The following is a 55,782-nucleotide window of genomic DNA, read 5'->3' on the forward strand; positions in this document are numbered from 1 at the left end:
GCCAATCGCGAGATGCTGGGTCAGGCACTCGCCAACATCGTCGACAACGCGCTGAAATACGGACGCGGGCAGATCGCGCTGAGCGCGGCGGTCGCCGGCGACCTGATCGCGATCACCGTCACCGATCGCGGGCCGGGCATCCCCCATGATCGCCGCGACGATGCGCTGAAGCGGTTCGGTCGTCTGGATACGGCCCGGGGGGAGAGCGGTGCGGGGCTCGGCTTGTCGCTGGTCGCGGCGGTGGCGCATCTGCATGGCGGCACGCTGACGCTGTCGGATGCCGGACCGGGGCTGGCGGTCACCTTCACGCTACGCCGCGCGTGACCGATCGTTCATGCGCCGGACGCTCGGCGGACGGGCAGCGCACAGCACAGCGGCGGCGATCGAGGAGCCTTGCCGCATGTCCACCCTACCCCGCCGCCGCAACCGGCTCCGCTCCGTCCTGATCGTCGCGGGCGTCGTGCTCGCGGCGCTGCTCGGCTATCTCTACAGCGCGGGCATCTTTGACCGCGATCCGGTGCATATGTTCGACGCGCAGGGCCCGCGCGCGCCGGTGGCGGCGCTCTACTTCTCCGGCGACACGGGGCTGCGCTTCGGCATGGGCGCGGCGACGACGAAGCTGCTGGCGGCGCACGGGATCGAGACGGTCGGGTTCAATTCGTCGACGATGTTCCGGACCCGGCAGACGCTGGCACAAACGAATACGCTGATCGCTGAAGCGGTTCGACAGGCGCTGGCTCGCACCGGCAGCCGGCGGATCGTGCTGATCGGCCAGTCCTACGGCGCCGACGTGCTTCAAACCGGCCTCGCGGCGCTGCCGGCCGACCTGCGGGCGCGGGTGGCCGGCATCATCCTCGTCGTGCCCGGCGATACCGTCTTCCTGCGCGCCGACCCGTCCGGCTTCGTCTATCGCGGCACACCCGACAGCATGGCCGTGACGACCGCGCGGACGCTCGACTGGGCACCCCTCACCTGCATCTACGGAGTCGAAGAGACGGACAGCCTCTGCCCGCTGCTGCACGTCCGCGGCGCGCACGTGATCGGCATGCCGGGCGGCCATTTCCTCAACCGCGACGCCGACGCGCTGGGCGCGCACGTGCTGCGCGCCGTTGCTCGGTCGATTACGCCAGTTCGTCCCTGAGCTGCCCCGCCGAGGAGCGGTCGAGCAACTGCGCCTCCGGCTGGACGACGACGCTGTCGGGCGGCACGTCGCTCAACAGCCAGACATTGCCGCCGATCGTCGACCGCGCGCCGATCGTCACCCGCCCCAGGATCGTCGCGCCGGCGTAGACGACGACATCGTCGCCGACGATCGGGTGGCGGGCATAGCGGCTGCCCCCCTCGCCCTTGCGCCGAGCCGCACCCAGCGCGCTGCGGGCGCCGAGCGTGACGTGCTGGTAGAGGCGGACGCGTGCGCCGATGATCGCGGTCTCGCCGATGACGACGCCGGTGCCGTGATCGATGAAGAACTCCTCGCCGATCGCCGCGCCGGGGTGGATGTCGATCCCGGTCCGCTCGTTGCCGATCTCGGAGATCAGCCGCGCGACGATCGGCGCACCCAGCGCATCGAGCTGATGCGAGATCCGGTGGTGCAGGCTGGCGATCGCGCCGGGATAACTGACGAGGATCTCGTCGACGCTACGCGCCGCCGGATCGCCGAGGAACGCCGCCTCCACGTCGCTGTCGATCAGGCGGCGGATGTCGCCCAGTGTCGCGCCGAACAGCCGCACGATCGTTGCCGGCAAGTCCTTCTCGAACGCGCCGCGCGCCTCCGCCTGCCAATAGCCGAGTTCGTTGCCGATCTCCCGCTCCAGCGCGGTGAACGCCGCCAGCAGCTTGGCGACGACGAAATTGTCCTCGTCGACCGGCTTGCCGCGGAACTGGCCCAAACGCCGCGGATAAAGCGCCGCGGCCAACAGCGCGACGACATCCTCGACGACCGCGCGCGACGGAAAGCTCGCCACATCGCGACCCTCCGGCTGGCGCGCGCGCCACGCCTCCCGCGCCGTCCGCAACCCCGCCGCCGCTTCGCCGATCGCCGTACCCGTCATGCCGTTCCTCCTCGGCAGACACGATACCGAAGTCGATGCGTCGGAATTCGAAACAAATGCTTCGTGCCCGGCAAGTGGTGACACCGATGCGGCCGATGCCTAGTTGGGGGGGATCCAAGGAGAGTAGAATGGCGACGACCTACGACGCGAAACTCGGCCTCTATATCGGCGGCGAGTGGCTCGGCACCGAGGGACGCGAGACGCACGACGTCCTCAACCCCGCCACGGGTGCGGGCCACGCGGCGCTGCCGCTGGCGACCGCCGCCGATCTCGACGCGGCGCTGGAGGCGACGCAGCGCGGCTTCGTGCTGTGGCGTGGCACCGCGCCCGAGAAGCGCGCCGCCGTGCTGCAGAAGACCGCGCAACTGATCCGGGAACGTGCCGACCACCTCGCGCGCATCGCCACGCTGGAACAGGGCAAGATCCTCGCCGAAGCCAAGGGCGAGGCGCTGTTCGCCGCCGCCCTGCTCGATTTCCATGCGGGCGAGGCGCTGCGCATCTATGGCCGCGTCCTGCCGCGTCCGGCCGGCACGCGCAGTCTGGTGCTGCACCAGCCGGTCGGCCCCGTCGCCGCGTTCTGCGCGTGGAACTTCCCGATCATGAACGTCGTCCGCAAGATCGCGCCCGCAATCGCGGCGGGCTGTTCGATCATCATCAAGCCCAGCGAGGAGACGGCGGGTAGCGCGGTCGAAGTGCTGCGCTGCTTCCAGGACGCGGGGCTGCCCGGCGATGTCGCGCAGTGCGTGTTCGGCGTGCCCGACATGGTGTCGCGCCAGCTGCTCGCCTCGCCGATCACGCGCAAGCTCAGCTTCACCGGCTCCGTGCCCGTCGGCAAGCATCTGATGAAGCTGGCCGCCGACACGATGATGAAGACGACGATGGAACTCGGCGGCCACGGCCCCGTGCTGGTGTTCGACGACTGCGATCTCGACAAGACGCTCGACACGCTGGTGGCGCACAAGTTCAGGAACGCCGGACAGGTCTGCATCGCGCCGACCCGCTTCCACGTCCAGGAGGGTGTCTACGACGCCTTCGCCGCAGGCTTCGCGGAGCGTACCCGCGCCTTGAAGATCGGCGACGGGCTCGATGCCGGCACGCAGATGGGGCCGATGGCCAATCCGCGCCGTCCGGAGGCGATCGGCGAACTGGTCGAGGACGCACGGCGGCACGGCGCGAAGCTGCTCGCGGGTGGCGAGCGCGGTGGAGAAGGCGGGTTCTTCTTCCAGCCGACCGTGCTGGCCGACGTGCCGCTCGACGCGCGTGCGATGAACGACGAGCCGTTCGGCCCGATCGCCCTCCTGCGCCCCTTCGCCACGGTCGACGACGCGATCGAGCAAGCCAATCGCCTGCCCTTCGGTCTCGCGGCGTATTGCTTCACCGAGAATGGCCGGCGCCAGAACCTGCTCGGCGACGCGATCGAGGCCGGCATGGTCGCGATCAACAATGTCCGCCTCAGCTGGCCGGATAGCCCGTTCGGCGGCGTGAAGGACTCCGGCCACGGATCGGAGGACGGCCCCGAGGGCGTGATGGCGCACCTCGTCACGAAGACGGTCCATATGATGTGACGGTGCAGCTTTCCGCTCCCTCCCTTTCGGGACGGAGCGGAAACGGATCAGCGCGGCGTTGGCGACCCCGCCAGCGCCGCGAACTCCGTCGTGTCGTGCGCGCAGAACATCCGCACCTCGGCGCCATGTTCGACCGACAGCGCCCGCAACCGCGCCTGATTGGCGACCCGCGCGGCCGCGTCGACCTGCATCAGCCGCTGATAGCCGCGAAGGCCCGACGGGCAGGACCGCCGTTCCGAGCCGACCTCGCCGTGGTGGAAATAGGCGTCGGCGGCATAGAACAGCCAGTGTCCGTCCTCTTGCTGCACGGCGACGCCGGCATGGCCCCAAGTGTGCCCCGCCAGCGGCACCAACAGGATCTCGGGGGGCAGCCCCTCCAGATCGCGCACCGCGTCGAACCCGAACCACCGCTCGCCGCCGCCGAACGGATAGAGCGACCAGTTCGTCGCCTCATCCCACTGCTGCGGCCGATAGCGTTTGCGCGACACGAACGCGCCGCCCCGTTGCGCATCGGCAACTTCCTTCTCGCGTGCGGTGACGTGGATGCGCGCATTGGCGAAATCCTCGATCCCACCGGCATGGTCGAAGTCGAGATGGCTGACGACGATATGCCGTACATCGCCGGGATCGAACCCCAGCGCCCGCACCTGCGCGACCGCCGTCTCCTCCACCTTCAGCTGCGGCCGGTTGAGCGTCAGGAAGAAGTCGGACAGCCGGTCGTGCGGTCGCGCCACGTCCTTCGTCCCGAACCCGGTATCGACCAGCACCAGCCCGGCGTCGCTTTCGATCAGCAGGCAATGGCAGACCAGATGCCCCGCCCCGCCGTCGTTCCGCCCGTCGAACAGCCGACCACCCGGCGGGCAGCACGTGCCGCAATTCAGATGATGGATCTTCATGCCGGGCCTCCCTCGGCAAGCCGTCGCCGGGTACGTTCCGCCAGCGCCGGCTCGCGACGGGCCCAATAGGCCCAGCCGATCGCCCCGCCGGCAACGATCGCACCCAGCACCAATGGCGTCGTCGCCCTTCCGCCGCGGACATTCGCAACGCTCGTCATCTCGTCCTCCGACCTGTCTCGATCATCCCGGCCGAACGCGATGATGCGGTACGCCGATCCCTCCGCGGCACACGTCATTTGACGTAGGTTATTGAGAAACTTGGCGATTGTTCTGCGAGGGCAACAAACCCCGACGGTCGTTAACCGTTACGTCTGCGGCGCGATCGCCATAACCGATAGCGAGGCAGACGATGTATTATCATGACAAACGGCTCCAATATCCCGTGCAGGTAACGGAGCCCGACCCCGCGTTCGCGCGAATGCTGCAACAGGCCATCGGCGGCGTCGAAGGCGAAATCCGCGTGTGCATGCAGTATTTCTTCCAGGCGTGGGGCAACCGCGCGCCGACCACGAAATATCGCGACATGCTGCTGAACACGGCGACCGAAGAAATCGGCCACATCGAGATGCTCGCGACCGCCGTCGCGCTGAACCTGGAGAAGGCACCGGCGAAACTTCAGGAAGAAGGCGTCAAGGACGGCATCGTCGGGGCGGTGATGGGCGGCGAAAACCCACGTCACAAGATCGAGGGGCTGATCCACAAGAACCTGCTGTCGGGCGGTCTGGCGGCGATGCCGATGGATTCGGACGGCGTGCCGTTCAACATGAGCCACATCTACGCCAGCGGCAATGTCGCCGCCGACATGTACTGTAACGTCGCGGCGGAGAGTACCGGGCGCGTGCTGGCGGTGCGCCTGTTCAACGCCGCGCATGACGAGGGCATGAAGAAGATGCTCCACTACATGATCGCACGCGACACGATGCACCAGCAGCAATGGCTGGCGGTGATCGAGGAACTCGGCGCGGAGCCGAACAATCTGCCGATCCCCAACAGCTTTCCGCAGGACATGGAGGATCAACAGAACAACTATAACTTCTATGTGACGTCGCTCGACGGCACCTATCCGGAAGGCCGCTGGACGCAGGGTCCGACGCCGGACGGCAAGGGCGAGTTCACGGTCTTCCGCAACGAACCGCTGGGCGAGGAACCGATCCTGGGGCCAGCCCGCCCCGACAGCGGCGCGCAGGCGCAGCAGATCGGCTGATCGGCCCGACCTGCTCGCTGCGTTTCAAGGCAGACGATGACCCCTGGTACGTAGGGATCAGGCGGACAGAGAAGGGACCGGACTTTCGCAGACGCGAAAGTCCGGTCCTAACGCGCCCGCTCGGCCTCGATCCGCCCGGCAATATCCATCGTCTGCGGCGTGATCCACCCATAGTAATAATTCAGCTGGAACAGCACGAAGAGCGTCGTCGCGACCACCGTCACCCACAGCACGACGCGGCCGAGCCTGAACTCGTGAGGCGCGCTCTCGGCTTGGCCGGGAACGTAGTCACCCCCGGCCTCGTGCGTGGTCCGCACGCCGAATGGCAGCACGAGAAATACGCTGAACGCCCAGAACAGTATGTAGATCGCCAGGGCGGACGTCCAGCGCATCAGATCAGGCCTCGATCACCAGCACATCGACGATCGGCTTCTTGCCCGTCCAGCGCGTGGCGACGCGGCGCACGGCGAGGCGCACGTCTTCGCGCATCCGGTCCATGCCGCGGCGGTTACCCTTGGCGGCGTCGGAAGCGGCCTCAACCGCGTCGGCGATAAACGCCTCGCGCTCGTCCTCGACCGGCACGCCCTGCAGCTTGACCTGCGGCACGCCGAGCAGGCGACCGCCCTGCCCTACCGCAACCGCGACGGAAATCTGCCCGTGCAGCGCGATGCGGCGACGCTCGTTGATCGTCGACCCGTCCGACGGCAGGATCACGTCGCCGTCCAGTACCAGCCGGCCGACCGTCGCATGCCCGACCTTCTTGGCGGCGCCCGGCCGCAGCCGCACGATATCGCCGTCCGCCTGCACGATCGCCTGCGGCACGCCTTCGGAAATACCGAAGCGGGCATGCTCCATCATGTGGCGCATCTCGCCGTGGACGGGGATCAGCACTTCCGGGCGGATCCAGTCGTACATCCGCTTCAGTTCGGGCCGGCCGGGATGGCCGGAGACGTGAACGTGCGCCTGACGCTCCGTCACCATCTCCACGCCCTTGGCGGCGAGCTGGTTCTGGATGCGGCCGATCGCCACCTCGTTGCCGGGAATCTGCTTGGACGAGAAGATCACGGTGTCGCCCGCGTCCAGCTTGATCGTGTGGTCGTTGTTCGCCACTCGCGCCAGCGCCGCACGTGGCTCGCCCTGACCGCCGGTCGCGACGATCAGCACCTTGTTGCGCGGCAGCTTCATCGCCGTCTCGGGATCGACCGTCTCCGGGAAATCCTTGAAGTAGCCGCACGCGCGGCCGACCTTCAGGATGCGGTCGAGCGAGCGGCCGGTGACGCACAGCTTGCGTCCGGTCTCACGCGCAACCTCGCCCAGAGTCACCAGCCGCGCCGCGTTCGACGCGAAGGTCGTGACGAGGATGCGCCCGCGCGCCTTGGCTGCAGTTTCCGCGATCCCCTGACGCACGCTCGCTTCCGAGCCCGAGGCCTCGAAATTGAAGACGTTGGTCGAATCGCACACCAACACGTCGACACCCTTGTCGCCGATCGCCGCGAGCTGCTTGGGATCGAACGGCGTGCCGATCACCGGCGTCGCGTCCAGCTTCCAGTCGCCCGTGTGGAACACGGTGCCCTCCGGCGTCTCGATCAGCAGCGCCGACGATTCCGGGATCGAGTGCGACAGCGGCACGAACGTCACGCCGAAGCCGCCGACGTCGAACCGCCGGCTCGGCTCCATGATCTTCAGCTTGACGCGGTCGGCGATGCCCTCCTCGTCCAGCTTGCCGCGGATCAGCCCTGCGGTGAACTGCGTCGCATAGAGCGGCACGCCGAGGTCTTCCGCCAGATACGGCAGCGCGCCGATATGGTCCTCATGCCCGTGAGTCAGGACGATGCCGACGAGATCGTCGATCCGGTCCTCGATGAATTGCAGGTCCGGCAGGATCACGTCGATGCCGGGATATGCGGGGTCTGCGAAGGTGATGCCGCAATCAACCATCAGCCATTTGCCGCGACAACCGTACAGGTTGACGTTCATGCCGATCTCGCCGGAGCCGCCGAGCGCACAGAAAAGCAGTTCGTTCTTCGGAGTCATTCAATACTTTCAAAAAAGGGAGCGCCGGATGGTCGCCCGGCGCGGGCGTGGTTCAGCGGATATGGGCCTTATCCCACATCATCGCCAGCCCTTGAATGGTCAGATCGGGCTCGATCGCATCGAACACGGTCGTATGTTGCTTGAAAAGGTCGGCCAGACCGCCGGTCGCGATCACCTTCACCGGGCGTCCGACCTCCGCCTTCAGCCGCGCGACGAGGCCCTCGATCATCGCGATATAGCCCCAATAGATGCCGATATGCATCTGGTCGACGGTGTTGCGGCCGATCACGCTGGCAGTCGCCGGCGCCTCGATCGCGATGCGCGGCAGCTTGGCGGCGGCGGTGACCAGCGCATCGAGAGACAGGTTGATGCCGGGCGCGATGATCCCGCCCTTGTACGCGCCGGTATAATCGCTGACGTCGAACGTCGTCGCGGTGCCGAAGTCGATCACGATCAGGTCGCCCGCGTGCAGCGCATGCGCGGCGATCGTGTTGACCGCGCGATCCGCCCCCAGCGACGCGGGTTCGTCGACGTCGATCGCGATGCCCCATTCGACCGGCGCACGGCCGGCGATCAGCGCCTCCGTCCTGAAATACTTCGAACTCAGCACCTGAAGGTTGTGGAGCGCGCGCGGCACAACGGTGGCGACGATCACCCCCTGCACAACGCTGCGGTCATATCCCTCCAGCGCCAGCAACTGGCTGAGCCAGACCGCATATTCATCCGCGGTGCGGCGCGGATCTGTCGCAATGCGCCAGCGGGCACGGACGGTGCCGTCCTCGACCAGCGCGAAGACCACGTTCGTGTTGCCGGCATCGATCGCGAGTAGCATGCCTGTCCTTCAGAGCAGGAAAACGTCGGCCGCGTGGATGACACGCCGCTCGCCCGACGCCAAGCGCAGCGTCAATGCGCAGTCGGGATCGAGGCCGTCGAACAGCCCGTCGATCACCGTGCCGTCCGCCAGCCGCGCCGTCAGCGCCGTGCCGACCGGATGCGCCCGCTCCAGCCACCGCGCGCGCACTGCGGCAATGCCCTCACCCCGCCACCGCTCGACCCAGCGTGCGAACGCCTCCGCCAGTACGTCGAGCAACGCGGCCGGATCGACGTCGACGCCATGCGCCGCCAGACTGGTCGTGGCGCGATCCGGCAGATCGGGATGATGCGCCAGATTGACGCCGATCCCGACGATCACCGCATCGTCCACCCGGTCGAGCAATATCCCGGACAGCTTGGCCCCATCCAGCAGCAGATCATTCGGCCATTTAAGTCTCAGGCCCCCTTGGGAGAGGACGGGCGACGCTTCAAGAAAGACCCTGACCGCCTCCTCCAGCGCTACCCCTGCCACCAACGCCAGCGTCGCCGCCTGGGGATCGCTCCCGCGCAACCGCACCAGCGTCGACGCATAGAAGTTACCCGGAGGCGACATCCACGCCCGACCCTGCCGCCCGCGCCCCGCCGTCTGGCGCTCGGTACGGAGCCAGAACCCCTCCGCCGCGCCCGCTTTCGCCAGCAGGACGAGGTCGGCGTTGGTCGACCCCGTCTCCGCCACCGTCCGCCGCTGCGTCAGAACAGCGCCTGCGCCGCAGCCATCGCCCAGCCACCCAGCAGCGGGATCGCGAAATAACCCAGCGGCGAGATGAACACCGCCGCCACCGCGATCAGACCGCCTTGCAGGACCTCGCCCTCGAAACGGGGGAATGCCGTCACCGGCTCGTCGAAGTACATCGTCTTGACGACGCGCAGGTAGTAATAGGCACCGATCGTCGACGCCGCGATGCCGACCGCCGCCAGCGGGAACAGCCCCGCCGCGACCGCCGCATCGAACACCGCGAACTTGGCGTAGAAGCCGAACAGCGGCGGGATACCGGCCAGCGAGAACATGAACATCGCCATCGCCGCGGCCAGCGCCGGCCGCGTCCGCGACATACCCGACAGGCTGGCGATCGTCTCGACCGGCTGGCCGTCCTCGTCGCGCATCTGCAACACGACGAGAAACGACCCCAGCGTCATCGCGATGTAGATCGTCATGTACGTCATCACGCCGGCCACGCCCGCAGGCGTACCCGCGGCGAGGCCGATCAGCGCGAAGCCGACATTGTTGATCGAGGAATAGGCGAGCAGCCGCTTGATGTTGGTCTGCCCGATCGCCGCGACCGCGCCGAGCACGATCGACGCCAGCGCCGCGAAGATCACGATCTGGCGCCACTGGTCCGTCGCCGGCCCCATTGCCTCGATCGCGACCCGCACCGCGAGGCCCATGGCCGCGACCTTGGGCGCGGAGGCGAAGAATGCCGTCACCGGTGTCGGCGCGCCCTCGTACACGTCGGGCGTCCACATGTGGAACGGCACCGCCGAAATCTTGAACGCGATGCCGGCGAACACGAACACCAGCCCGAACAACAGGCCCATCGAGCGCTGCCCCGCATAGGCCGCGGCGATGCCGTCGAACAATGTCGTGCCCGAGAAGCCATACACGAGGCTGATGCCGTACAACAGGATGCCGCTGGCGAGCGCACCGAGCACGAAATACTTCAGCCCGGCCTCCGCCGAACGCGCGTCGCGCCGCATGAAACTGGCCAGCACGTACGCCGCAAGGCTCTGCAACTCCAGACCGACATACAGCGTCAGCATGTCCGTCGCGGATACCATCATCCCCATGCCCGCCGCCGACAGCAGCATCAGCACCGGATATTCGGGACGCAGATCGTCGCCGCTGGTGCGCTGGAAAAAGCCCGGCGCCATCAGGATGGCGATGGCGGTCGCGATGTAGATCAGGACCTTGGAAAAGGCGGCAAACGCGTCGGCGCGGTACAGTCCGTCGAACGCAGGCCCGCCGTTGCCGGCCGGACCCGTCAGGGCGATACCCGCACCCGCGAGGATCGCGACCGAGGCCCACGACACGAGGCGTGTCGAACCCGGCCCGCCCCAGGCGGATACCAGCATCAGGACGATCGCGCCGACACCCAGCACCAGTTCGGGCAGCGTCATCGCGAGGTTGGCGGCGTAACTCATCAGTGCGCCTCCCCGGGCGTCGTTTCATGCCCGGCGGCCGCAGCCCCGTGCTCGCCGCCGTGTTCCGCCGCGGCCTTTGCAGCGGCGGCCGGATTGCCGGCAGTGGGTTTGGAGTCGCTCGGCGGAGCGGCGCGGTCGATCCGTGCCAGCAGCGTGGCGACGTCGGTCCGCATCGGGGCCATGAAGCTCTCGGGGTAGACACCCATCCACAGCACGACCGCGGCGATCGGGGCGAGCAACCACAGCTCCCGGCTGCTCAGGTCCGGCATCGCGCGCACCTCCTCCGACGGGATCTCGCCATAGGCGACCCGGCGATAGAGGTAGAGCATGTACGCCGCACCGAGGATGATGCCGGTCGTGCACAGCAGCGCAGTCCAGGTCGACACCTGATACGTGCCCATCAACGACAGGAACTCGGCGACGAAGCCGCTGGTGCCCGGCAGACCGATCGACGCCATCGTGAAGAACAGGAACAGGATCGCATAGCGCGGCATGTTGATGCTGAGCCCACCGTAACGCGAAATCTCTCGCGTATGCAGCCGGTCGTAGATCACGCCCACGCACAGGAACAGCGCACCCGATACCAGCCCGTGGCTGAGCATCATGATCATCGCACCCTCGATGCCCTGCCGGTTGAACGCGAACAGGCCGATGGTCACGATCGCCATGTGCGCGACCGACGAATAGGCGATCAGCTTCTTCATGTCCGCCTGCACCAGCGCGACGAGCGAGGTGTAGATGACGGCGATGCTCGACAGCGCGAAGATCAGCCAAGTGAGCTGACCCGACGCCTCCGGGAACATCGGCAGGCTGAAGCGCAGGAAGCCGTAACCGCCGAGCTTCAGCAGCACCCCGGCTAGGATCACCGACCCGGCGGTCGGCGCCTGCACGTGCGCATCGGGCAGCCAAGTATGGACCGGCCACATCGGCATCTTCACCGCGAACGATGCGAAGAACGCCAGCCACAGCCATGTCTGCACATGCGCCGGAAAGTCGAACGCCTGAAGCCGGGGAATGCTCGACGTGCCTGCGGTCTGCACCATGTACAGCATCGCGATCAGCATCAGCAGCGACCCGAGCAGCGTGTACAGGAAGAACTTGTACGACGCATAGATGCGGTTCGCCCCGCCCCAGATGCCGATGATGAGGTACATCGGGATCAGGCCGGCTTCGAAGAACAGGTAGAACAGGAACAGGTCCTGCGCCGCGAACGTGCCGATCATCAGCACCTCGGTCAGCAGGAACGCCGCCATGTATTCCGGCACGCGGTTCGTCACCGAACGCCAGCTCGCGCCGATGCAGATCGGCATCAGGAACACGCTGAGCATGATCAGCAGCAGCGCGAACCCGTCGATGCCCAGGTCCCAGGCGAAGAAGCCGAGGCGCGGCCCCTGCTCCACGAACTGCCATTGCGCGCCGCCGATGTCGAAGCTGGTCCACAGCACGATGCCGAGCGCGAAGTCGATCAGCGTCGCGATGAGCGCCACGGTGCGCGCGGTCTGCGCCGGCAGGAACAGGCATGCAACGGCGGCGATCGCCGGAACCGCGAGCATCAGCGACAGGATGGGAAAGCCTTCCATCACCCGATTAACCCGCGATGGCCCAGGTGACCGCGGCGGTCAGCCCGATCAACATGACGAAGGCATAGGAATAGACATACCCCGATTGTAGCTTGGCCGCCCCACGCGATCCCAGTTGCACCAGCCATGCCGACCCGTTCGGGCCGAAGCGATCGATCGTCTTCTCGTCGCCGCGGTGCCACAACAGGCGGCCGATGGCGAAGGCGGGACGGACGAACAGCAGATTGTACAACTCGTCGAAATACCATTTGTGGAGCAGGAAGCGGTAGAGGACGCTGAACTGGTCCGCGACGATCGCCGGGAACTCCGGCTTGCGAATATAGGCGAACCACGCGGTGAACAGCCCGAGCAGCATCGCGATCGACGCCGACAATTTGATGATCGTCGGCACCTCGTGCATCGCGTGCATCAGATGCTCGCGGAACGCCAGCGCGCCCTTCCAGAAGGTCTCGCCCGCCTCCGGCTCGATGAACGCGCCGTGGAACGCGAAGCCCGCGGCGATCGCGCCGAGCGACAGGACGCCGAGCGGAATGAGGATCGGAACCGGGCTCTCGTGCGGGTGATAGCCACCGGTGCCGACCGGCAGGTCCTGCTGCGAGGCACCGTGCACGGAAGGACGATGGCCACCGTCCTCGGCCTGCGCCGGATTGCCATGCGCTTCATCGGCGTGGTGCGCGTCATGAGCATGATCGTGGCCATGTTCGTCATGATGTCCGTGCGCGTCGTGCAACGCGTGCTGGATATGCTCCGACGCCGCCCAGCGTGGCTGACCCCAGAAGGTCAGGAACATCAGCCGCCACGAATAGAAGCTGGTGATCGCCGCGACGAGCACGCCGACGAACCACACGCCGGCATTGCCCGACGCCCAACCCGCCTCGATGATCGCGTCCTTCGAGTGGAAGCCCGCAAAGCCGATCTGCGGCAGGCCGACAATGCCCGGGATGCCGACGCCGGTGATCGCCAGCGTGCCCATCATCATCGCCCAGAAGGTCAGCGGAATGCTTTTCCGAAGGCCACCATAATAGCGCATGTCCTGTTCGTGGTGCATCGCGTGGATCACCGAACCGGCGCCCAGGAACAACAGAGCCTTGAAGAAGGCGTGCGTGAACAGGTGGAACATCGCCGCGCCGTACGCGCCGACGCCCGCGGCGAAGAACATGTAGCCGAGCTGCGAACAGGTCGAATAGGCGATCACGCGCTTGATGTCGGTCTGCACCACGCCGCACGTCGCCGCGAACAGGCACGTCGCCGCACCCACGAACGTCACGACATGGAGCGCGACCGGAGACACCTCGAACATCGGCGACAGGCGGCACACCATGAACACGCCCGCCGTGACCATCGTCGCCGCGTGGATTAGCGCCGACACCGGGGTCGGACCTTCCATCGCGTCGGGCAGCCATGTGTGCAAGCCGAGCTGCGCCGACTTGCCCATCGCACCGACGAACAGCAGCAGGCACAGCACCGTCATCGTGTCAAAGCGATACCCCAGGAAGCCGATCGTCGATCCGGCCATGCCGGGCGCCGCGGCGAGGATCGCCGGGATCGACACGGTGCCGAAGACGAGGAACGTCCCGAAGATGCCGAGCATGAAGCCGAGATCGCCGACGCGGTTGACCACGAACGCCTTGATCGCAGCCGCATTGGCCGAGGGTTTCCGGAACCAGAAGCCGATCAGCAGGTACGACGCCAGTCCGACGCCCTCCCAACCGAAGAACATCTGGATCAGGTTGTCCGCGGTCACCAGCATCAACATCGCGAAGGTGAACAGCGACAGATACGCGAAGAAGCGCGGCTGGTCGGGGTCCTCCTCCATATAGCCCCAGCTATACAGATGGACGAGCGCCGACACCGACGTGATGACGACGAGCATGACCGCGGTCAGCGCGTCGACTCGAAAGCCCCAGGCGACGTCGACGCCGCCCGACACGATCCACGTCAGCACCGGCGTCACCGTCGCGACGTTCGATCCGGCGATGAAGCCCAGGAAGATCGGCCACGACAGCGCGCACGACGCGAACAGCGCGGTCGTGGTCAGCACCTTGGCCGGGAACGCCCCCAGCGCCTTGTTGCCAAGACCTGCGACGATCGCCGCGAGCAGCGGCAGGAATACGATAGCGAGGATCAACCGTTTACCCCTTCATCCGGTTGACGTCGTCGACCGAGATCGTGCCCCGGCCACGGAAATAGATGACGAGGATCGCAAGACCGATCGCCGCCTCGCCCGCCGCCACGGTCAGCACGAACATGGCGAACACCTGCCCGACCAGATCGTGAAGATAAGCGGAAAAGGCGACGAGGTTCAGGTTCACCGCGAGCAGGATCAGCTCGATCGCCATCAGGATGACGATCAGGTTCTTTCGGTTAACGAAGATGCCGAGCACCCCCATCGTGAACAGGATCGCCGAGACGACGAGGTAATGGACCAACCCGATCACGTGCGCGGCACTCCGCTGTTCCGCTCGTCCTGAGCCTGTCGAAGGATCACAGCGACACCCCCTGCCCCACCGGCGGCTGCATGTTGCGCGTGGAGTCCTGCGGGCGACGGTTCACCTGACGTGCAATGTTCTGCCCACGCACGCCCGACCGCTCGCGGTGGGTCAATACGATCGCACCGATCATCGCGACGAGCAGCACGAAGCCGGCCGCCTCGAAGATGAAGACGTAGCGCGAATACAGCAGGTTACCGATAGCCTGGATGTTCGGCACGACCGGATCGATCGGCGCGACACGACGCGTCAGGTCCAGCGTGCCGGCACTCCACGCGCCGACCGCGATGATGACCTCCGCCGCCAGCGCAACCGCGACGGCCAGACCGATGCCGGCATAGCGCATCACGCCAGCCCGCAGTTCGGCAAAGTCGATGTCGAGCATCATCACGACGAACAGGAACAGCACCGCGACCGCGCCGACATACACGATGACGAGCAGCATCGCGATGAACTCGGCACCGACGAGCACCATCAGCCCGGCGGCGTTGAAGAACGCCAGGATCAGCCACATGACCGAATGCACCGGGTTGCGCGACGAGATCGTCATCGCACCGGACAGGATCACGACGGCGGCGAACAGGTAGAAGGCGATGGCCTGGATCACGCGACGGCCCCCTTGCCCGCGCTGTTAAGGATGAGGCGGCGCATTAACGGTACGGCGCATCGGCGGCAAGGTTCGCCGCGATCGCACTTTCCCAGCGGTCGCCATTATCGAGCAGCTTGGCCTTGTCGTAGATCAGCTCCTCGCGCGTCTCGGTCGAGAATTCGTAATTTGGACCCTCGACGATCGCGTCGACGGGGCATGCCTCCTGGCACAGCCCGCAGTAGATGCACTTCGTCATGTCGATGTCGTAGCGCGTCGTACGGCGCGAACCGTCGTCGCGCGGCTCTGCCTCGATCGTGATCGCCTGCGCCGGGCACACTGCCTCGCACAGCTTGCACGCGATGCACCGCTCCTCGCCGTTCGGATAGCGACGCAGCACATGCTCCCCACGGAACCGCGGGCTGACCGGGTTGCGCTCGTACGGGTAGTTGATCGTCGCCTTGGCCTTGAAGAAATACTTCAGGGTCAGGGCGTGCGCCTTGACGAACTCCCACAGCGTGAACGCCTTGATGGTCTGCGCGATAGACATAATCAGATTCCCACCCGCATGAACATCAGCACGCCGGACACGAGGAACACCCAGAACAGCGACAGCGGCAGGAAGATTTTCCAGCCCAGCCGCATCAGCTGGTCATAGCGGTACCGGGGCACCGTCGCCTTGATCCAGCTGAACACGAAGAAGAAGAACAGGATCTTGGCGAACAGCCAGATGATCCCCGGCACCACGTAGAGCGGCGCCCAGTCGATCGGCGGCAGCCACCCGCCCCAGAACAGCGTCGCGTTCAGCGCGCACATCAGCAGCACGTTGGCGTATTCGCCGAGCCAGAACAGGGCGAAGCTCATCGACGAATATTCGGTCTGGTAGCCCGCAACCAGCTCCGACTCCGCCTCGGTCAGGTCGAACGGCGCACGCTGCGTCTCGGCCAGTGCGGAAATCAGGAACACCACCGCCATCGGAAACAGCAGCGGGTTGAACGCGAAACCGTTGACCGGGATAATCGGCCACACCGCGCGCTGCGCCAGCACGATCGTCGAAAGGTTGAAGCTGCCCGCCCACAGCACGACTGAGATCAGCACGAACCCGATCGCGACTTCGTAGCTGACCATCTGTGCCGCGGCACGCAACGCGGAATAGAACGGGTATTTGGAGTTCGACGCCCAGCCCGATAGGATGATCCCGTACACGCCCAGCGACGACGCCGCGAGCACATACAGCAACCCGACATTGATGTCGGCCAGCACCACGCCCGCCTGGAACGGCACCACCGCCCATACGATCAGCGCCACCGTGAAGGTGATGATCGGCGCCAGCAGGAACAGCCCGCGATTGGCCGCGGCGGGGACGATCGTCTCCTGCAGGAAAACCTTCAGGCCGTCCGCGAACGACTGGAGCAAACCGAACGGCCCGACCACGTTCGGTCCGCGCCGCAGCGCCATCGCCGCCCAGATCTTGCGATCGGCGTAGATGATCATCGCCACCGCCAGCATCAGCGGCAATGCGATGACGAGGATGCCGATGATCGTCGCCAGGAACCACGACCATTCGTAGCTCATGCCGACGGTCGTATTGAAGAAACCCGTCACTCCGCCGCCTCCGCGAAATCCTGTCCGTGGATCAGTTCGGCCGAGCAGCGCTGCATCGTCGGCGACGCGCGGCAGATCGCATTCGTCAGGTAGAAATCCTTGATCGGATAGCCGTCCATCACGCCCGACGCCGTCGCGTCCAGCGCGGGCGCATTCCATTCGAAGCGCGCCAGCCCCTCATGCCGCAAAGCCGGCACCGCCGTGTACATCTCCTCGCGCAAGCCCGCGAGGCTGTCGAACGGCAGTTTCGTGCCGACGACTTCGGAGAGCGCGCGCAGGATCGTCCAGTCCTCTCGCGCGTCGCCCGGCGGGAACACCGCGCGCTCGCCGCGCTGCACGCGCCCTTCAAGATTGACCCATGTGCCAGACTTCTCGGCATAGGTCGCGCCCGGCAGGACCACGTCCGCGGCCGCCGCACCCTTGTCGCCGTGATGCCCGACATAGACCTTGAACCCGCCGAACCGCGAGAAGTCGACTTCGTCCGCACCGAGGAAGAAGGTCAGCTTCGCATCCGCCAGATCGGCGATGCCGCCCTTCTGCGCGTAGCCGAGCATCAGCCCGCCCATCCGCGACGCCGCCATGTGCACGACGTTGAAGCCGTTCCAGCCGTCCCGCACGAGGTTGAGCGTCTCCGCCAGCTTCAGCGCCGCGCCGTGGCCGCCCTTCAGTGCGCCACCGCCGACGATCACCATCGGCTTCTTCGCCTCGCCGAACGCCGTCGTCACCGCGTCGGGCAGGTCGCCCAGCACCGACAGATCGGCCCCCAGCCACTGAACCTTGTAGGTCAGGTCCGTCTCCGGCCCGACCGCGAACACCTTCGCGCCGCGCTTGATCGCCTTGCGGATGCGCGTGTTCACCAGCGGCGCTTCCCAGCGCAGGTTGGTGCCCACCAGCAGGATCGCGTCCGCCTCTTCGGTGCCCGCGATCGTGGTGTTGAAGTTCACCGCCGCCAGGCTGGACGTATCATAGTCCATGCCCGTCTGGCGCCCTTCGAGCAGGGTCGAGCCCATCGAGGCCAGCAGCGCCTTCGCCGCGTACATCGTCTCGCAATCGACCAGATCGCCCGCGACCGCCGCGACGCTCGATCCGGCGTCCACCGCCGCGATCGCCGCGAACGCCTCGTCCCACGTCGCCTCGACCAGCTTGCCGCCCTTGCGCACGAACGGCCGGTCCAGACGCCGGCGGACCAGCCCGTCGACGGCGTGGCGCGTCTTGTCCGACGCCCACTCCTCGTTCACGTCCTCGTTTATCCGCGGGACGCAGCGCAAAACCTGACGACCGCGGCTGTCGAGCCGGATGTTGGTGCCGACCGCGTCCATCACGTCGATCGTCAGCGTCCGCCGCAGCTCCCAAGGGCGCGCCTCATACGCATAGGGCTTCGACGTCAGCGCCCCGACCGGGCACAGATCGACGACGTTGCCGCTCAATTCGCTCGTCACCGCCTCTTCGAGGTAGGACGTGATCTGCATGTTCTCGCCGCGATAGATCGCGCCGATCTCCTCCACGCCGGCAACCTCTTCGGCGAAGCGGATGCAGCGCGTGCACTGGATGCAGCGGGTCATGATCGTCTTGACGATCGGCCCCATATATTTCTCGGTGACCGCGCGCTTGTTCTCCTGGAACCGGCTCTGGCCGCGTCCGTACGCGACCGACTGGTCCTGAAGATCGCACTCGCCGCCCTGATCGCAGATCGGGCAATCCAGCGGGTGGTTGATGAGCAGGAATTCCATGATGCCCTCACGGGCATGCTTCACCATCGGCGTGGTGGTGAAGACCTCCTGATTGTCCGCCGCCGGCAAGGCGCACGACGCCTGCGGCTTGGGCGGCCCCGGCTTCACCTCGACGAGGCACATCCGGCAATTGCCGGCGATCGACAGCCGCTCATGATAGCAGAAGCGCGGGATTTCCTTCCCCGCGGCCTCGCACGCCTGCAACACCGTGGCGCCCTGCGGCACCTCGACTTCGATCCCGTCTACCTTCAGCTTAGGCATGTGTCGTTCCTGTCGCCGGCACGCGCGCCGACACGAAAAGGGCCAGCGCCACCAAGACCGGCGCGGCGATGGCGGCCATAGCGCCGCCCCAATACCACTGCACCGGCAGGAACCACGCCACGATCATGCGGACGAGGTACCCCAACGCAGTGATCGAGGCGACGAACAGCGCGATTTCCAGCAGCAGGTTGCTGATCCGCCTCACTCAGCGGCCTCCTGCATCGGTGCGAGGTCGCCCCCGCGTTCGTTGATCCGCCGCTCCAGTTCGGGGCGGAAATGCTTGATAAGGCCCTGGATCGGCCATGCCGCGGCGTCGCCCAGCGCGCAGATCGAGTGACCCTCGACCTGTTTCGTCACCTGTTGCAGCATGTCGATCTCGCCGATGTCGGCGTCGCCGGTCCGCAACCGCTCCATCATCCGCCACATCCAGCCGGTGCCTTCGCGGCACGGCGTACACTGACCGCAGCTCTCGTGCTTGTAGAAGTACGAGATACGGCTGATCGCGCGGACGATGTCGGTGGACTTGTCCATGACGATGATCGCCGCGGTGCCGAGCCCCGATCCGACCGCCTTCAGGCCGTCGAAATCCATCGGCGCGTCCATGATCTGCGCCGCGGGCACCAGCGGCACCGACGACCCGCCGGGAATCACCGCGAGCAGATTGTCCCAGCCGCCGCGAATGCCGCCGCAATGTTCCTCGATCAACTGCCGGAAGGGGATGCTCATCGCCTCCTCGACCACGCATGGCTTGTTCACATGGCCGCTGATCTGGAACAGCTTGGTGCCACGGTTATTCTCCGCGCCGAAGCTGGAGAACCATTCGGCCCCGCGCCGAAGGATCGTCGGCGCGACCGCGATCGACTCGACGTTGTTGACCGTCGTCGGGCAACCATACAGGCCCGCCCCCGCCGGAAAAGGCGGCTTCAGGCGCGGCTGGCCCTTCTTGCCCTCCAGCGATTCGAGCATCGCCGTCTCTTCGCCGCAGATATACGCGCCCGCGCCGCGATGGACGAACACGTCGAAGTCGTAGCCCGAGCCGCACGCGTTCTTGCCGACCAGCCCGGCTTCGTATGCCTCGGCGACAGCGGCGAACAGCGTCTCGGCCTCGCGGATATATTCGCCGCGGATGTAGATGTACGCCGCCCGCGCACGCATCGCGAAGCCGGCGACCAGCGCCCCCTCGATCAGCTTGTGCGGATCGTGGCGGATGATCTCGCGGTCCTTGCACGAACCGGGTTCGGATTCGTCGGCGTTGATGACGAGGAAGTTCGGGCGGTCCGCCTTCGGCTCCTTGGGCATGAACGACCATTTGGTACCGGTCGGGAAGCCCGCGCCACCGCGTCCGCGCAGGCCCGACGCCTTGACGACGTCGATGATCTTGTCTTGGCCAAGCTCCAGCAGCGCCTTGGTATTGTCCCAGTCGCCACGCGCGCGCGCCGCCTGCAACGTCCACGGCTGGAACCCGTAGACGTTCGTGAAGATGCGGTCCTTGTCGGCGAGCATCAGGCCCACTCCCCCCGGTAATCGTGGTTCGCGTCGACCATCTCCTTCAGGGTGGTCGGCCCGCCCGCCGGGCAGCTCGCACGACGGCCGGTCGTCGATCCCGGCGCGGGCGCCTCGCCGTTGGCCAGCGCCTCCAGCACCGCGACCGTGCGATCGTAGTCGAGGTCTTCGTAATTATCGTCGTTGATCTGGACCATCGGCGCGTTGGCACAGGTTCCCAGACACTCGACCTCGGTCAGCGTAAACAGGCCGTCCGGCGTCGTCCCGCCCTTGACCAGCCCGCGGTTCTTGCACGCCGCCAGCACGTCGTCGCTGCCCGCCAGCATGCACGGCGTCGTGCCGCACACCTGCACGTGATAGCGGCCGACCGGCGCGAGGTTGAACATCGTGTAGAAGGTCGCGACCTCGTACACGCGCATGTACGGCACGCCGATCTGGCGCGCGACGAACTCGATTACCGGCACCGGCAACCAGCCCTGCGTGTGCGTCTCCGCCCCGACCTGACGCTGCGCCAGATCGAGCAGCGGGATCGACGCCGACTGTTCGCGTCCGGCCGGATAGCGGCCGAGCACGATCTTCGCCTTCTCGGCATTCTCGTCATTCCACGCGAACGCGCCCCAGCGCGCGCGGGTCTCGGCCTCGTCAGGGATATGAACGGCGTCGGCCATCAGCGGTCACACTCACCAAAAACGATATCCATCGCGCCCAGAATGGCGGTCGTGTCCGCCAGCATGTGGCCGCGGCTCATGAAGTCCATCGCCTGCAAATGGCTGAACGCGGTCGGGCGGATCTTGCAGCGATACGGCTTGTTCGTGCCGTCCGACACCAGATACACGCCGAACTCGCCCTTCGGGCTTTCGGTCGCGACGTATACTTCGCCCGCGGGCACGTGATAGCCCTCGGTGTAGAGCTTGAAGTGGTGGATCAGCGCCTCCATCGAACGCTTCATCTCGCTGCGCTTCGGCGGCACCACCTTGCGATCGTCGCTGGCGATCGGCCCCTCGGGCATGTCGCGTAGGCACTGCCGCATGATGCGGGCCGACTGGCGGACCTCCTCGACGCGCACCATGAACCGGTCGTAGCAATCGCCGCGCGTGCCGACTGGAATGTCGAACTCCATGCGGTCGTATACTTCGTACGGCTGCGACTTGCGCAGGTCCCACGGAATGCCCGCCGCGCGGATCATCGGCCCGGAAAAGCCCCAGGCGATCGCGTCGTCGCGGCTGACCGTGGCGATGTCGACGTTACGCTGCTTGAAGATGCGGTTGTCCGCAACAAGCGAGATCGCATCCTCGAACAGGCGCGGCAGGCGCGTGTCCAGCCAATCACCGATATCCGCCAGCAGCTTCAGCGGCACGTCCTGATGGACGCCGCCCGGGCGGATGTAGTTATGATGCATCCGCGCGCCCGACGCACGCTCGAAGAAATTGTAGCAGTCCTCGCGGATCTCGAAGAGCCACAGGTTCGGCGTCATCGCGCCGACGTCCATCACATGCGAACCCAGGTTCAGCATGTGGTTGGAGATGCGCGTCAGCTCCGCGAAGAACACCCGCAGATACTGGGCGCGGATCGGCACTTCCAGATCGAGCAGCTTTTCGATCGCCAGCACGAACGTGTGCTCCATGCACATCGGCGAGCAGTAATCGAGCCGATCGAAATACGGGATCGCCTGCGCGTAGGTCTTGTACTCGATCAGCTTCTCGGTGCCGCGGTGGAGCAGCCCGACATGCGGATCGATCCGCGTCACGATCTCACCGTCCAGCTCCATCACCAGCCGCAGCACGCCGTGCGCCGCCGGATGCTGCGGCCCGAAGTTGATCGTGTAGTTGCTGATGGTGACGTCGCCACCCTCGCTGAACCCGTCGCCGCCCGACCGTTCGATCGCGGTCGTGTCCAGCACGTCGTCGATATAGGGGTCGACCGTCGTGGTCGCGGGCGCCAGCCCTGGATCGGCACTCATTCGTTCTGCCCTCCCAGTTTCGAGGGGATCACATCCGGGTCCTTCGGCTTCGGCACGGCGTCCGCTTCGGGAGCGCCCTTGCCGGTATCGGCCGTCGAGTCCGCGGTCGTCTTCGCATAGGGTTCGCTCGACGCCTTGGCGGGCTCACCACCGGGCTTCGCACCCTCCGCCTTCGCGTCCGCCTTCTGCACGGCATCCGCGCTCACCGGCGTCTGCGCACCCTTCGCCTGTGGCTGGGCAGCCTTCTCGTCGCCGGGCAGCACGTACGCCGCGCCTTCCCAAGGGCTCAGGAAGTCGAAATTGCGGAAATCCTGCGCCAGCGACACCGGCTCGTACACCACCCGCTTCTCCTCCTCGGAGTAGCGCAGTTCAGTATAGCCCGTCATCGGAAAGTCCTTGCGCAGCGGATGGCCGCGGAAGCCATAGTCGGTCAGGATGCGACGAAGGTCCTGATTACCCTCGAACAGCACCCCGTACAGATCGTACACCTCGCGCTCCAGCCAGCCCGCGACGGGCCAGATGCCGGTCACGGACGGGATCGCATGATCCTCGTCGGTGGCGACATGCACCTGCACGCGGTGGTTCCGGGTCAGCGACAACAGGTTGTAGACGACGTCGAACCGCTCGGCACGGCTCGGATAGTCGACCCCGGCGATCTCCATCAGCTGCTGGTACTCCAGCCCCGGCGTGTCGCGCAGCGCGGTCAGCGCGGGGACCAGCCCGTCGCGATGGACGTGCAACTGCACCTCGCCGACCAGTTCGACGGCATGCGTCAGCGCGCTGCCGATCGCCTGCGTCGCCAATTCGATCGTCTCGTCGTTCAGCGCGACGGCATAAGCGGGAGCGGGAGCCCTCAACGCTCGATGCTCCCGCTGCGACGGATCTTACGCTGCAACTGCATGATGCCGTACAGCAGGGCTTCCGCGGTCGGCGGACACCCGGGCACGTAGATGTCGACCGGCACGATCCGGTCGCACCCGCGCACGACCGAATAGCTGTAATGATAGTAACCGCCGCCATTGGCGCAGCTACCCATCGAGATGACGTATTTCGGCTCCGACATCTGGTCGTAGACCTTGCGCAACGCCGGTGCCATCTTGTTGCACAGCGTGCCCGCGACGATCATCACGTCCGACTGGCGCGGCGATGCGCGTGGAGCCGCACCGAAGCGCTCCAGATCGTAGCGCGGCATGTTGACGTGGATCATCTCCACCGCGCAGCATGCCAGTCCGAACGTCATCCACCACAGCGAGCCCGTCCGTGCCCACTGGAATAGCTCCTCGGTCGACGTGACGAGAAAACCCTTGTCGGTCAGCTCTCCGTTCAACCCGTCGAAAAACCCCTGATCGGGCTGGATGATCGACGTACCGGGTTCCGGATTGTTGACGAGGCCGATCGGCCCGGAATGCGCGGTCACTCCCACTCGAGTGCTCCCTTCTTCCATGCATAGGCAAGGCCAAGCGCCAATTCGCCGATGAAGATCATCATCGAGATCCAGGCGGTCCAGCCGAGCGAAAAAACGCTTACTGCCCAAGGATATAGGAACGCCGCCTCGAGATCGAAGATGATGAACAGGATGGCGATCAGATAAAAACGCACGTCGAACTGGCTGCGCGGGTCCTCGAATGCGGGAAAGCCGCACTCATACTCGGACAGCTTCTGTTCGTTGGGCTGGTGCGTGCCGGTCAGGCGACCGACCAGCATCGGCAGGAATACGAACGCGCTCGACAGCGCGATCGCGACGCCCAGGAACAGCAGGATAGGAAGATATTGCGACAGGTCGACCAAGGGGCTTCTCGCAAGTGCGAACGGATGGCGTCCGCTTTAGGCCCGCCCGCCGGGACGGGCAAGGCTGGGAGGGTGTGAGAATAACTCGCAAGAGGCATGCGATGCTCGGAAGCACACCTGTGTTGCCCACCCCGCGGATGGAGGAGCTTTAGCCCTGCCTTGACGCGGGCCGGCCCCTCAGCGCAACGCCCCCGCCACCAGCTTGTGCAGCTTGGAATGCAGCCCGTCGTTCGCCGCGAGGAACTCGTTGCGCTCCATCGGCCGGTCGCCACCGCGGAAGTCGGTGACGAAGCCGCCCGCTTCCTTCACCAGCAACAGCCCCGCCGCGACGTCCCACGGCTTCAACCCAGACTCCCAGAACCCGTCATACCGCCCCGCCGCGACCCATGCGAGGTCGAGCGCCGCCGCGCCGAAGCGCCGGATGCCCGCGACTTCCGGAGCCACCGCGCCGAAGATGCGGCTCCACTGCGCGAAGTCGCCATGCCCCAGGAACGGGATGCCCGTCGCGATCAGCGCCTCCGACAGGTCGCGCCGCGCCGACACGCGCAGCCGTTGGTCGGTGTGCCACGCGCCCCGGCCCTTCTCGGCCCAGAAGCTCTCATCGGTCAGCGGCTGATAGACCAGCGCGGTCGTGGTCTCGCGCTTGCCGTTCGGCATCGGCTCCTCGACCGCGATCGAGATGCAGAAGTGCGGGATGCCGTGCAGGAAGTTGGAGGTGCCATCCAGCGGATCGACGATGAAGCGCGGCTTCGACGGATCGCCCGCCACCTCGCCGCGCTCCTCCATCAGGAAGCCCCAGTCGGGCCGGGCATGGCTCAGTTCCTCGTACAGCGTCTGCTCGGCGCGCTGGTCGGCCATCGATACGAAGTCGGCAGGCCCCTTGCGGCTGACCTGCAAATGCTGGACCTCGTTGAAGTCGCGCCGCAGCCGCGGCCCGGCCTTGCGGGCGGCACGCTCGATGACGGTGAAGAGACCGGAATGGGAGGGCATCATACTTCCTTCGCCCCTCTCCCTTTGGGAGAGGGAGGGGCCCATCGCTCTTCAGCGATGGGAGGGTGAGGACAGCAAGGTCCTCGGCATCAGGCCGCGGGCAAAGCCCGCGTCGTCGGTCGCGCCGTGTGCGCCGGCCGGGCGGCGGAGTGTGCGAACAGCTCCGCTGTCCGTCTCACTCCGCGCGCCGCACGTAGGTCTGCTCGTACACGTCGACCACGATCTTCGTCCCCGCGGCGATATGCGGCGGCACCATGATGCGGACGCCGTTGTCGAGGATCGCGGGCTTGTAGCTGGACGAGGCGGTCTGCCCCTTCACCACCGCGTCCGCCTCGACAATGGTCGCCTCGATCGTCGACGGCAGCTCGACGGAGATCGGCCGCTCGTCATACAGTTCGAGGACCACGTCCATCCCGTCCTGAAGGAACGCCGCGGCATCGCCTAGGATACCGGCGTCGAGCGTGATCTGCTCGTAATTGTCCTTGTCCATGAAGGTCAGCGCCTCGCCGTCCTTGAACAGGAACTGGAAGTCCTTCGTATCCAGCCGCACGCGCTCGACGGTCTCGGCCGAACGGAAACGAACGTTGTTCTTGCGCCCGTCGATCAGGTTCTTCAGCTCGACCTGCATATACGCCCCGCCCTTGCCGGGCTGGGTGTGCTGAATCTTCACGGCGCGCCAGATGCCGCCTTCATACTCGATGATGTTGCCGGGACGAATGTCCACGCCGCTGATCTTCATGGGATAGACCTACTGGAAAGAGCCTGGAAGCCGTGCCTCCGTACCCTGCGATCTAGCGAGACGCGCCCGATCCGGCAAGCAGGGGGTAGGGATTGACGTCCTCTCCCTGCCACCAACGCTCGCCCGCCGCCATGCGCTGGACACCGAAATGGAGGTGATAATTGCCCGCGCCGGCGTCGCCAGTATCGCCCACGAAGGCAATCCGCTCCCCGGCCCTGACCCGGCGACCCTCCGCGATGTCCGGCGCGTAGCCCGACAGGTGGGCATAATAATACACCCAGCGTTGGTCGGGCGAGCGGACGTAGAGCGTCGTGCCGCCGAGTTTGCTCTCGAACAGCTTCTCGACCGTACCGTCCGCCGCCGCCAGCACCGGCGTGCCGCCCGGTGCCATGATGTCGGTGCCATGATGACCGCGCGTGCCGCCGCCACGTGCGTCACCGAAGCTGTCGGCGATCGCCGTTCGCGGAACGCCCGCGACCGGCACCACCAGCTTGCCCGGCGGCTTGCGACCGAACGGCAGCACCTGCTCGACCCGCTCGCGAACGGTCCGGCCGCCGCCGGACCCGAACGACAGCATCGACCCGAACGCCAGCGCGCCGATCACGATCAGCGCGAGAATGACCCAACCGACCCGCGACATCCGCCGTTACGCCCGGAATACCGCCTTGGTCCCGGGCTTGACCATTACCGACAGTCGCGCCGCATCCCAATTGGTCAGGCGAATGCAGCCATGACTCTCGGCGCGGCCGATCGTCTCCGGATTGGGCGTACCGTGAATGCCGTAATGATCCTTGGACAGGTCCAGCCACACGACGCCCACCGGCCCGTTCGGCCCGGCCGGCAGCAATTCCTTGTCGTCGCCCTTCTTGGCATCCCAGAACAGCGCCGGATTGTAATGGAATTTCGGATTGTAATCCGCGCCCTTGATCGTCCAATTGCCCAGCGGGAGCGGATCATGCTCCGACCCCATCGTCGCGGTGAATTGCGCGATCAGCTTGTCGTCCTTGTCCATAACGCGCAGCACCCCGTCCGACTTGTCGACGACGATATGGTCCGCTTTCGGCTGGTTCGCGTCGACGTTCAGCATGTTCAGCGTCGTGCGCCATTCGTCCGTCAGCTTCGCGTCATAGGCGCGGCTGGACGGCAGTGCGTTGGGAAACACCACTTTCGTGCCCACCGTCAGCATCGTCTGCGGCGAGTTCAGCGCCATGATGACGGCGGGCGTGGTGTGGAACATCTCCGCCAGCTTCTCCATCGGCGATCGATAGCCAAGCGTCGGCAGCTTCGCCTGAAGCGCGTAATCCTTGGGGAGCGGATCGATGAACGGCCCGGTCAGCGCCGCCTTGCTGAGCGCCAGCGTCACCGTCGGCTTGGCGTTGCGATACGCGGACAGCGCCTGCGCCGTCGCGGCATCGGTTTTGCCCGTCACCGGCAGTCCGCGCGATTCCTGAAAGCCCTTCAGCGCGTTGACCAGCGCGATCCCGCCGCGCCCGTCCAGCACGCCCGGCCCGAAGCCGAGATGATCGAGGATCACCTGCACCCGCAGGATGTCCAGATCGACGGCCGGTTTCGCCGCGGTGGAGGGCGCCTGCGCGCCGGCCTGGACCGCTACGACCCCCCCGAACATCGTTGCCGCCAGAGCGAGTCGCCGAATCGGATGCATCATCAGGTCCCTTTTTACCGTTACGCTGGCAGATCAACTCGCTAGCGCCCTCCGGGGTTGCATCCGGCCAATCGCCGGGTTGACCCTACGGCAACTGCGCCCCGACCGCCGATACTTTCCAAGTTCCCGTCGCGGGTCGAATTACCCGGTGTCCCAAATTGCGACACAAAGAACAGAATTCGTTTTTGATTGATTGACGAAGGATTAATGCAGCGTACATCGGCGGGATCGACACCATTGTTACTAAAGGGATTTATCCACAATGAAGACTGTAGCTATCCTGCTGGCCGGCGCTCTGATGACCGTTGCTGGCTCGGCTTCGGCGGCGACCTTGACGCGTGGCACGCTCGGCCAGGTCGAAACCGGCCGTACGCTGTTCGCTGATTACGACACGCTGACCCCCGCCCCCTCCGCGTTCTCGAACAGCTTCGTGTTCGGCCCGACCGGCGCGTCCGGCCAGGCTGCTCCGATCGACGGCAACATGCCCAGCAACTTCTACGCTGTTCTCGGCGGCGGCTTCACCACCTACACCTTCGCACAGCCGGTTTCGTCCTTCAGCTTCGACGCCGGTTCGCTCGACGCCTACAACTTCCTGACCATCAACTATCTCGGCGGCACGTCGCAGACGTTCGACGGCTCGGGCGTCGTCGGCCAGACGTTCCGCGCGATCTTCACCGCCGACGGCGCAGAGCGCATCGCCGGCGTGACGTTCTCGTCGGACCAGAACTCGTTCGAGATCGACAACATCGCCATCGGCGGCGCGGTGCCTGAGCCCGCCACGTGGGCGATGATGATCGGCGGCTTCGGCATGGTCGGTGGCGCGATGCGCCGTCGCACCAGCAAGCTGGTCGCAGCCTGATCGAGCGCGCCGGCGGCTCGCCGCCGGCCGTTTGAAGAAAGGGGCGTTTCGGTCACGGCCGAAACGCCCCTTTCCTGATTCTACGTCGCGACGACCGGCGCCGAAGCCCTATTATCTGGCGAGCACCTCGCCAAACGCCCGGACCGCCGCAGCCTCGTCTCCACCCCACACCGATCCGGACACCGCGAGGAAATCCGCGCCCGAGGCCACCAACGGCGCGGCATTGGCGGGCGTGATCCCGCCGATCGCGACCGAAGGCAATTCGAATACCGCCGACCACCACGACAGGATCACCGGCTCGGGCCGATGCTGAACCTCCTTGGTCGTCGTCGGATAGAAGGCGCCGAACGCGACATAGTCGGCCCCCGCCTCCCCCGCTTCCATCGCCAGATGCCGGCTGTCGTGGCAGGTCACACCGATCTGTGCGTTCGGCCCGAGCGCATCGCGGGCCTCGCGCGGGTCGCCGTCATCCTGTCCCAGATGCACGCCGTCGGCGCCCAGCCGCTTCGCAAGCGCGATCGAGTCGTTGACGATGAACGCCACCTCGCGGTCGCTGCACAGCCGCTGCAACGGCTCCGCCAGTTTCGCGGCGATATGCTGGTCGACGTCCTTCACCCGGAACTGGAACGCCGCCACCGGCCCCGCATCCAGCGCCCGCGCCAGCCGGTCCGGGAAGTCGCCCCCCACTTCCAGCGGCGACACGAGATAAAGCTGGCACGGCGGCCGGCGCTGGTCGCGCGTGAAGGACACGGCAAAATCGGGGTCGAGCGGGCCGAGAGGATCGTCAGTCATCCGCTGCCCGTACCCGCTCCAGCGCCGCAGCGAAACCATCGGGATCGTCGAGCCGGTGCGCGATCGCATCGATCCGCCGCCGTCCGAGCATGATCGGCTCGCGAAGCCGCACCACGACGTTCGGCCACGCGATCAGCGCGAGGTTCAGCGTAGCGCGCGCCTTCACCTCGGCATCGGTCCAGCCGCCGGGATGTAAGCTGTCGATGGCAGCGATCGGCACCGTCACGCGCTTGATCGCGCCCGCGCGCAACAGCGCAGCGTTGTGCGCGACCACGCTCGGCCGCGATCGCAGCGTGCCGATCGCCCAAACCAGCCATCCGATCGCCGTCACGCTCGCCAGCGACAGCACGGTCGCCACCCGCGGCCACCACACCGCCAGCAAAGCATGGACGACGACCAGCTCCACCAGCGACAGCGTCACCGCCACCCACATCATCGGCGCGATCGCGCGATGACAGGTGAAGGCGACGCCGTCGTCCAATCAGGCGTCCTCGCCCTTATAGATGGCGATGATCTTCTGGAGCATCGCGAGCGCCTCGTCACGCGGCCGCTGGAACGTGTTGCGGCCGATGATCGAGCCGTTGCCGCCGCCCGCCAGGATGTCGCGCGCGTCCTGATACACCGCGTCCGATCCCTTCGCCGCGCCGCCGGAGAACACCACGATCCGCCGCCCCGCGAAGCTCGACTGCACGACGTGCTTCACCCGGTCCGCCTGCTTCGACCAGTCGGTCCCTTCGTAGCTCTTCACCGCATCCTTCTGCTCGATATGGTCGGTCGGTAGCTTCACCTTGATGATATGCGCGCCGAGCAGCGCCGCCATGTGCGCCGCATACGCGCCGACATCCAGCGCCAGTTCGCCCGCCTTGGACAGGTCGCCACCGCGTGGATAGCTCCAGATCACCGTCGCCAGCCCGGCCGCGGAGGCCTCCTCGCGAAGCTCGCGGATCTGCTCCATCGCATCGAAGATCCCGTCGGATCCCGGATAGATGGTGAAGCCGATCGCCGCGCAGCCCAGCCGCAGCGCATCCTCGACGCTGCCCGTCTGCGCCTGCGAGATCGAGGTCGCCCAGCTGTTCGAGCTGTTGAGCTTCAGGATCGTCGGGATGCGTCCCGCAAACGTGTCAGCCCCAGCTTCCAGCATTCCCAGGGGAGCGGCGAATGCCGACAGCCCGGCGTCGATGGCCATCTGGTAATGGTAATGCGGATCGTACGCCGGCGGATTGATCGCGAACGACCGCGCCGGGCCATGCTCGAAACCCTGATCGACCGGCAGGATCACCAGCTTGCCGGTGCCCCCCAGCGCGCCCTGCATCAGGATGCGCGACAGGTTCGCCTTCACAGCCGGGCTCGTGCCCTCGTATTTGTCGAGGATCGTCTTCACTGCTGGTGTCATGATCGTGTCCTAAGCTACGTATTTCAAAGAGTAAGCCAGCGACGCAACGCCTGATCGATTTGTTCCATCCGCGTCGCGGAGGCATGACCGATGACGGTGACGATGCGATGACGCTGGACGGAGGTGATGCGATCGACCTGCACCTCGCACTCGACCGTCAGGCCGGTATGCTCCTGCGGGGAGATCGCAACGCGGAACAGCGCCTCGCCGCCGACGATATCCGTCAGTGGGCACAGCGTAATCGTCGCGTGCGAGTCGTTGAACAGTTCCGCCTGCACGACGACGCTCGGCCGCGCGCCCCCGCCGCCATCCGGCCCGGCGACCAGCACGATGGCACCGCGGATCAGCTCCACGCCGCATCCTCGCGCGCGATACCGTCCCAGAACGCATAGTCGCCCGCCACATCGCGCTTCGATGCGCGCAGCGACTGGCGCCGCGCCTCGCGCCGATAGGCTTCATCGTGCAGGTCGACATAGCGGCGCACCGCTTCCCGCGCGATGTCGCTCTTGCTGCGCCCCTGCGTGCGCGCCACCGCCGCCAGCCTTTCCTCCAGTTCCGAGTCGAGCCTGACGCCAAGCACCACGAGCCTCCGTTTAACGCGTTAAACGATAGCTCCGCGAGCCGTCCGGTTCAAGGGCCGCGCGCAACCGCTCAGGCAGACCGTTCCGATCAGCGGTACAACGCCGCGACTCCCGGCAGGGTCTTCCCCTCCATCCACTCCAGAAACGCACCGCCCGCCGTCGACACGAAGGTGAAATCATCGGCCACGCCTGCATGATTCAGCGCCGCCACCGTATCGCCGCCACCTGCGACCGAAACCAGCGACCCATCCTTGGTCAGCGCCGCCGCGGTCTTCGCCAGCGCGACCGTCGCGGCATCGAACGGCGGCGTCTCGAACGCACCCAGCGGCCCGTTCCACACCAGGGTCCGGCAATTCTTCAGCACGTCGCCCAACGCCTCGACCGCCGCCGGCCCCACGTCGAGGATCATCTCGTCCGCCGCCACCTCGTGCACATTGACCGTGCGAGTTTCGGGATTCGCCCGGAATTCCTTCGCGACGACGACGTCATACGGCAGGTGCACGGTGCAGTTCGCCTTGTCCGCCGCCGTCATGATCTCCTCGCACGTCGCCGCCAGTTCATGCTCGCACAGCGACTTGCCGACATCGACGCCGCGCGCCGCGAGGAAGGTGTTCGCCATCCCGCCGCCGATGATCAGGTGATCGACCCGCGTGACGAGGTGCTTCAGCACGTCGAGCTTGCTCGACACCTTCGCGCCGCCGACGACGGCGGCGACCGGGTGGTCGGGGTTGCCCAGCGCCTTTTCGAGTGCGTCGAGTTCCGCTTCCATCGCCCGCCCGGCATAGGCCGGCAGGACCTTCGCAAGACCCTCGGTCGACGCGTGCGCCCGGTGCGCGGCGGAGAAGGCGTCGTTGACGTAGACATCACCGAGCCGGGCGAACCGCTCGACCACCGCCGGGTCGTTCTTTTCCTCGCCACCGAAAAAGCGCGTATTCTCCAGCACGGCGATGTCGCCGGCCCGCAGCGTCGCGGCCGCTTCGTCGGCACCCTCCCAGTCGATGTAGCGGACATCGCGGCCCAACACCGCCGCATAGGGCCGCACCACCATCGCCAGCGACATATCCGCGCTCGGCACGCCCTTGGGCCGCCCGAAATGCGCCAGTACCAGCACGATCGCCCCGCGATCGGCCAGTTCGGTCACGGTCGCCAGCGTTGCGCGCAACCGCGTGTCGTCGGTCACCTGACCGTCCGCCATCGGTACGTTCAGGTCTTCGCGCACCAGCACGCGCCGGCCCTGAACATCGCCCAGATCGTTCAGCGTTTTGAACGGCTTGCTCATGATTCCTCGATCCTGATGAGATCACCGACAGCGATCCTGCCGCCGGCCAGAACACGCGTGCACGCACCCCCGCGCCAGTCCGGCGTCAGCGCGGCGCGAAGCCCGGGGGCCAGCACTTCCATCCGCTCGCACGGGTCCGTCTCGCGCGTGATTTCCAGCACCACGTCCGCGCCGATCGCCAGCCGGACCCCCGCCGTCTGCGGCAGGTCCAGTCCCTCGACCAGCAGGTTCGCGCGCCGTTCGAACCATGGGATCGTGCGACCGACTTCCGTCATCGCACGATCCCAGTCGCCCGCCTCCATCAACGTCACCTGACGCCGGCCCAGCCCGCCGGGCTTGCGCGCACCCCGGAAATCGCCGGCGATACCGCCGTCGAGCGAGACCTCGGCATGGTCGATGCTTTCCATCGGCCCCTTGGGTCGCCCGTGCCGCGCGATGCCGGCGATCCGGCCACTCACCTCAGATGAACCGCGCCATCGCCGTCGCGGTGTCGACCATGCGGTTGGAGAAGCCCCACTCGTTGTCGTACCAACTGACGACGCGCACCAGCTTGCCGTCGATGACCGCCGTCTCCAGGCTGTCGACCGTCGACGACTGCGGAGTGTGCATCAGGTCGATCGAAACCAGCGGCTCGTCCGAATAGACCAGCACACCCTTCAGCGGCCCCGACTCCGATGCCGCCTTCAGGATCGCGTTGACCTCGTCGCGCGTCGTGTCGCGGGCGGGGGTGAAGGTCAGGTCGACCAGGCTGACGTCCGGCACCGGCACGCGGATCGCGGAGCCGTCCAGCTTGCCCTTCAGCTCCGGCAGCACCTCGCCCACCGCGCGCGCCGCGCCGGTCGTGGTCGGGATCATGCTCATCGCCGCGGCGCGGGCGCGGCGCAGGTCCGGATGGATCTGGTCGAGGATCTTCTGATCGTTGGTATAGGCATGGACCGTGGTCATCAGCCCGCGCTCGATCCCGATCGCATCGTTCAGCACCTTGGCGACGGGGGCGAGGCAGTTGGTCGTGCAGCTGGCGTTCGACACGATCGTGTGCTCGGCGGTCAGCTTGTCGTCGTTGACGCCGAACACGACGGTCAGGTCGACGCCCTTGCCCGGTGCGGAGATCAGCACCTTCTTCGCGCCCGCATCGATATGCTTCTGGCACGACGCCTTGTCGGTGAAGAAGCCGGTGCACTCCAGCACCAGATCGACGCCCAGCTCGGCATGAGGCAGGTTCGCGGGATCGCGCTCGGCGGTCACGCGGATGCGCTTGCCGTCGATGACGATGTCGTCGCCGTCCGCCGACACCTCGCCCGGATAGCGGCCGTGGACGCTGTCGCGGCTGAACAGCCAGGCGTTCGACTTCGCGTCCGCCAGATCGTTGATCGCCACCAGCTCCAGATCGCCTGCGCCGCGCTCCATGATCGCCCGCGCGACGAGGCGACCGATACGCCCGAACCCGTTGATCGCAACCTTCACCGTCATCGCACCTGCTCCTTGGATGGTGGCCGCGCAGCCCGACCATGAACGGGCGGACCGGGGCCTGACGTAATAGCCTGAAACGCGGCTGGAGAACTTGCGGCGAGCCTTTGCGGGTGCAGGCCAGCGGCGTCAACCGCCACGGTGCTTCTCCTCGCTGCGCCGGTCCGCCCGCGACCTCCGGTGAACCGCCTTGCCGCGCCCACGGGGTAAGCCTAATCGACCGGATATGAGTGACAATCCTTCCGATACGGCCGCAGAGCGGATCGATCGCGCGATCGCCCGTATCGAAGCGGCGGTCGCCGCGCGCGCCGCCAGCGGCGACGCCCTGTCCCGCCGCCACGCCGCTCTGAAGGCGCGGATGGCGGAGGCGGTCGCCGCGCTCGACGACGTGATCGCGCGCGGGGCGGTGCGCTGACATGGCCAACGTAACGCTCAACATCGGCGGTCGTCCGCACCAGATCGCCACCCGCGACGGCGGCGAGGCGCGCGTCCAGATGCTCGGCCGCATGATCGACGAACGCTGGGCCGCTGCCGACCGGGCCTCCGGCGGCAGCGCCGAACGCGCGTTCCTGCTCGTCTCGCTGATGCTCGCCGACGCGCTCGACGAGTCGCAGAACCGCCCTCCCGCCGGCGCCGCGGTCAGCGAACCTGCCCTGCTGCGCATCGCCGACCGCCTCGAAGACCTGGCCGACGCGCTGGAACAGTCCCCGAAGATCGGGTGACCCGGTTCTAAGGCCAGACTGCTAATTCAACTCGGAAGGCAAGCCACACCCGCTCCCCGGCGGAAGCGGGGCCCAGCGCCTTCCTGCTGCATCCGACGCCCCGCCTCTCATACCACCCCGGCGAAGGCCGGGGTCCAGGTCCGGCCAACGCAGTGAGTCTCAGGCGCTCAGCAGCAACCGGACCCCGGCCCTCGCCGGGATAGCGCGCGGGTTCGGAAACAATCAACCCACGCAGACCCCATTGCCGCGACCCGACCCACACCCTAAATAGTACGCGGCGGGTTCTGCCCGGTACGAGCTCATATTATCCCTGAGGCTATTCATCATCCATAGGGAACTGTCCCTGCCCGGACCCTGGTCCGACGTATATGGTTCCCACCTGACGTACCGTGCGTCAGTGGATAAACCGGCACACGGCCACGGCGGTCCCGCCACCCCGCCCCGTTCTGAATGAGCGACAAGCGCGCGATCCGCGCCGACCTGCGCGCCCGTCGCGCCGCTGCGCCGCGCACGCCGCTCCCCGTCCCCGCCGCCTTTCGCGAGCGGCTGCAACCCGGCCTGATCGTCGCGAGCTATGTGCCCGTCGGCAGCGAGGTCGACCCCGCGCCCTTCGCCACGGCCGCCACGCAAATCGGATGCGTGCTCGCATTGCCGCATGTCGTCGATCGCGCCACGCCGCTCCGGTTCCTGGCATGGGATGTGGAGGCTGCTTTGGCCGACGGTCCGTTCGGCCTTTCGCAGCCGCCCTCACACGCGCGCGACCTGGCCCCCGACATCATCCTGACGCCGCTGGTCGGCTTCGATCGCCACGGCAATCGCATCGGTCAGGGTGCCGGCCATTACGACCGCGCCTTCGCCGCCTATCCGAACGCGTGGCGCGTGGGGCTGGCGCTGGCCGTGCAGGAGGTGGATAGGCTGGTGCCCGACCCGTGGGACGTTCCGCTCCACGCCATCGCCACCGACACCGAATGGATCGTGACCGCCCCATGACCCCAAGCTGGCGCAAACCCGCAGGCATCTTCGCCATCCTCGCCCTGATCGCGGTCTGGGCGATCGTTGTCGCCAGCCTGTCGCAGACGGTCGGCGGGTGGCATTGGCTGCTGCAACTGGCGTTCTACGTGTCCACCGGGCTCGTCTGGATCGCCCCGCTGAAGCCGCTGCTGCTATGGATGGAAACCGGCCGCTGGCGGTGACGCCGCTTCAGTAGGAGCGGGGTGCGACGAAGTGCCGCACCAGCCTGAACTTCCGAACTTATCTAGCGCTAACCGCTCCAGAATTTTCACCATTCCCATAAGGGAAGTGGCGCGAGTGACGGGGCTCGAACCCGCGACCTCCGGCGTGACAGGCCGGCGCTCTAACCAACTGAGCTACACCCGCTTGGAAGCGAGGCCGGCCAACTAGGCGGGGGGCCCCACCCTGTCAACGACCTTTTTGACGAATTCGCGTCACGCGTCCCGATCGGCGCCTTTCCGGCGCCCGCGACGCTGCTGCACCAGCGTGCCATGCTCGAACAGGAAGCCCGCGATATCCGGCTTGCCCGCAGCCTGCAGCACGGTCTGGATGATGATGAGTAGCGGCACCGCCAGCAGCGCGCCCAGCGTGCCCCACACCCATCCCCAGAAGCTCAGGGAGATCAGGATCAGCAGCGGGCTGATCGTCAGGCGGTGACCGACGACGAACGGCGTAATCGCGTTCGCCTCCACCAGATGCAGCCCGTACATCAGCGCGGGCGGCAGCAGTGCCATCCAGATGTCGGAGAAGGTCATCAGCCCGCCCAGCGCCAGCAGGAACGCGCCGATCACCGGCCCGAAATACGGGATGTAGTTCAGCAGTGCGACGATCCCGCCCCACATCGCCGGATAGGGCATGCCGATGAAGTACAGCGCCAGCCCGGTGACGATCCCCAGCACCACGTTGATCGCGGTGATCGTGCCCAGATAGGCGGACACGTCGTCGACCACGTCCTGAATGACCCGCGCGGTCGCCATCGCCCCGTCGAAGCTGGTCCGCCCGGTGATCGTCTTCTGCCGCATCCGCGTCCAGCCGGACAGGAAGAAGAAGATGATGAGCACCGCGAACAGGAACTGGACGATGACCGCGGGGGCGGATGTCGCCGCAAGCTCCAGAATAGAACTGGGCGGCGCAACGGCGGCGGTTGGGGACCGCTTCACCGGCGTCGACGCGATCTGCCTCAGCGTCTTGTTCACATAGGATTCGAGGTTCGAATACAGGTCGAACAACGGCTGCAAATTGTCCTGGATCCGGTCGAGCCGCGTCGGCAGCAGCCGGAAGAAGTCGGTCGCCGGCACCACGATCGCCGCGATCGCGACGTTGGCGGCGATCAGGAACAGCAGCAGGCAGATGATCGCCGCGATCGGCGACGGCACCCTTCTCCGCTCCAGCCACTCCAGCAGCGGCACCAGCGCCACCGCGATGACGAGCGCGGTGGTCAGCGGCAGGAAGAACTCCGCCCCCTCCTTCAGCGCGAAGGGCAGCGCGAAGGCCAATCCCGCTCCCGCCGTCAGCGTCAACGCGGCGAGCAGCCGGTCACGCCGCATCGCGATGCGCAGCGCATCGTCAGCGCCCACCCCGGCGGGGATGCCCATCATGTCGTCGGGCACCATGTCGGAAGGGTCGAGGTCAGAGAGGTCTTCGCGATCGGCCATCCCGCCACTCTACGCGGTTTCCAGGCCTCCGCCATCGACGATATGACTAGGTCCAGAGGCTTTGGGTTCAGAGGCTTGGGGTGCCGGGGCTCGGGCGGCGCGCCGGATCAGCATCGCCAGCATCCACCCCGCCGCAACGATGACGAACGGCATCGCCGGATAGTGATAGCGCGTCTGCCCCGTGAAGCCGAACGCGGTCAGCGTCGCGAAGGCCGGCATCGCCCCCATCAGCAGCATCGGCGCATCCCGCCCCCGCCACCGCGCCCGCAGTGCCACCGCAAACGCTATCACTGCCAAAGCGAGCATCGCCATATACAGCGCCTGATCGGCCGCCCGCACCAGCGTCAACGTGCGGCCAGCTTGCGGGTAGCTGGCGTCGAGGTTCCAGAACGCGTCACCGTCCTTGGCCCATAGCAGCGCGATCTTGGTCGGGCCGAGCGCCACCCAAGCGGCGGGATGCGCGACGATCCACTCCTTCGCCGCCCTCTTGAACCGCCGGTCCACTTCCACCTGTCGCGCGACGCGCTCACTGTAGGGGATGCCGACGACGCGATCCCATTCCGGCGTCCGCTCCCACGCATACCAGCCGCCAGTCGCATGCGGGTTCGCGCCGTAATACAGCGACACGCCGCCATTGGTGGACACCGGCACGACCGCTTCCAGCGCGCGATAGTTGCGGACCGTCCACGGCAGCACCACCGCCGCCATCGCCACATGCACGATCACCGCCGCCTTCAGCGCGTCGCGCCAGCGATAATCGCGCCAGACGATCGTCATCGCGATCAGCAGCCCGGCCGGGAACATCAGCATCTGCGCCCGCATCAGCGTGGCGACGCCGAACAACAGCCCCGCCGCGACCAGCGCGAGGCGGCGCCGTCGTCCTCCGACCAGCAGCGCAAACGCCGCCATCGTCACCGCCGTCGACGTCGCCTCCGACGTGGTGGTGCCGGTATAGACGATATGCGCGGGATAGATGGCGTAGAGCAGCCCCGCCAGCCGCGCGCCAGTCTCGTCGGTCCCGACCAGCCGTGCACACCGCAGCACCAGCGCCAGGATCGTCGCCGCCGCGATCAGGTTCAGCGCAATCGGCCCCGCCAGCGACGGCCCGCACAGCCACAGGCTCGCCGCCAGCAACGCAGGGTAACCGACGGGCCAGAACGCAGTCGGGTGCCCCGCCTCCTGATACCCCATCCCGCGCGCCATCTCGGCCGCGCGCACCAGATACCATTCGCCGTCCGACGACGGCACCTGCGGAAACGCCAGCACGAACGCCAGTCTCAGTGCGATCGCCAGCACGAACAGTGCCGGCACGACCCAGCGCGCCATCAACAGCCGTTCCAGTCGTGCAGCGATCATCGTCATCGACCGCGACCCAGCCACGGCCGATGGCGATGCGCCACCCCGGAAGGCAGTTAACGAACGCCGCATTCGCCGCTTGCTCGGGCAACACGGTTAACGGTTGCTCACCATGTCCCCCGCCGGGACGAAAAGCGCGCCGCTCAGACGGCGAACAGCGCCTTCAACTCGGACTTCACGATCTTGCCATTGGCGTTGCGCGGCAGCGTGTCGGCCACGAAGCGGATCGCGACGGGCACCTTGAAGCCGGCGAGTCGCGCCCGCACCCACTCCTGCAACTCCGCCTCGCTCGCTTCGCACCCGGGGCAGAGGTGGACCACCGCCGCCGGCTCCTCCCCCAGCGTCCGGTGGGGGATACCGATCAGCGCGCAGTCGGTGACGGCGGGATGCGCGTAGAGGACGTTCTCGACCTCGATCGAATAGATGTTCTCGCCACCGCGGATGACCATGTCCTTGGCGCGGTCGACGATGAACAGGAAGCCGTCCTCGTCCACCCGCGCCAGATCGCCGGTTCGCACCCACCCGTCGACGAAGGTCGCGGCGCTGTCCTCCGGCCGGTTCCAGTACCCGCGCGCGATCATCGGCCCGCGCGCCCATAGCTCCCCGATCGTGCCGACCGGCAGCTCGGTGACCCCGTCCTCTGCGACGATCTTCAGGTCCGCGACGGCGACGGGCGGCCCGGCGCTGTCCGGCCGCATAAGATACTCCTCGCCGCTATGATGCGTCAGCGTCGCGCACGTTTCCGTCATGCCCCAGCCATTGCCGGGCAATGCACCCAGTTCCTCGTGGATGCGCTTCACCAGTTCGGGCGCGGACGGCGCGCCGCCGTAGGCGATCGATTCGAGCGACGACAGGTCGTACCGGCCCCGGTCGGGATGCTCCAGCAACTGCCACGCGATCGTCGGCACCCCGCCGGTGATGTTCACCCGCTCCCGCTCGATGATCTCGAACGCGCGGATCGTGTCCCATTTGCGCATGAAGATCATCGTGCTCCCTGTCGCGATCGCCGGCATCAGCGCCGCCGAACAGGCGGTGACGTGGAACAGCGGGATCACCGTCAGCAGCACTCGGGGGCTCGGCGGCACCGGCATCTCCCCCCGCCGCAACGCGCTGCGTGCCGAGGAATAACCGTTCGACAGCACGTTGCTCATCAGGTTGCGATGCGTGACCAGCGCCCCCTTCGGCGCGCCCGTCGTACCGCTGGTATAGAAGATCGCGGCGTCGTCCTCCGGTACCACGGCGACATCGGGCAGCGGCGCATCCGGCAACCGCGCCCAGTCGTGCGGCGTCCCGATCGCATCCTCCAGCCGATCCGCAATGCCGTCCAGCGCCGTCGAGGCGCGCGCGACCAGCACATGCTCCAGCGCCGGAGCCGCCGCATAACGCTCCGCCAGCCGCGCATGACGTTCGTCGTCTACGATCAGCACCCTCGCCCCGGAATCGGTCAGCCCGTATTCCAGCTCCGCGCCCGTCCACCACGCGTTGAGCGGCACCGCGACCGCGCCCAGCGCGGTGATCGCGAAGAACGCCACCGGCCATTCCGGCAGGTTCCGCATCGCCAGCGCGACGCGGTCGCCCCGCCCGACACCCAGTCCCACCAGATGCGCGGCCAGCGCCGCCACTGCCCGGTGATTGGCCTCGTACGTCACCCGCTCGTCCTCGTGGATCACGAACAGCTGATCGCCCGCCGCGCGCGACGCGCCGATGAACCGCGGCAGCGACGGCGGCGCATTCTTCCAGATGCGCGTCAGCACGCCGCGGATCGCCACTTCGTCCATCTCGAACGGCGCACCCGGCGCGGTCAGCAGCGCCTTCGCCTGCGTCAGGGGCATGGCGGGCCAGTTCGGGTCGACGGAAATGGTCGGCTGACTGGCCATGCAAGGCGTCCTTTATCAATGACTCGAATATCGGGTCCGGCGGTTTAGGATTGATTCACGCGCCGCTCAAGGCGATAGAGCGGGCAACGATTAGAATTCAGGGTATGGCGAAACGATGACACGCCGGCCCATCCACAGGAGACGTGCATGACCTCGCCCATCCGTACCGAGCGCCACGACGACATCCTCGTCATCATCTCGGACAATCCGCCCGTGAACGCGCTGGGTGCGGCGGTACGGACGGGTCTGGAGGGCGCGATCAAGCAGGGCGTGGCCGATGCCTCGATCGCCGCGATGGTCATACGCTGCGACGGCCGCACCTTCTTCGCGGGCGCCGACATCACCGAATTCGGCAAGCCCCCGGTCGAGCCGCTGTTGCCCACGCTCGTCGACATGATTGAGGCGTCGTCCAAGCCCGTCGTCGCCGCGATCCACGGCACTGCCTTCGGCGGCGGGTGCGAGGTCGCGATCGGCTGTCACTACCGGATCGCCGTTCCCTCCGCGAAGCTCGGCACGCCCGAGGTGAAGCTGGGCCTGCTCCCCGGTGCGGGCGGCACGCAGCGGCTGCCGCGCCTCGCCGGCGTCGCACTGGCGCTGGAACTGACCGCCAAGGGCGATCCGATCTCCGCGAAGAAGGCGCTCGACGCCGGCCTGATCGACCGGCTCGCAGGCGAGGACTCGCTGGAGGCGGATGCCATCGCCTTCGCCAACGAGGTCAAGACGAAGCGCCCGATCCCCCGCGCGTCGGAGCGCGAGGTCGCCGCCGACGCCGACGCCGTTGCCAGCTTCAAGAAGGACAATGCCCGCCGCTTCCGCGGCTTCGAGGCGCCCGCCGCCAATATCGCCTGCGTCGAGAAGGCGACCAGTTCCTCCTTTGCCGACGGCATCGCCTTCGAACGGCAGGAATTCATGCGCCTGATGATGGGCGTCCAGTCTGCCGCACAACGCCACATCTTCTTCGCCGAGCGTCAGGCGTCGAAGATCGACGACGTGCCCGCCGACATCCCTCTGCGGCCGATCGCCCGCGTCGGCGTGATCGGGGCCGGTACGATGGGCGGCGGCATTTCGATGAACTTCCTGTCCGCCGGCATCCCGGTGACGATCGTCGAAATGCAGGCCGAGGCGCTCGACCGCGGCACCGGCACGATGCGCAGGAATTACGAGGCGACCGCCGCCAAGGGCCGCATGAAGCCCGAACAGGTCGAAGCTGCGATGGCCGCGCTGAAGCCGACGCTCGACTTCGCCGATCTCGCCGAATGCGACCTCATCATCGAGGCGGTGTACGAGAATATGGACGTGAAGAAGGAGATCTTCACGAAGCTGGACGGCATCGCCAAGCCCGGCGCGATCCTCGCGTCGAACACCTCCTATCTCGACATCGACGAAATCGCCGCCGTCACCGCGCGTCCGCAGGACGTGGTCGGCATGCACTTCTTCTCCCCCGCCAACGTCATGAAGCTGCTGGAGGTCGTGCGCGGCGAAAAGACGGCGGGCGACGTGCTGGCGACCGTCATGGCGCTCGCCAAGAAGATCCGGAAAGTCGCGGTCGTCGCCGGCGTCACGTACGGCTTCATCGGCAATCGCATGCTGATGCCGCGTCAGGTGGAGGCGACCAAGCTGCTGCTCGAAGGCGCGACGCCCGAGCAGATCGACCGCGTCCATGTCGCGTTCGGCATGCCGATGGGGCCGTTCCAGATGGCCGACCTCGCCGGCGTCGACATCGGCTGGCACCGCGACCCGACCCGGATCGAGAACATCCGCGACGCGCTCGCCGCCGAGAACCGCTGGGGTCAGAAGACCAAGGCGGGCTTCTACGACTATGACGAGAAGCGCACGCCATCGAACAGCGCCCGCGTCGCCGAGATCATCGACGACTTCCGCAAGCGCGAGGGCGTCACCCCGCGTGAGATCACGGAGGACGAGATCGTCGCCCGCACGCTCTACACGATGGTCAACGAAGGCGCGCTGATCCTGGAGGAAGGCAAGGCGCAGCGGGCGTCGGACATCGATGTCGTCTGGATCTACGGCTATGGCTGGCCCGTCTACCGCGGCGGTCCGATGTTCTGGGCGCAGTCCGAAGGCTTGGCAAAGGTCGTCGCCGGGCTGGAGCAATACGGCTTCCCCGTCGCCCGGTCGCTGAAGGACGCGGCGTCATCGGGTGGACGGCTGAAGTAGATGCGTTCCTCCCCTGCAAGGGGAGGTGGCAGGCCGCAGGCCTGACGGAGGGGTGATGCGCCAACGAGAGCGCACAACCCCTCCACCAGCTTCGCTGGTCCCCCTCCCCTTGCAGGGGAGGCCCAAGAAAGAGGACATCATGACCGACCTCGACACCTTCCGCACCGACACCCGCGCCTGGCTGGAGGCGAACTGCCCGCCAGAGATGCGCAAGCCCGTGCGCTCGGAAGCGGACGTGTGCTGGGGCGGTCGCCGCTTCGAACCCTCCTGCCCCGAGCAGAAACAGTGGCTCGACACGATGGCCGCGCGCGGCTGGACCGTGCCCGACTGGCCGACGCAATACGGCGGTGGCGGGCTTTCTCCGGCCGAAACCAAGGTCCTGCGCGAGGAGATGAAAGCGATCGGCGCCCGGTCGCCGCTCAACAGCTTCGGCATCTCGATGCTCGGGCCGGCGCTTCTGAAATACGGCACGGAGGAGCAGAAGCTCGATCATCTGCCGAAGATCGCCCGCGGCGAGATCCGCTGGTGCCAGGGCTATTCCGAACCCAACGCCGGCTCCGACCTCGCCAGCCTCGCGACCAGTGCGGAGGATAACGGCGACCATTATATCGTCAACGGCCAAAAGGTCTGGACCAGCTATGCCGACAAGGCCGACTGGATATTCTGCCTCGTCCGCACCGACAAATCGTCGAAGCAAGGCGGCATCAGCTTCGTGCTGTTCGACATGGAGTCGCCCGGCGTCTCCACCAGGCCGATCCTGCTCATCAGCGGCTATTCGCCCTTCTGCGAAACCTTCTTCGACGATGTGAAGGTGCCCAAGATCAACCGCATCCACGACGAGAACAAGGGCTGGGACGTCGCCAAATACCTGCTCGGCCACGAGCGTGAGATGATCTCCGGCATGGGTCTCGGCGAGGGCAAGGATCTGCTCATCGCAGGCGCGCTCGCGACGATCGGCACCGACGAACAGGGTCGGCTAGCCGATCCGCTGCTCCGCGCCCAGATCGCGCAGTTCCAGGTCCGCGCGAAGGCTTTCGCGGCGATGTCGGAGCGCTTCATCGACGAACTCAAGGCCGGCCGCGCCCACCCCGCCCAGCCGTCGATGATGAAATATTACGGGACCGAGCTGAACAAGGATCGTCACGAACTGCAGATGGCGGGCGGCGGCTCCGACGCGCTGGAGTGGGAGAGCGACGCCGGCCGCACCGGTGCCCTGCCCCGCGCATGGCTCCGCACCAAGGCGAACTCGATCGAAGGCGGCACGTCGGAGATCCAGCTCAACATCATCGCCAAGCGGATCCTGGATCTACCTTCCTAACCGAGAATCCCTCTCCCTTTGGGAGAGGGAAGGAGCCGCGCAGCGTGGCGGAAGGGTGAGGGTCACCGACGGCGTTCGCGCCCTGCCCTCACCCCAACCCTCTCCCAGTGGGAGAGGGAGAAGGAGATATCGATGCCCCTCTACCTCACCGAAGACCAGACGACGCTTCAGGACACGATCCGCGACTTCGTCGCCGACGCCGCGCCCGTTTCCCACCTGCGTGCGCTCCGCGATGCCGACGATCCCATCGGCTTCTCCCGCGACCTGTGGAAGCAGTTCGCGGAGATGGGCTTCACCGGCATCCTGATCGGCGAGGATCAGGGCGGCCTCGGCATGGGCCATGTCGAGGCGGGCGTCGTGCTGGAGGAGATCGGCCGCAACCTGTCGCCCTCCCCCTTCCTCACCACCGCCGTCGCCGCGGTCGAGGCGTTGCGCGGCACGGCGCAGGCCGACCGCTGGTTTCCCGGCATCGTTGCGGGCGAGACCGTCGCCGCGCTGGCGATCGACGAAGCCGCCAAGCACCGCGACCACGTCGACCTGAAAGCGGAGCGCTCCGGCAACGGCTTCCGCCTGACCGGCCGCAAGCAGTTCGTGACGCACGCCCACGTCGCCGACATGCTGATCGTCGCCGCCCGCACTGCCGGCAGCGCGAGCGACCGCGACGGCATCACCCTGTTCGCCGTTCCGCGCGACGCCGCGAAGCTCGACATCCGGCCCGAACGCCTCGCCGACTCCAGCATCGCCGCGCACCTCGACTTCGACGGTGTGGAGGTCGATGCCGACGCCGTGATCGGAGAGGTCGACGCCGGCCGCGTGCCGCTCGATCGCCTGCTGCGCGCCGGCCGGACCGGCGCCTCCGCCGAACTGCTCGGCGTCGGCGGCGGCGCGATGGCCATGACGGTCGGCTATCTCAAGCAGCGCAAGCAGTTCGGCGTCACGATCGGCAGCTTCCAGGCGCTCCAGCACCGCGCCGCGCATCTTTACAGCGAAATGGAGGTCGCCCGCGCCGCCGTGCTCCGCGCGCAGCAGCTGCTCGACGCCGGCAGCGACCGGGCCGACGAAGCCGTCTCCGTCGCCAAGGCCATGACGGCGATGGCCACGACACTCAGCGTCAACGAAGGCGTGCAGATGCATGGCGGCATCGGCATGACGGACGAATACGATATCGGCTTCTTCATGAAGCGCGCCCGCGTTCTCGCGGAACTCTGGGGCGACGCCAACTTCCACGCCGACCGGCTGGCGCTCGCCGCGGGCTATTGATCCGGCGCGGCGGGGCGGCGAAGGGAAGCGCATGGACCTGAATACCCCCCACGACGCCACGCCGGACGAACTCGCCGCCGCGCTCGTCCAGTTGCTCGACGTCGAACAGATCGACGTCGACCTGTTCCGCGGCGCGCGCCAGCCCGGCGGCGAGGGGCGCGTCTTCGGCGGCCAGGTGATCGCGCAGGCGCTTCAGGCGGCGCAAAGGTCGACCGACGGCGAGAAAGTGGCCCACTCGCTCCACGCCTATTTCATGCGCCCGGGCGACGAGAACTTCCCGATCGTCTTCCGCATCGTCCGCGACTTCGAAGGCCGCAGCTTCGCCACCCGGCGCGTGATCGCGATGCAGCGCGGGCAGCCGATCCTCAACATGGCCTGCTCGTTCCAGTTGCCGGAGGAAGGGCTATCGCATCAGGACGCGATGCCCGACGTGCCGCCGCCGGAGGGGCTCGCCAGCGAACACGACCTGCGCCACGCGCTCGCCGCCGAGGTGCCGGAGAAATATCATCGCGTCCTGCTGCGCCCACGCCCGATCGAGATGCGGCCGGTATCGGAACGCAGCAGCGTCCGGCCCGAGCCCGGCCCGCCGATCCAGCACGTCTGGTTCCGCCTCGCCGCGCCGATCGGTGACGATCCCGCCATGCACCGCGCGGTGCTGGCCTATGCCTCCGATATGCGGCTGCTCGGCACCGCGATGGTACCGCACGGCGTCGCTTGGCTGACGCCGGGCATGCAGGTCGCCAGCCTCGATCACGCGATCTGGCTGCACGAGCCATTCCGCGCCGATGACTGGCTGTTGTACACGATGGATAGTCCGTGGGCCGGCCACGCCCGTGGCCTCAACCGTGGTCGGATCTTCACGCGCGACGGTCGCCTCGTCGCCAGCACCGCGCAGGAAGGGCTGATGCGCCGGCGGGGATAACCCGCGCGCCAGCCCTGCCGTGGTGCGCTAGGTTCCCAGCATCGCCCGGGCTGTTCGTGTCGCGTCACGCGTCCGCGCGGCCAGCGTCTTGACCTCGCTGGCCACCACCGAAAAGCCCCGCCCGGCATCCCCCGCCCGTGCCGCCTCGATCGTCGCGTTCAGCGCCAGCAGGTTGGTCTGCGCGGCAATGCCCGCAATGACGTCGACCACGTCGCCCAGCCGGTCGAGAACCGATTCCATCTCGCTCCGGCGATCCTCCGCGTCGCGACGGAAACGCTGGCTTTCATCGAGACGGCCGCCGATCTGCTCTTCCATCCGCACCTGCGCGGTGATGTCGGAGGCGAACTTTACGACCTTGTACGGCTTGCCGCCTGCATCGAGGATCGGCGTGTAGATCGCCTGTACCCAGCGTGATGTCCCGTCCGAGGCAAGGCGATGGAACCGTCCTGCCGCGAACTCGCCCGCGCGCAGTCGCGCCCATAATGCGGCATATTCGGCAGAATCGATATGGTCCGCATCGCAGAACATACGGTGCGAACCGCCGATCACGGCGTCCCGACGATAGCGGAACAGCGCCAGGAATGTATCGTTGGCGGCGAGAATATGTCGGTCCATGTCGAACTCGATCACTGCCTGCGATCGGTCGATCGCCGCACAGCGTGCATTCGCCTCGGCATCCGCCACGTGTCGCGCCGTGACGTCGCTCGCCACCTTCAGGACGCCGGTCGCGGCTCCCCGTGCGTCCAGCATCGGTGTGTAGGACGCCTGCAACCACACCGGGCTGCCATCGGCGGCGATGCGTCGATACTCGCCGATATCGTTGCGCCCGCTGCCCAGTCGTTGCCAGAACGCCGCATACGCCGACGAGCGTCCATAATCGGGATCGCACAAAATGCGGTGATGCTGCCCCACCAGCGCTTCCAGACTGTAGCCGACCGTATTCAGGAAGCCCTGGTTCGCCCAGCGGATGTGGCCGTCCAATGCGAACTCGATCAACAATTGCGACCGGTTCATCGCCTTCCAGTGACTCGCCTCCCGGGTGGCTTGGCTGATATCGATCGGCAACGGTTGCATTCTCCGTAGCTAATCGCGTTTCGGTTAAAGTCGGGTAACCCTAAGCGGCTGTCTTTCCATAATCTTGTCGCGTGACGGCGTGGCTGGACGACAGGCCGCCATCCACCGCCAGCGCCTGCCCGTTGACGTAGCTGGCCTCGTCGGACGCCAGAAACAGCGCCGCCCGCGCCAGCTCTTCCGGCTGCGCGCCCCGGCGCAGGGGGTTGAGGCGACCGACCCGGTCGATCTTGCCGGCATCGCGCGCATAATCGAACACAGGCTTGGTCATGCCCGTCTCGGTCAGACCCGGACAGATCGCATTGACGCGCACGTTCGATCCCGACAGCTGCTGCGCCGCCACCTGCGCCAGATTGATGACCCCCGCTTTCGACGCGGAATAGGCCGGCGATCCCGCGCCGGAACGCAGGCCGGCGACGCTGGCGGTCAGCACGATCGCCCCGCCGCCCCGCTCGACGATGCGCGGTGCGGCATGCTTGATCGCCAGGAACGGCCCGATCAGGTTCACACGCAGCACCTCCGCGATCAGCTCCGCGCTCGTGTCGAAGATGTTGGCCATGCCGCCGGATATCCCGGCGTTGGCGAACATCACGTCCAGGCCACCATACTTTTCGCACGCCAGCGCGACCGTGCGGATCACGTCTTCTTCCGACCCAGCATCCATACGGATCGCACGCGCCGCCCCGCCGATCATCGCCGCGGTCTCGTCCGCCCCCTCCGTCAGGTCCGCGACGATCACGCTTGCCCCCTCTTCGGCAAAGGCGATCGCAGCGGCGCGGCCGATGCCCGATCCGCCACCCGTCACTATCACGGACTTGCCCTCGAACCGCATCATGCCACCGCTCCGCCGTCGACTACGATCGTCTGACCGGTCATGAACCGGCTGGCCGGCCCGGCGAGATAGACGATGGCGCCGGCGATATCCTCCGGCTCGCCGATCCGGCGCAGCGGTACCGTGTCGTTCACCGCCTTCAGCCGCGCCGGGTCCTCCCACAACGCCCGCGCGAAGTCGGTCTTCACCAGCCCCGGCGCGACGCAGTTGACGCGCACGCCGTCCGGCCCGAATTCCAGCGCCAGGTTGCGGGCGAGCTGCATGTCCGCCGCCTTGCTGATGCAATAGGCTCCGATCGTCGCCGATCCTTTCAGCCCGCCAATCGACGACACGATGACGATCGATCCCTCGCCCCGCGCCCGCATCGCCGGCGCGACCATCTGGATCAGCCAGTGGTTGGAGACGATGTTGTTGTCGAGCACCTTGCGGAACTGCTCGTCGCTGATCCCCTCCTGCGGCCCGTAATAGGGGTTGGACGCCGCGTTGCAGACCAGCACGTCGACCTGCCCGAACGCGGCGATCGTCGCATCGACCAGCGCCTGCAATCCCGCCTTGTCCGCGATGCTTGCCGCGACGGCGATGGCGCGACCGGGGCCATGTTCGGCCTCGATTTCGGCGACCACGGCGTCGCACGCGTCCTGCTTGCGGCTGGAGATCACGACGCACGCGCCGGCCCGTACCAGTTCCAGCGCGGCGGCCTTGCCGATCCCCCGCGACGAGCCGGTGACGATCGCCACCCGCCCGGCCATGTCGAACAACGCGCTCATGCCCTTACTCCCTGTGCCATGGCGTTCTCGGCAAAGCCCCATGCCGCATCCGCCAGCCCGTAGACGCGCGCCGCCGTCTCCTCCGCCTTCGCGCTCGACGCGTTGCCGTCGATGATCCGCCGCTTGATGCCCTGGACGATGCCGGTCAGCCGGAAGAGGTTGTAGGCGAAATACCAGTCGAGTTGCGGCACCCCGTCACGACCGGTGGCGGCGCAATAGCGGGCCACCACCTCCTCGATCGTCGGGATACCCGTCTCCGGCCCGGTCAGCCCCCTGACGCCCGAACGCCCCTCCGGCTCGGTCACCCAATTCATCAGGAAGTACGAGAAGTCCGCCAGCGGATCGCCCAGCGTCGACAACTCCCAATCCAGCACCGCAATAACGCGCGGTTCGCGGTCTGCGAAAATCATGTTGTCGACGCGGTAATCGCCGTGGACGATGGAGGTTCGCGTCTGCTCCGGCAGCGTCCGCGGCAGCCACTCGATCAGCTTCTCGACACGTGGCATGTGCTCGGTCTCGGCAGCACGATACTGCTTGGTCCAGCGCGCGACCTGCCGCTCGAAATAATTGCCCGGCTTGCCATAGTCGCCGAGCCCCGCCGCCGCGAAGTCGGTCGCATGCAGAGCCGCCAACGTGTCGACCATCGCATCGTAATGCGCCCGCCGGTCCGGGGTCGACAGAGCGGGCATCGCACCGTCCCAGATCGTCCGCCCCTCCACCATCTCCATCACGTAGAAAGCGGAGCCGATGACGGTCGCATCCTCACACAGGCCATACGGCTTCGGCACGGGAAAGCCGGTGGGGTGCAGGCCGGCGATCACCCGGTACTCCCGCTCGACGGCATGAGCCGACGGCAGGATCGGCCCAAACGGCTTGCGCCGCAACACATAGGCGCGATGCGGGGTGTCGAGGCGATAGGTCGGGTTCGACTGTCCCCCGGCGAACTTCGCATAGCTCAACGGCCCGACAAAACCTTCGACATTGGCCGTCATCCACTCCGCCAGCCGGTCGAGATCGATCCGATCCTTCGCCGCGACGTCGACCGTTCCCTCCATCCCGGTCACGCGAACACCACCACGCTGCGCGTCGCTTCACCCCGCCGCAGTTCGTCGAACGCGTCGTTGATCCGCTCCAGCGGCAACCGCTCGGCGATGATCGAGTCCAGATCGAGCAGCCCGCGCAGGTAGAAATCCACCAGTCGCGGAATGTCCACCGGGAACCGGTTGCCGCCCATGAACCCGCCCTGCAACCGCTTGCCCGACAACAAGTCCATCGCCGACAGGCCCACGCTCTCTTCCGGCGGCAGCATACCCAGCACCGTGGCCGTTCCTCCGCGCCGCAGGACCTTGACCGCGGTGGCCGCCGATTGTGGCCGGCCCACCGCCTCGATCGCGTGGTGCACGCCGCCGCGGCTGATCTCCACCACCTCGTCCGCCACCGTTGCCGACAGCGCGTCCAGCGTATGCGTCGCCCCCAATCTCTCCGCGAGCGACCGCTTCTCCGCAACCGGGTCGAGCGCGATGATCTTGCCAGCGCCCGCGATCCGCGCCGCATTGACCGCCGCCAGCCCAATCCCGCCGCATCCGACCACGCACACCGTCTCTCCCGGCGTCACGTCTGCGCAATTGAATACCGCCCCCGCCCCCGTCGTCACCGCACACCCCAGCAGCGCCGCGCGGTCGAGCGGCATGTCGCGATCGATCGCGACACAGGCATGTTCATGCACCAGCATCTGCTCGGCATAGGCGGACAGGTTCAGCATCTGCGCGATCGGCCGATCGCGCAGCATCAGCCGGGCCTCCGCACCCTTCGGCCGCTTCACGGACGCGTCGATGCACAGCGACAGGCGGCCCGTGACGCAAAACTCGCACTGGCCACAGAAGGCGGACAGGCAGGTGACGACGTGATCGCCAACCCTCACCGATCGTACCTCGTCCCCCACCGCCTCGACCACGCCGGCGGCCTCGTGCCCTGGAATGGTGGGGAAGCGATGCGGGTAGAGGCCGTCGACGAAGTGCAGATCGGATCGACACACGCCCACCGCATGCGTGCGGATCAGCACCTCGTGCGCCAGCGGCTTCGCTACCGTGACGTCCTCGATGACCAGCGGCGTCTTCGCCTCGAACAGGACCGCGGCTTTCATGCTGTGTTACTCCGGTTCACTGGACATGTTTCATGCAGATCCATCATCCGCCGATCCGTCACCCCAGCGAAAGCTGGGGTCTCCTTGCGGGGAAGGCTGACCGCTCCTCAAGGAAACCCCAGCTTTCGCTGGGGTGACGGCTAGCGGATCGAAGCGGCTTGATGTCACGGTTTCTGGCCGAGCAGGTACCTCACGCCGCCAACCTCACCGCGGCGCAACCTCGGCCTTCCAGTCGGCATGCTTCCCGAACTCAGCGCGGGCGATCGACCGGTTGTGGACTTCGTCCGGCCCATCCGCAAAGCGCAGCGTCCGCATCGCGGCCCAGTCGTGCGCCAGATCGAAATCGCCGCTGACGCCGCCGCCGCCATGCGCCTGGATCGCGTCGTCCAGGATTTGCAACGCCATCGTCGGCGCCGCGACCTTGATCATCGCGATCTCCAGCTGCGCCGCCTTGTTGCCGGCCTTGTCCATCATGTCGGCGGCCTTCAGGCACAGCAGGCGCGTCATCTCGATATCGATCCGCGCCTTGGCGATCCGCTGTTCCCACACCGAGTGGTCGGCGATGCGCTTGCCGAACGCCACGCGGCTCAGCAGCCGCTTCGCCATCGACTCGATCGCCGTCTCCGCGACGCCGATCGTGCGCATGCAATGATGGATGCGTCCCGGCCCCAGCCGCCCCTGTGCGATCTCGAAGCCGCGCCCCTCGCCCAGCAGCACGTTCTCCACCGGCACGCGCACATCGACCAGCGACACCTCGCCATGCCCATGCGGCGCGTGGTCGTAGCCATAAACGGACAGCATCCGGTCGATCGTCACGCCTGGAGTGTCCATGTCGAGGATCAGCATCGACTGCTGCTGGTGACGCGACCCTTCAAAGCTGGTCTTGCCCATCAGGATCGCCACCTTGCAGCGCGGATCGCCGACCCCCGACGACCACCATTTGCGCCCGTTCACGACATAATGGTCGCCGTCGCGCACCATGGCCGTCTGGATGTTCGTCGCGTCGGACGATGCGACCTGCGGCTCCGTCATCAGGAAGGCGGAGCGGATCTCGCCGTTCATCAGCGGCCGGAGCCAACGTTCCTTCTGATTGGCCGTGCCGTACCGCTCGAACACCTCCATATTGCCCGTGTCTGGCGCGGAGCAGTTGAAGCATTCGCTCGCCCAGCCGATCTTGCCCATCTCCTCGGCACACAGGGCATACTCCAGGTTCGACAGCTGCGTGCCCTGGAACTCGAAGCTGTCATCGACATGCGCCCGCCCGGACCGCGGTGGCATGAAGAAATTCCACAACCCCGCCGCCTTCGCCTTCGCCTTGACCTCCTCGATCACCGGCAGCACTTTCCAGCGCTCACCCTCATGGGCTTGCTGCTGATATTCGGCGTGGCGGGGGCGAATCTCGGCGTCGATGAACGCTTTCACCCGGTCCCGGAACCAGGTTTCGCGCTCGGTCAGCGTGAAGTCCATCGCATGCCTCTCCTAAGGTCGTGTTGTGCTTCGACTTAGGCCATACCGCATCTTCGGTAAAGCGGTCGCGGCCAAGCATTTCCTCTCGTACATGGATCATCACGAAAGGGACTGTTTCTTCCAAACGATGCTGATAGAAGCGATGCGATGGGGGCCAGCGAACAGCCGAACGACGAGGTGGAAGCAGGAACTCGGCGGTTTCGCGCCAAGCGCGACGCGATCCTCGCCGCCGCCGCCGATGCGATCAACGAGCAATCGGCAAAGGGCATGACCTTCGCGGACGTCGCCCGCCGCGTCGGTCTGAACACCACCAGCGTCACCTATTACTTCAAGCGCAAGGAAGACCTTGCCGCCGCCGCATTCGAGAACACGCTCGAACGTCTGTCGGAGATGTTGGCGGACGCGATGCAGGAGGCAACGCCGCAGGCGCGCGTGGCCCGCTTCCTGTCGCTCAACATGACGCGCCTTGCCGCGATCCAGCGCGGCGAGGAAACCGCGTTCGCGGTCCTGTCGGACCTGCGCGCCACCGAGGACCCGATCAAGTCGCGCCTGCTCGCGGGATGGCAACGCGTGTTCCGAGAGACGCGCGCGCTGTGGGGCGAACCGAAGGACCGCGTACACAAGGACCTCGCTGGCGCACGCGCGCACGTCCTGCTGGAAAACACCTTTTGGCTGTCGCTCTGGCTGCAACGCTACGATCTCGACCAGTACGACCGGATCGAGGCGCGACTGATGGACGTGTTCGCGCACGGTATCGCCGGCAAGGATGCGGACTGGCGCCCGGACATCCTCGACCTCGATCATGACGAGCGCGAACCCGGCCGCGCCGCGTTCCTGCTGGCGGCGACGCGGCTGATCAACGAACTCGGCTATCGCGGCGCGTCGGTCCAGCGGATCGCGTCGGAACTGAATGTCACCAAGGGCAGCTTCTACCACCATCTCGATGCCAAGGACGAGCTGGTCGTCGCCTGCTATCGCCGCAGCTTCGACACGATCGCCGCCGCGCAGGCGCAGGCGGACGCGGTCGGGGGTACCCACTGGCACCGCCTGTCGAGCACGATCGCGACGTTGCTCGACGTGCAGTTCTCGCAACGCGCACCGTTGCTGCGCACGACCGCACTCAGCGGCCTGCCGCCGGGGGAGCGGCGCGCGATGGTCGATCGGTCGGATCGGATCGCGCGCCGTTTCGCGGGCATCATCATGGACGGCATCGCGGAGGGGTCCTGTCGCCCGGTCGACGCACTGGTGGCGGCGCAGGCGCTGATGGCGCTTCAGAACGCGGCGTTCGACATGCGCAAATGGGCGACCACGATGCCGCGCCCGACCGCGATCGCGCTCTACGCATCGACCCTGTTGTTCGGACTATTCGACGATCGTCTCGCGCGATAGCGTCGGGTCCATGACCCGCATCACCTATCGCAGCTATCTGCGCCTGCCCGACCTGCTCGACTGCCAGTCGCCCTTGTCGGACGCGCATGACGAACTGCTGTTCATCACGATCCATCAGGCGTCGGAACTGTGGCTGAAGCTGTGCCTGCACGAACTGCACGCCGCGCGCGACCACATCGCGCGCGACGAACTCAGCCCGGCGTTCAAGATGATGGCGCGGGTCGGCCGGATCATGGCGCAGCTCATCCAGTCGTGGGAGGTGCTGGCGACGATGACGCCGGCCGATTACGCGATGATGCGCGGCAAACTCGGCACCAGTTCCGGCTTTCAGTCGGACCAGTATCGCCGCATCGAATTTCTGCTCGGCAACAAGAATTCCGGGATGCTCGCGCCGCACGCGGCCGAACCCGCCGTCCACGCGGTGCTTGCTGCCGACCTCGCCGCCCCCAGCCTGTATGACGAGGCGATCCGGCTACTCGCCCGCCGAGGATTCGCAATCGCCGAAGACCGCTGCGAACGCGACTGGACGAACCCCTATGCGCCGCATCCCGACGTCGAACGTGCGTGGGCCGCCGTATACGCGGATACGGCGCGACACTGGGACCTGTACGAGCTCGCCGAAAAGCTCGTCGATCTCGACTACCGCGTCCAGCTCTGGCGCTTCGGCCATCTGAAGACGGTCGAACGCGTCATCGGCTTCAAGGCCGGCACCGGCGGCACCGCCGGCGTGGCTTATCTCGCCAAGGTTCTGGAAACGCCCTTCTTCCCGGAACTGCTGACCGTCCGGACGGCGCTGTAACCGACGGCCATCGGCAGTTCGCCGATGGCCGCTCGGGATCAGGCGAACCGCACGCCGACGGTCTTGCGGCGGCGCATCGCACCACCGACCATGCCGAAGCCGCCGATCATCATCGCCCAGGTCGCTGGCTCCGGCACGGCGCCGGCACCGAAGCTGGTGACGAGCGCGTTGCCGCCCGTGTAGGTTTCGCCGTTGGCGTACTGGTACAGCCGCTCGGTCTGGAGCCTGGAACCGTCCGCCTGGAAGAACGACGAGTAGCTGACGGAGGTCGTCAGGCCGGTGACCGACACCTGCATCAGCAGATTGCCGAGCGAGGGATCGTACGTGAAGCGGCTGCCGTCGAAGGTCAGCGTGTCCGGCATCGCGCCGGAAACCGAGAAGCTGCCGAAATTCGACAACAGCGCGCCGCGGTTGCTAGCGGCGTTTGTCGACAGCGATCCCGCCGCGTTCGGCGACAGATAGAAGGCGATGTCATAGGTCGCGCTGTCCATCACGCCACCTGACGACTTGAAGAAACTGACGGAGCCGATCGTCGTCGGCGACGTGAATGCCGATGCCGTATAGACCTGCTGATACAGCGAGCCACCGCCGCCATAGCTTTCGCCAGCGAAGCAGCTGACAGGATAACAATTGCCGCTGTCGTAATTGCCGACCGTGACCGTTCCCGCCACGGCAGGAGCCGCCACGGTCGCCAGCGTCATCGCCGCCAGAATTGCTGCACGCTTCATCATGTCAAATCCCCGTCGAACCGTTCGTTGGTGCGGTAAACTCCGCCCTGACACTGTCGCTAGACCGGTTCGACGGCGGACGGATAGCGATGAAGATGGTGAATAAACGACCGTATCCCGTTGGGACGTTAAGGGTATTTTGAAGGTCCGGCCCTTCGTCCGCTTTTTGTCGGGCGACCTGTTCCGACGCGATGTCTGCGGTTAAGCATCGTCCATGCCGCAATTCAGCCACCGCGCCGTTCCGATCGTGCTCGCTGCGGCGG

General features: G+C 66.7%; 60 protein-coding genes and 1 tRNA gene (2 of these 61 cut by a window edge). 16 read left to right on the forward strand and 45 right to left on the reverse strand.

What is annotated here, in order from left to right; all coding sequences use genetic code 11:
* Together ILT43_RS01900 and ILT43_RS01905 are read left to right on the forward strand one after the other, a co-directional pair.
* On the forward strand, positions 1–324 hold the final stretch of the coding sequence (locus ILT43_RS01900) for a sensor histidine kinase (RefSeq protein WP_204193693.1). 1,026 nt of this gene lie to the left of the window's left edge; the window shows 324 of its 1,350 coding nt (coding positions 1,027–1,350); its start codon lies beyond the left edge, outside the window; the stop codon is at positions 322–324.
* Positions 325–400: 76 nt separating this feature from the next.
* The gene (locus ILT43_RS01905) at positions 401–1,141 is read left to right on the forward strand and encodes an AcvB/VirJ family lysyl-phosphatidylglycerol hydrolase (protein WP_204193695.1); all 741 of its coding nucleotides are present in this window, start codon (positions 401–403) and stop codon (positions 1,139–1,141) included.
* On the opposite strand, the gene epsC is transcribed toward ILT43_RS01905, so the two are convergent.
* A complete protein-coding gene (gene epsC / locus ILT43_RS01910) occupies positions 1,122–2,051 on the reverse strand; it encodes a serine O-acetyltransferase EpsC (RefSeq protein WP_204193697.1) in 930 nt (309 codons plus the stop codon). The two genes, ILT43_RS01905 and epsC, sit on opposite strands and share 20 nt — an antisense overlap.
* Positions 2,052–2,179: 128 nt before the next feature.
* Between epsC and ILT43_RS01915 the strand changes: the two genes are divergently transcribed.
* The gene (locus tag ILT43_RS01915; RefSeq protein ID WP_204193698.1) at positions 2,180–3,616 is read left to right on the forward strand and encodes an NAD-dependent succinate-semialdehyde dehydrogenase; all 1,437 of its coding nucleotides are present in this window, start codon (positions 2,180–2,182) and stop codon (positions 3,614–3,616) included.
* Positions 3,617–3,663: 47 nt separating this feature from the next.
* Here ILT43_RS01915 and ILT43_RS01920 read toward each other — a convergent pair whose 3' ends face one another.
* Complete coding sequence (locus tag ILT43_RS01920; RefSeq protein ID WP_204193700.1) at positions 3,664–4,512, reverse strand: MBL fold metallo-hydrolase; 849 nt, start codon at positions 4,510–4,512, stop codon at positions 3,664–3,666.
* Positions 4,509–4,748 carry a hypothetical protein gene (locus ILT43_RS01925; RefSeq protein ID WP_204193702.1) on the reverse strand — a complete coding sequence of 80 codons (240 nt, stop codon included), beginning with the start codon at positions 4,746–4,748 and terminating at the stop codon, positions 4,509–4,511. The genes ILT43_RS01920 and ILT43_RS01925 overlap by 4 nt, the downstream gene beginning before the upstream one ends.
* A 113-nt stretch (positions 4,749–4,861) precedes the next feature.
* On the opposite strand from ILT43_RS01925, the gene ILT43_RS01930 reads away from it, so the two are divergent.
* Positions 4,862–5,716, forward strand: a complete 855-nt coding sequence (locus ILT43_RS01930; protein ID WP_204193703.1) for a manganese catalase family protein — start codon at positions 4,862–4,864, stop codon at positions 5,714–5,716.
* A gap of 107 nt (positions 5,717–5,823) precedes the next feature.
* Here the strand turns inward: ILT43_RS01930 and ILT43_RS01935 are convergent, their stop codons facing one another.
* The 23 genes from ILT43_RS01935 to ILT43_RS02045 all read right to left on the reverse strand — a co-directional run bounded on the left by ILT43_RS01935 (position 5,824) and on the right by ILT43_RS02045 (position 27,656).
* Positions 5,824–6,108, reverse strand: a complete 285-nt coding sequence (locus tag ILT43_RS01935; RefSeq protein WP_204193705.1) for a DUF1467 family protein — start codon at positions 6,106–6,108, stop codon at positions 5,824–5,826.
* Between the two features lie 4 nt (positions 6,109–6,112).
* On the reverse strand, positions 6,113–7,750 hold the full coding sequence (locus ILT43_RS01940) for a ribonuclease J (RefSeq protein WP_204193707.1): 1,638 nt from the start codon (positions 7,748–7,750) through the stop codon (positions 6,113–6,115).
* A 52-nt stretch (positions 7,751–7,802) separates the two neighbouring features.
* The gene (locus ILT43_RS01945) at positions 7,803–8,582 is read right to left on the reverse strand and encodes a type III pantothenate kinase (protein ID WP_204193709.1); all 780 of its coding nucleotides are present in this window, start codon (positions 8,580–8,582) and stop codon (positions 7,803–7,805) included.
* Positions 8,583–8,591: 9 nt separating this feature from the next.
* Positions 8,592–9,299, reverse strand: a complete 708-nt coding sequence (locus ILT43_RS01950) for a biotin--[acetyl-CoA-carboxylase] ligase (protein WP_204193711.1) — start codon at positions 9,297–9,299, stop codon at positions 8,592–8,594.
* 14 nt (positions 9,300–9,313) lie between these two features.
* Complete coding sequence (gene nuoN, locus ILT43_RS01955) at positions 9,314–10,762, reverse strand: NADH-quinone oxidoreductase subunit NuoN (protein WP_204193712.1); 1,449 nt, start codon at positions 10,760–10,762, stop codon at positions 9,314–9,316.
* The gene (locus ILT43_RS01960) at positions 10,762–12,342 is read right to left on the reverse strand and encodes an NADH-quinone oxidoreductase subunit M (protein WP_204193714.1); all 1,581 of its coding nucleotides are present in this window, start codon (positions 12,340–12,342) and stop codon (positions 10,762–10,764) included. The genes nuoN and ILT43_RS01960 overlap by 1 nt, the downstream gene beginning before the upstream one ends.
* A 7-nt stretch (positions 12,343–12,349) precedes the next feature.
* Positions 12,350–14,470 (reverse strand): NADH-quinone oxidoreductase subunit L, encoded by a 2,121-nt coding sequence (gene nuoL, locus ILT43_RS01965; RefSeq protein WP_204193716.1) that lies wholly within the window; start codon positions 14,468–14,470, stop codon positions 12,350–12,352.
* Between the two features lie 4 nt (positions 14,471–14,474).
* Positions 14,475–14,780, reverse strand: a complete 306-nt coding sequence (gene nuoK, locus ILT43_RS01970; protein ID WP_055843615.1) for an NADH-quinone oxidoreductase subunit NuoK — start codon at positions 14,778–14,780, stop codon at positions 14,475–14,477.
* Positions 14,781–14,826: 46 nt separating this feature from the next.
* On the reverse strand, positions 14,827–15,438 hold the full coding sequence (locus ILT43_RS01975; RefSeq protein ID WP_204193718.1) for an NADH-quinone oxidoreductase subunit J: 612 nt from the start codon (positions 15,436–15,438) through the stop codon (positions 14,827–14,829).
* 43 nt (positions 15,439–15,481) lie between these two features.
* Positions 15,482–15,967: an NADH-quinone oxidoreductase subunit NuoI gene (gene nuoI, locus ILT43_RS01980; RefSeq protein ID WP_055843617.1), complete on the reverse strand. Its 486-nt coding sequence runs from the start codon at positions 15,965–15,967 to the stop codon at positions 15,482–15,484.
* 2 nt (positions 15,968–15,969) lie between these two features.
* On the reverse strand, positions 15,970–16,992 hold the full coding sequence (gene nuoH, locus ILT43_RS01985; protein WP_204196086.1) for an NADH-quinone oxidoreductase subunit NuoH: 1,023 nt from the start codon (positions 16,990–16,992) through the stop codon (positions 15,970–15,972).
* Between the two features lie 26 nt (positions 16,993–17,018).
* A complete protein-coding gene (gene nuoG, locus ILT43_RS01990) occupies positions 17,019–19,013 on the reverse strand; it encodes an NADH-quinone oxidoreductase subunit NuoG (RefSeq protein ID WP_204193720.1) in 1,995 nt (664 codons plus the stop codon).
* Positions 19,006–19,218, reverse strand: a complete 213-nt coding sequence (locus ILT43_RS01995) for a hypothetical protein (RefSeq protein ID WP_204193721.1) — start codon at positions 19,216–19,218, stop codon at positions 19,006–19,008. The genes nuoG and ILT43_RS01995 overlap by 8 nt, the downstream gene beginning before the upstream one ends.
* On the reverse strand, positions 19,215–20,516 hold the full coding sequence (gene nuoF, locus ILT43_RS02000) for an NADH-quinone oxidoreductase subunit NuoF (RefSeq protein WP_204193723.1): 1,302 nt from the start codon (positions 20,514–20,516) through the stop codon (positions 19,215–19,217). The genes ILT43_RS01995 and nuoF overlap by 4 nt, the downstream gene beginning before the upstream one ends.
* Positions 20,516–21,184, reverse strand: coding sequence for a complex I 24 kDa subunit family protein (locus tag ILT43_RS02005; protein WP_204193725.1), 669 nt, complete (start codon positions 21,182–21,184; stop codon positions 20,516–20,518). Before ILT43_RS02005 ends, nuoF begins: the two co-directional genes overlap by 1 nt.
* Positions 21,184–22,476, reverse strand: coding sequence for an NADH-quinone oxidoreductase subunit D (locus ILT43_RS02010; RefSeq protein ID WP_204193726.1), 1,293 nt, complete (start codon positions 22,474–22,476; stop codon positions 21,184–21,186). The genes ILT43_RS02005 and ILT43_RS02010 overlap by 1 nt, the downstream gene beginning before the upstream one ends.
* Positions 22,473–23,333, reverse strand: a complete 861-nt coding sequence (locus ILT43_RS02015; protein ID WP_204193728.1) for an NADH-quinone oxidoreductase subunit C — start codon at positions 23,331–23,333, stop codon at positions 22,473–22,475. Before ILT43_RS02015 ends, ILT43_RS02010 begins: the two co-directional genes overlap by 4 nt.
* Positions 23,330–23,920 (reverse strand): NuoB/complex I 20 kDa subunit family protein, encoded by a 591-nt coding sequence (locus ILT43_RS02020; RefSeq protein WP_204193730.1) that lies wholly within the window; start codon positions 23,918–23,920, stop codon positions 23,330–23,332. Before ILT43_RS02020 ends, ILT43_RS02015 begins: the two co-directional genes overlap by 4 nt.
* Complete coding sequence (locus ILT43_RS02025) at positions 23,890–24,264, reverse strand: NADH-quinone oxidoreductase subunit A (protein WP_239473850.1); 375 nt, start codon at positions 24,262–24,264, stop codon at positions 23,890–23,892. Before ILT43_RS02025 ends, ILT43_RS02020 begins: the two co-directional genes overlap by 31 nt.
* Before the next feature lie 177 nt (positions 24,265–24,441).
* The gene (locus ILT43_RS02030) at positions 24,442–25,254 is read right to left on the reverse strand and encodes an inositol monophosphatase family protein (protein WP_211534343.1); all 813 of its coding nucleotides are present in this window, start codon (positions 25,252–25,254) and stop codon (positions 24,442–24,444) included.
* Between the two features lie 175 nt (positions 25,255–25,429).
* The gene (gene efp / locus ILT43_RS02035; protein WP_204193734.1) at positions 25,430–25,993 is read right to left on the reverse strand and encodes an elongation factor P; all 564 of its coding nucleotides are present in this window, start codon (positions 25,991–25,993) and stop codon (positions 25,430–25,432) included.
* Between the two features lie 52 nt (positions 25,994–26,045).
* A complete protein-coding gene (locus ILT43_RS02040) occupies positions 26,046–26,633 on the reverse strand; it encodes a M23 family metallopeptidase (protein WP_204193736.1) in 588 nt (195 codons plus the stop codon).
* 6 nt (positions 26,634–26,639) lie between these two features.
* Positions 26,640–27,656: a L,D-transpeptidase family protein gene (locus ILT43_RS02045; protein ID WP_239473971.1), complete on the reverse strand. Its 1,017-nt coding sequence runs from the start codon at positions 27,654–27,656 to the stop codon at positions 26,640–26,642.
* A gap of 262 nt (positions 27,657–27,918) precedes the next feature.
* Here ILT43_RS02045 and ILT43_RS02050 point away from each other — a divergent pair, with 262 nt between their 5' ends.
* Positions 27,919–28,515, forward strand: coding sequence for a PEPxxWA-CTERM sorting domain-containing protein (locus tag ILT43_RS02050; RefSeq protein ID WP_204193739.1), 597 nt, complete (start codon positions 27,919–27,921; stop codon positions 28,513–28,515).
* A gap of 111 nt (positions 28,516–28,626) precedes the next feature.
* On the opposite strand, the gene thiE is transcribed toward ILT43_RS02050, so the two are convergent.
* The 8 genes from thiE to gap all read right to left on the reverse strand — a co-directional run bounded on the left by thiE (position 28,627) and on the right by gap (position 34,030).
* Positions 28,627–29,307 carry a thiamine phosphate synthase gene (thiE, locus tag ILT43_RS02055; protein ID WP_204193741.1) on the reverse strand — a complete coding sequence of 227 codons (681 nt, stop codon included), beginning with the start codon at positions 29,305–29,307 and terminating at the stop codon, positions 28,627–28,629.
* Positions 29,300–29,788 (reverse strand): hypothetical protein, encoded by a 489-nt coding sequence (locus tag ILT43_RS02060; protein WP_204193743.1) that lies wholly within the window; start codon positions 29,786–29,788, stop codon positions 29,300–29,302. The genes thiE and ILT43_RS02060 overlap by 8 nt, the downstream gene beginning before the upstream one ends.
* A complete protein-coding gene (locus tag ILT43_RS02065; RefSeq protein ID WP_204193745.1) occupies positions 29,789–30,700 on the reverse strand; it encodes a class I fructose-bisphosphate aldolase in 912 nt (303 codons plus the stop codon).
* Between the two features lie 23 nt (positions 30,701–30,723).
* Positions 30,724–31,053, reverse strand: a complete 330-nt coding sequence (locus tag ILT43_RS02070) for a type II toxin-antitoxin system PemK/MazF family toxin (RefSeq protein WP_204193747.1) — start codon at positions 31,051–31,053, stop codon at positions 30,724–30,726.
* Positions 31,044–31,280: a type II toxin-antitoxin system RelB family antitoxin gene (gene relB, locus ILT43_RS02075; protein WP_204193748.1), complete on the reverse strand. Its 237-nt coding sequence runs from the start codon at positions 31,278–31,280 to the stop codon at positions 31,044–31,046. The genes ILT43_RS02070 and relB overlap by 10 nt, the downstream gene beginning before the upstream one ends.
* An 89-nt stretch (positions 31,281–31,369) precedes the next feature.
* On the reverse strand, positions 31,370–32,560 hold the full coding sequence (locus ILT43_RS02080) for a phosphoglycerate kinase (protein ID WP_204193750.1): 1,191 nt from the start codon (positions 32,558–32,560) through the stop codon (positions 31,370–31,372).
* Complete coding sequence (locus tag ILT43_RS02085; RefSeq protein WP_204193751.1) at positions 32,557–32,967, reverse strand: MOSC domain-containing protein; 411 nt, start codon at positions 32,965–32,967, stop codon at positions 32,557–32,559. The genes ILT43_RS02080 and ILT43_RS02085 overlap by 4 nt, the downstream gene beginning before the upstream one ends.
* A gap of 52 nt (positions 32,968–33,019) precedes the next feature.
* Positions 33,020–34,030, reverse strand: coding sequence for a type I glyceraldehyde-3-phosphate dehydrogenase (gap, locus tag ILT43_RS02090; RefSeq protein ID WP_204193756.1), 1,011 nt, complete (start codon positions 34,028–34,030; stop codon positions 33,020–33,022).
* A gap of 223 nt (positions 34,031–34,253) precedes the next feature.
* Here gap and ILT43_RS02095 point away from each other — a divergent pair, with 223 nt between their 5' ends.
* The 4 genes from ILT43_RS02095 to ILT43_RS02110 all read left to right on the forward strand — a co-directional run bounded on the left by ILT43_RS02095 (position 34,254) and on the right by ILT43_RS02110 (position 35,942).
* Positions 34,254–34,442, forward strand: a complete 189-nt coding sequence (locus ILT43_RS02095) for a hypothetical protein (RefSeq protein ID WP_204193758.1) — start codon at positions 34,254–34,256, stop codon at positions 34,440–34,442.
* Between the two features lies 1 nt (position 34,443).
* Positions 34,444–34,749, forward strand: coding sequence for a cell division protein ZapA (locus ILT43_RS02100; protein ID WP_204193760.1), 306 nt, complete (start codon positions 34,444–34,446; stop codon positions 34,747–34,749).
* A gap of 450 nt (positions 34,750–35,199) precedes the next feature.
* Positions 35,200–35,739, forward strand: a complete 540-nt coding sequence (locus ILT43_RS02105) for a 5-formyltetrahydrofolate cyclo-ligase (RefSeq protein ID WP_204193761.1) — start codon at positions 35,200–35,202, stop codon at positions 35,737–35,739.
* Complete coding sequence (locus tag ILT43_RS02110) at positions 35,736–35,942, forward strand: DUF2842 domain-containing protein (RefSeq protein WP_204193763.1); 207 nt, start codon at positions 35,736–35,738, stop codon at positions 35,940–35,942. Before ILT43_RS02105 ends, ILT43_RS02110 begins: the two co-directional genes overlap by 4 nt.
* Positions 35,943–36,049: 107 nt before the next feature.
* Here ILT43_RS02110 and ILT43_RS02115 read toward each other — a convergent pair.
* From ILT43_RS02115 to ILT43_RS02130, 4 genes are all read right to left on the reverse strand, one after another.
* Positions 36,050–36,126: transfer RNA gene (locus tag ILT43_RS02115), tRNA-Asp, on the reverse strand.
* Positions 36,127–36,194: 68 nt separating this feature from the next.
* Positions 36,195–37,373, reverse strand: a complete 1,179-nt coding sequence (locus tag ILT43_RS02120; protein WP_425530286.1) for an AI-2E family transporter — start codon at positions 37,371–37,373, stop codon at positions 36,195–36,197.
* Positions 37,374–37,424: 51 nt separating this feature from the next.
* Positions 37,425–38,777: a glycosyltransferase family 39 protein gene (locus ILT43_RS02125; protein ID WP_204193766.1), complete on the reverse strand. Its 1,353-nt coding sequence runs from the start codon at positions 38,775–38,777 to the stop codon at positions 37,425–37,427.
* A 137-nt stretch (positions 38,778–38,914) separates the two neighbouring features.
* Positions 38,915–40,648 carry a class I adenylate-forming enzyme family protein gene (locus tag ILT43_RS02130; RefSeq protein WP_204193768.1) on the reverse strand — a complete coding sequence of 578 codons (1,734 nt, stop codon included), beginning with the start codon at positions 40,646–40,648 and terminating at the stop codon, positions 38,915–38,917.
* Between the two features lie 147 nt (positions 40,649–40,795).
* On the opposite strand from ILT43_RS02130, the gene ILT43_RS02135 reads away from it, so the two are divergent.
* From ILT43_RS02135 to ILT43_RS02150, 4 genes are all read left to right on the forward strand, one after another.
* Positions 40,796–42,823, forward strand: coding sequence for a 3-hydroxyacyl-CoA dehydrogenase NAD-binding domain-containing protein (locus ILT43_RS02135; protein WP_204193769.1), 2,028 nt, complete (start codon positions 40,796–40,798; stop codon positions 42,821–42,823).
* 136 nt (positions 42,824–42,959) lie between these two features.
* Positions 42,960–44,141, forward strand: coding sequence for an acyl-CoA dehydrogenase family protein (locus ILT43_RS02140; RefSeq protein WP_343283953.1), 1,182 nt, complete (start codon positions 42,960–42,962; stop codon positions 44,139–44,141).
* Between the two features lie 132 nt (positions 44,142–44,273).
* Positions 44,274–45,401, forward strand: a complete 1,128-nt coding sequence (locus ILT43_RS02145) for an acyl-CoA dehydrogenase family protein (protein WP_204193772.1) — start codon at positions 44,274–44,276, stop codon at positions 45,399–45,401.
* Positions 45,402–45,432: 31 nt separating this feature from the next.
* A complete protein-coding gene (locus ILT43_RS02150; RefSeq protein WP_204193774.1) occupies positions 45,433–46,323 on the forward strand; it encodes an acyl-CoA thioesterase in 891 nt (296 codons plus the stop codon).
* Positions 46,324–46,350: 27 nt separating this feature from the next.
* On the opposite strand, the gene ILT43_RS19650 is transcribed toward ILT43_RS02150, so the two are convergent.
* The 6 genes from ILT43_RS19650 to ILT43_RS02180 all read right to left on the reverse strand — a co-directional run bounded on the left by ILT43_RS19650 (position 46,351) and on the right by ILT43_RS02180 (position 52,603).
* Complete coding sequence (locus ILT43_RS19650; protein ID WP_204193776.1) at positions 46,351–47,388, reverse strand: methyl-accepting chemotaxis protein; 1,038 nt, start codon at positions 47,386–47,388, stop codon at positions 46,351–46,353.
* Positions 47,389–47,437: 49 nt separating this feature from the next.
* The gene (locus tag ILT43_RS02160) at positions 47,438–48,229 is read right to left on the reverse strand and encodes an SDR family NAD(P)-dependent oxidoreductase (RefSeq protein ID WP_204193778.1); all 792 of its coding nucleotides are present in this window, start codon (positions 48,227–48,229) and stop codon (positions 47,438–47,440) included.
* Positions 48,226–48,993: an SDR family NAD(P)-dependent oxidoreductase gene (locus ILT43_RS02165; protein WP_204193780.1), complete on the reverse strand. Its 768-nt coding sequence runs from the start codon at positions 48,991–48,993 to the stop codon at positions 48,226–48,228. The genes ILT43_RS02160 and ILT43_RS02165 overlap by 4 nt, the downstream gene beginning before the upstream one ends.
* Positions 48,990–50,048 (reverse strand): phosphotransferase family protein, encoded by a 1,059-nt coding sequence (locus ILT43_RS02170; protein ID WP_211534378.1) that lies wholly within the window; start codon positions 50,046–50,048, stop codon positions 48,990–48,992. The genes ILT43_RS02165 and ILT43_RS02170 overlap by 4 nt, the downstream gene beginning before the upstream one ends.
* Positions 50,049–50,053: 5 nt before the next feature.
* Complete coding sequence (locus ILT43_RS02175; RefSeq protein WP_204193783.1) at positions 50,054–51,136, reverse strand: Zn-dependent alcohol dehydrogenase; 1,083 nt, start codon at positions 51,134–51,136, stop codon at positions 50,054–50,056.
* 204 nt (positions 51,137–51,340) lie between these two features.
* The gene (locus ILT43_RS02180) at positions 51,341–52,603 is read right to left on the reverse strand and encodes an acyl-CoA dehydrogenase family protein (protein ID WP_204193785.1); all 1,263 of its coding nucleotides are present in this window, start codon (positions 52,601–52,603) and stop codon (positions 51,341–51,343) included.
* Between the two features lie 147 nt (positions 52,604–52,750).
* On the opposite strand from ILT43_RS02180, the gene ILT43_RS02185 reads away from it, so the two are divergent.
* Both ILT43_RS02185 and ILT43_RS02190 read left to right on the forward strand, forming a co-directional pair.
* Complete coding sequence (locus ILT43_RS02185) at positions 52,751–53,992, forward strand: TetR/AcrR family transcriptional regulator (protein WP_204193787.1); 1,242 nt, start codon at positions 52,751–52,753, stop codon at positions 53,990–53,992.
* Between the two features lie 10 nt (positions 53,993–54,002).
* Positions 54,003–54,791 carry a tryptophan 2,3-dioxygenase gene (locus ILT43_RS02190; RefSeq protein WP_204193789.1) on the forward strand — a complete coding sequence of 263 codons (789 nt, stop codon included), beginning with the start codon at positions 54,003–54,005 and terminating at the stop codon, positions 54,789–54,791.
* A gap of 38 nt (positions 54,792–54,829) precedes the next feature.
* Here the strand turns inward: ILT43_RS02190 and ILT43_RS02195 are convergent, their stop codons facing one another.
* Positions 54,830–55,522, reverse strand: coding sequence for a PEPxxWA-CTERM sorting domain-containing protein (locus ILT43_RS02195; protein ID WP_204193791.1), 693 nt, complete (start codon positions 55,520–55,522; stop codon positions 54,830–54,832).
* 211 nt (positions 55,523–55,733) lie between these two features.
* Here ILT43_RS02195 and ILT43_RS02200 point away from each other — a divergent pair, with 211 nt between their 5' ends.
* On the forward strand, positions 55,734–55,782 hold the 5' portion of the coding sequence (locus tag ILT43_RS02200) for an MFS transporter (protein WP_204193793.1). It continues 1,166 nt past the right edge of the window; the window shows 49 of its 1,215 coding nt (coding positions 1–49); its start codon is at positions 55,734–55,736; its stop codon lies off the right edge, out of view.

This window comes from Sphingomonas longa (assembly GCF_016892685.1).
In the GTDB taxonomy this organism is placed as follows: domain Bacteria; phylum Pseudomonadota; class Alphaproteobacteria; order Sphingomonadales; family Sphingomonadaceae; genus Sphingomonas; species Sphingomonas longa.

Bases quoted from the DNA above. Each gene is read 5' to 3' on its own strand.
- gap (WP_204193756.1), bottom strand. From the start codon at position 34,030: ATGACGGTGAAGGTTGCGATCAACGGGTTCGGGCGTATCGGTCGCCTC.
- nuoG (WP_204193720.1), bottom strand. From the start codon at position 19,013: ATGCCTAAGCTGAAGGTAGACGGGATCGAAGTCGAGGTGCCGCAGGGC.
- ILT43_RS02130 (WP_204193768.1), bottom strand. From the start codon at position 40,648: ATGGCCAGTCAGCCGACCATTTCCGTCGACCCGAACTGGCCCGCCATG.
- ILT43_RS02010 (WP_204193726.1), bottom strand. From the start codon at position 22,476: ATGAGTGCCGATCCAGGGCTGGCGCCCGCGACCACGACGGTCGACCCC.
- efp (WP_204193734.1), bottom strand. From the start codon at position 25,993: ATGAAGATCAGCGGCGTGGACATTCGTCCCGGCAACATCATCGAGTAT.
- ILT43_RS02040 (WP_204193736.1), bottom strand. From the start codon at position 26,633: ATGTCGCGGGTCGGTTGGGTCATTCTCGCGCTGATCGTGATCGGCGCG.
- ILT43_RS02005 (WP_204193725.1), bottom strand. From the start codon at position 21,184: ATGGCCGACGCCGTTCATATCCCTGACGAGGCCGAGACCCGCGCGCGC.
- nuoN (WP_204193712.1), bottom strand. From the start codon at position 10,762: ATGAGTTACGCCGCCAACCTCGCGATGACGCTGCCCGAACTGGTGCTG.
- ILT43_RS02160 (WP_204193778.1), bottom strand. From the start codon at position 48,229: ATGATGCGGTTCGAGGGCAAGTCCGTGATAGTGACGGGTGGCGGATCG.
- ILT43_RS02145 (WP_204193772.1), top strand. From the start codon at position 44,274: ATGCCCCTCTACCTCACCGAAGACCAGACGACGCTTCAGGACACGATC.
- ILT43_RS02175 (WP_204193783.1), bottom strand. From the start codon at position 51,136: ATGAAAGCCGCGGTCCTGTTCGAGGCGAAGACGCCGCTGGTCATCGAG.
- ILT43_RS02135 (WP_204193769.1), top strand. From the start codon at position 40,796: ATGACCTCGCCCATCCGTACCGAGCGCCACGACGACATCCTCGTCATC.
- ILT43_RS02105 (WP_204193761.1), top strand. From the start codon at position 35,200: ATGAGCGACAAGCGCGCGATCCGCGCCGACCTGCGCGCCCGTCGCGCC.
- ILT43_RS02190 (WP_204193789.1), top strand. From the start codon at position 54,003: ATGACCCGCATCACCTATCGCAGCTATCTGCGCCTGCCCGACCTGCTC.
- ILT43_RS01915 (WP_204193698.1), top strand. From the start codon at position 2,180: ATGGCGACGACCTACGACGCGAAACTCGGCCTCTATATCGGCGGCGAG.
- ILT43_RS02110 (WP_204193763.1), top strand. From the start codon at position 35,736: ATGACCCCAAGCTGGCGCAAACCCGCAGGCATCTTCGCCATCCTCGCC.
- ILT43_RS01905 (WP_204193695.1), top strand. From the start codon at position 401: ATGTCCACCCTACCCCGCCGCCGCAACCGGCTCCGCTCCGTCCTGATC.
- ILT43_RS02080 (WP_204193750.1), bottom strand. From the start codon at position 32,560: ATGAGCAAGCCGTTCAAAACGCTGAACGATCTGGGCGATGTTCAGGGC.
- ILT43_RS02120 (WP_425530286.1), bottom strand. From the start codon at position 37,373: ATGGTGCCCGACGACATGATGGGCATCCCCGCCGGGGTGGGCGCTGAC.
- ILT43_RS02180 (WP_204193785.1), bottom strand. From the start codon at position 52,603: ATGGACTTCACGCTGACCGAGCGCGAAACCTGGTTCCGGGACCGGGTG.
- nuoI (WP_055843617.1), bottom strand. From the start codon at position 15,967: ATGTCTATCGCGCAGACCATCAAGGCGTTCACGCTGTGGGAGTTCGTC.
- ILT43_RS01940 (WP_204193707.1), bottom strand. From the start codon at position 7,750: ATGACTCCGAAGAACGAACTGCTTTTCTGTGCGCTCGGCGGCTCCGGC.
- thiE (WP_204193741.1), bottom strand. From the start codon at position 29,307: ATGACTGACGATCCTCTCGGCCCGCTCGACCCCGATTTTGCCGTGTCC.
- ILT43_RS02165 (WP_204193780.1), bottom strand. From the start codon at position 48,993: ATGAGCGCGTTGTTCGACATGGCCGGGCGGGTGGCGATCGTCACCGGC.
- ILT43_RS02185 (WP_204193787.1), top strand. From the start codon at position 52,751: ATGGGGGCCAGCGAACAGCCGAACGACGAGGTGGAAGCAGGAACTCGG.
- ILT43_RS02150 (WP_204193774.1), top strand. From the start codon at position 45,433: ATGGACCTGAATACCCCCCACGACGCCACGCCGGACGAACTCGCCGCC.
- ILT43_RS02050 (WP_204193739.1), top strand. From the start codon at position 27,919: ATGAAGACTGTAGCTATCCTGCTGGCCGGCGCTCTGATGACCGTTGCT.
- nuoF (WP_204193723.1), bottom strand. From the start codon at position 20,516: ATGCTCGCCGACAAGGACCGCATCTTCACGAACGTCTACGGGTTCCAG.
- ILT43_RS02020 (WP_204193730.1), bottom strand. From the start codon at position 23,920: ATGGAAGAAGGGAGCACTCGAGTGGGAGTGACCGCGCATTCCGGGCCG.
- nuoH (WP_204196086.1), bottom strand. From the start codon at position 16,992: ATGAGCTACGAATGGTCGTGGTTCCTGGCGACGATCATCGGCATCCTC.
- ILT43_RS01960 (WP_204193714.1), bottom strand. From the start codon at position 12,342: ATGGAAGGCTTTCCCATCCTGTCGCTGATGCTCGCGGTTCCGGCGATC.
- ILT43_RS02095 (WP_204193758.1), top strand. From the start codon at position 34,254: ATGAGTGACAATCCTTCCGATACGGCCGCAGAGCGGATCGATCGCGCG.
- ILT43_RS02170 (WP_211534378.1), bottom strand. From the start codon at position 50,048: ATGGAGGGAACGGTCGACGTCGCGGCGAAGGATCGGATCGATCTCGAC.
- ILT43_RS02085 (WP_204193751.1), bottom strand. From the start codon at position 32,967: ATGGAAAGCATCGACCATGCCGAGGTCTCGCTCGACGGCGGTATCGCC.
- ILT43_RS02030 (WP_211534343.1), bottom strand. From the start codon at position 25,254: ATGCCCTCCCATTCCGGTCTCTTCACCGTCATCGAGCGTGCCGCCCGC.
- ILT43_RS02065 (WP_204193745.1), bottom strand. From the start codon at position 30,700: ATGACACCAGCAGTGAAGACGATCCTCGACAAATACGAGGGCACGAGC.
- ILT43_RS01935 (WP_204193705.1), bottom strand. From the start codon at position 6,108: ATGCGCTGGACGTCCGCCCTGGCGATCTACATACTGTTCTGGGCGTTC.
- ILT43_RS01925 (WP_204193702.1), bottom strand. From the start codon at position 4,748: ATGACGTGTGCCGCGGAGGGATCGGCGTACCGCATCATCGCGTTCGGC.
- ILT43_RS01920 (WP_204193700.1), bottom strand. From the start codon at position 4,512: ATGAAGATCCATCATCTGAATTGCGGCACGTGCTGCCCGCCGGGTGGT.
- ILT43_RS02100 (WP_204193760.1), top strand. From the start codon at position 34,444: ATGGCCAACGTAACGCTCAACATCGGCGGTCGTCCGCACCAGATCGCC.
- ILT43_RS01945 (WP_204193709.1), bottom strand. From the start codon at position 8,582: ATGCTACTCGCGATCGATGCCGGCAACACGAACGTGGTCTTCGCGCTG.
- ILT43_RS01930 (WP_204193703.1), top strand. From the start codon at position 4,862: ATGTATTATCATGACAAACGGCTCCAATATCCCGTGCAGGTAACGGAG.
- epsC (WP_204193697.1), bottom strand. From the start codon at position 2,051: ATGACGGGTACGGCGATCGGCGAAGCGGCGGCGGGGTTGCGGACGGCG.
- ILT43_RS02195 (WP_204193791.1), bottom strand. From the start codon at position 55,522: ATGATGAAGCGTGCAGCAATTCTGGCGGCGATGACGCTGGCGACCGTG.
- ILT43_RS02125 (WP_204193766.1), bottom strand. From the start codon at position 38,777: ATGACGATGATCGCTGCACGACTGGAACGGCTGTTGATGGCGCGCTGG.
- ILT43_RS02045 (WP_239473971.1), bottom strand. From the start codon at position 27,656: ATGCATCCGATTCGGCGACTCGCTCTGGCGGCAACGATGTTCGGGGGG.